The sequence below is a fragment of the Mesorhizobium sp. M1409 genome, assembly GCF_040317535.1.
Taxonomy (GTDB): domain Bacteria; phylum Pseudomonadota; class Alphaproteobacteria; order Rhizobiales; family Rhizobiaceae; genus Mesorhizobium.
In genome coordinates this window covers 1-55,878 of sequence record NZ_JAMYKV010000041.1, presented here as the reverse complement: position 1 = coordinate 55,878, position 55,878 = coordinate 1, and the positions used below count along the sequence as shown (strand labels likewise).

Genomic DNA, 55,878 nt, shown 5'->3' with positions numbered 1-55,878 from the left:
TTGCCGCCCGCGCGATGAAAATACCGGGGAGAACGGCTCCAATCCAAAGCTGGCGCTTGCAGCCGCAAAATCTCCACCCTATAGCAGCGCCTTGAGATGACCGACGCTTCGTCCCTGCCACTCTACCCTCACCGCCATCTTTTGGGCATCCGCGATCTTTCCCCCGCCGACATCGAGCTATTGCTCGACCGGGCGGACCGCGCGGTCGCGATCTCGCGGCAGTCCGAGAAGAAAACCTCGACGCTGCGCGGCCGCACACAGATCAACCTGTTCTATGAGGCGTCGACACGTACGCAGTCGTCGTTCGAGTTGGCTGGAAAGCGGCTCGGCGCCGATGTCATGAACATGTCGGTGGCGAGTTCCTCGGTGAAGAAGGGCGAAACGCTCATCGACACCGCGATGACGCTGAACGCCATGCGGCCCGACATCCTGATCATCCGCCACCAGTCGGCCGGCGCCGCCGCCCTTCTGGCGCAGAAGGTCGGCTGTTCCGTCGTCAATGCCGGCGACGGCGCGCATGAACACCCGACACAGGCGCTGCTCGACGCGCTGACCATCCGCCGCGCCAAAGGCCCGCTGTCGAAGCTGATCGTGGCGATCTGCGGCGATATCCTGCACTCGCGTGTGGCGCGCTCGAACATCATGCTGCTCAATGCGCTTGGCGCCCAGGTGCGCGTCGTCGCACCGTCGACGCTGCTGCCCACCGGCATCGAGAAGATGGGCGTCATCGTCACCCGCTCGATGGCCGAGGGTCTCAAGGGCGCCGACGTGGTGATGATGCTGCGCTTGCAGCGCGAGCGCATGGAAGGTGCCTTCGTGCCTTCGGTGCGCGAATACTTCCGCTATTTCGGCCTCGACGCCGAGAAATTGAAGGCCGCCAAGGACGACGCGCTGGTGATGCACCCCGGTCCGATGAACCGCGGCGTCGAGATCGCCTCGGAAATCGCCGACGGTCCGCAGAGCGTCATCCAGGAACAGGTCGAGATGGGCGTTGCTTTGCGCATGGCCGTGATGGAAGCCCTGCTCGACCCCCGTCGCAATCAAGAGGGCCGCAATCAAGAGGGCCGCGGCGCATGATCACAACGGTCTTCGAGCGCGCCCGCATCGTCGACCCGTCGCGCGGTCTCGACGAAGTAGGCACCGTCATCGTCGAGGGCCGCAAGATCGTTGCCGCCGGCAAGGCGGCACTCAACCAGGGGGCGCCCGAGGGCGCTATCGTCATCGACTGCGCCGGCAAGGCGATCATTCCGGGCCTGATCGATGGCCGCGTGTTCATCGGCGAGCCGGGCGGCGAGCATCGCGAAACCATTGCGTCGGCAAGTGTCGCGGCGGCAGCCGGCGGCGTCACATCGATCGTCATGATGCCCGACACCGATCCCGTGATCGACAATGTGGCGCTGGTCGAGTTCGTGCTGCGCACCGCCAAGGACACGGCAAGCGTCAACGTCTTTCCGGCGGCGGCAATCACCAAGGGCCTCGACGGGCGCGAAATGACGGAATTCGGCCTGCTGCGCGAAGCCGGCGCCGTCGCCTTCACCGATGGCCGTCACACCATATCGAGCGCGCTGGTGATGCGCCGTGCGCTGACCTATGCACGCGACTTCGGCGCCACCATCGTGCATGAAACCCAGGACGCCGACCTCGGTTCGTCCGGCGTGATGAACGAAGGCCTCTACGCCAGTTGGCTCGGCCTCTCCGGCATTCCGCGCGAAGCCGAATCCATCCCGCTGGAGCGTGATCTTGCCCTTGCGCGGCTGACGCACGGCTCCTATCACGCGGCGAAGATCTCGACGGCGATGGCGGCAAACGCCGTGACACGCGCGAAAGCCGATGGTGCGGCCGTGACGTCAGGCATCGCGATCCACAATCTGTCGTTGAATGAAAACGATGTCGGCGAATACCGCACCTTCTTTCGCCTGACACCGCCTTTGCGCGCCGAGGAAGACCGGCTGGCGGTGATCGAGGCGGTCAGGAATGGCACGATCGACATCATCGTCTCCTCGCACGACCCGCAGGACGTCGACACCAAGCGCTTGCCTTTCGCCGATGCGGCGGCCGGCGCCATCGGGTTGGAGACGCTTCTCGGTGCGGCATTGCGGCTCTACCACAATGGCGACGTGCCGTTGCTCCGGCTGATCGAAACGCTCTCCACCGCTCCCGCAAAACTGTTCGGGCTGCCCGGCGGCACGCTGAAGCCGGGCGCAGTCGCCGATCTTGCGCTTGTCGATCTCGACGAACCCTGGATCGTCAGCGAGAGCGGCATTCGTTCGCGCTCGAAGAACACCTGTTTCGAAGGCGCGCGCATGCAAGGCAGGGTCTTGCAAACGTTGGTGGCGGGCCGCACAGTGTTCTCGATCTGAGCTGGCCACCGCGCACCGCGCCTGATCCAGACAAACTGGAGGAAATGCGGGGGAAACAATGACTTACAGCCTGATCTTGGCGTTGGTTTTCGGCTATTTGCTTGGTTCGATTCCTTTCGGACTGCTGCTTACCCGCGCGGCCGGCCTCGGCGATGTGCGCAAGATCGGCTCGGGCAACATCGGCGCCACCAATGTTCTGCGCACCGGCAACAAGGGCCTTGCCGCCGCAACGCTGCTGCTCGATGCGCTGAAGGGCACGGCCGCCGTGCTGATATCGGGCCATTTTTCGCCTGAACTGGCGATCTGGGCAGGCCTTGGCGCCTTTCTCGGCCATCTCTTCCCGGTATGGCTGGGCTTCAAGGGCGGCAAGGGCGTCGCCACCTATCTCGGCGTGCTGATCGGCCTTGCCTGGCAGGTGGCGCTGATCTTCGCCGTCGTCTGGCTGATGATGGCATTCCTGTTCCGTTATTCCTCGCTGGCGGCGTTGACGGCGGCGGTCATCGTGCCGATCGCCCTCTATCTCTTGAGCACCCCGCCGATTGCCGGGCTGTTCGTTGTGATGAGCATCATCGTTTTCATCAAGCACCGCGAAAACATTTCACGCCTGCTTGCAGGCACCGAGGGCAAGATCGGAGCCAAGGAGTGAGCGATCGCGCCACCGCGGTGAGCGAGCCGGCTGCCGGGCCGCGCCTCAGCGACCGGCAGCGGCTGAGCTGGCTGCGGCTGATCCGCACCCAGAATGTAGGCCCCGCCTCTTTTCGCGACCTGATCAACCGCTTCGGTTCGGCCGAAGTGGCGCTCGAAATACTGCCGGAGCTTATGATTTCAGGCGGCGCCCGCCGGATCGCCCGCATCCCTACCATTGCCGAAGCCGAGGCCGAATTGGAGACGGCCCGTAAAGCGGGCGCGCGCTTTGTCGGTATCGGTGAAACAGACTATCCGCCGCTTTTGCGCAACATGGACCATCCGCCGCCGCTGCTGGCGGTCAAGGGCAATGCCGCCGTGTTCCGGCTGCCGGGGGTCGCCATCGTGGGCGCTCGCAACGCATCGCTGGCCGGCATCAAGATGGCGCGCATGCTGGCGGCGGAACTCGGCCGCGACGGTTACGCAATCGTCTCCGGCCTGGCGCGTGGCATCGACACGGCGGCGCATCAGGGCAGTCTTGCGACCGGCACGATCGGCGTGCTGGCCGGAGGCCTCGACCTGCCCTACCCGCCCGAAAATGCCGGCCTGTGCGACGAGATTATCGAGCGCGGCGCCGTCATATCGGAAATGCCGTTCGGCTGGCAGCCGCGCGCCCAGGATTTCCCGCGCCGCAACCGCCTTGTCGCGGGCGCGGCCCTTGGACTGGTGGTTGTCGAGGCGGCGCAACGTTCGGGATCATTGATCAGCGCCAGGCTCGCCGGCGAAATGGGCCGGCTGGTTTTCGCCGTACCCGGCTCCCCGCTCGATCCACGTGCCGCCGGCACCAATGGCCTGCTCAAGGACGGCGCCACGCTGGTCACCGAGGCATCGGACATTTCCAGGGCGATCGCCCCGCTGACCGGCATGCGGGCGCCCGACGTGCCGCCGTTCGAAGAGCCGCCCGACTTCTCGGTCACACCGCCGCCCGGCGAAAGCGACCGCGCGCGCGTCATCGAGGCGCTCGGCCCGGCGCCCGTGCCGATCGACGAGATCATCCGCCACACCGGCCTGCATCCGGCCCAGGTGTTCATGGTGCTGCTGGAGCTCGACCTCGCCGGCCGGCTCGAACGCCACGCCGGCGGACATGTCTCGCTGGTGTTCGGGGATTCTTCAGCCTGACCTGAGAACACCTGATCTGAGATATATGAACTGAGAATGGGTGACGTCTTGCTCCGGAGCGACGTTGCTCGCATTCTGGAAGCGACGGATGTCGATGTCGCGGAAAGAGAACTCGCTGTGTTCTGCGATAGATTTTAAAAAATGCATCACCACGATTTACAACTGACATGTTAGCGAGATATCACTGCCGGCGAACTTCCTTTCGGAGACTTCCCGGTGACCTCACGCTTTGGCCTTTCAGCCGCTCTCGCCACGCCGTTTGATGCCTCCGGGCAGATCGCCATCGCGCCGATGATCGCCCAGGCCAGGCGTTGCCTGGCCGAGGGCTGCGGCAGCGTCACGCTTTTCGGCACCACCGGCGAAGGCGCATCGGTGGGCGCCTCGGAGCGGCGGTCGGTGACCGAAGCCATGCTGGCTGCCGGCATCCTGCCGCATCAGCTTGTTGCCGGCGTGCTGGTCGATGCGGCCGAAGACGCCGCCGAACAGGCACTGCATGCCTTGCAGCGCGGCGCCCGCAACATTTTGCTTGCGCCGCCGAGCTACTTCAAGAATGTCGGCGAGGATGGTCTTTTCGGCTGGTTTTCCACTGTTTTTACCACGCTTGGTCCCCTCGCCCGTGACGTACTTGTCTACAACATCCCGTCGGTCACGATGGTGCAGCTCTCGCTTGGCCTGATCGGCCGGTTGCGCACCGCTTTTCCGGATGTCGTTGCCGGGGTCAAGGATTCCGGTGGGGACTGGAGCTACAGCGAGGCCCTGCTCGGCGCCCATGGCGATCTGGTGATACTGATCGGCGACGAGCGGCATTTGGCGCGAGCGGTGCGAATTGGTGCTCAAGGCGCCATTTCCGGCATGGCCAATTTCGTCACCGGCGAGATCCGCGCCATGGCCGAGGACGGGCGCGATGATACCCGCGTAGAACGTTTTGTGCTCGAATTGCTCAAATACCCGGTCACGCCGGCGGTGAAGGTCATGGTGGCGCGCAAGACCGGCGACGATCGCTGGCTGGCGGTCCGCCCACCGCTGGAGCCGATCGCTTCGCAGGGGCGCCAACAGCTTGCCGCTGCCTATGACAGTCTGTTTGCCAAGGAATCAGCCTGACCGGCAAAGGAAACGCGCTGAAATGGAAGACGGCAGCGAACCGACCACCCTTAGGGAAAAAGCCTATGCCAGCTTCACGCGGCATTTGCTGGCCCGCGATCTGCTGCCGGGTCAGTTCGTGTCGCAGCGCGAACTGGTTGCCTTCACCGGCCTGCCACTCGGCGCCATTCGCGAAATCGTGCCGCGTCTCGAGGCCGAAGGGCTTTTGATGACGATCCCGCAGCGCGGCATGCAGATCGCCCATATCGACATCAGCCTGATCCGCGAGGCTTTTCAGTTCCGTCTGTTCATGGAGCGCGAAGCGGTGGCGCTGTTCACCGCCAGCGCCTCCGATGAGGAACTTGCCCGCCTGCGGCGCGAACATGAGGAGATGCTGGCGCAAGCCCTTTCGCAGGCGCCGACGCCGGAAATGGAAGCCAAGGCCCAAAGCATCGACTGGGCGATGCACGACACTTTCATCGACGCGCTGGGCAACGAGATCATCGCCAAGGCCTACCTGGTCAATTCGGTGAAGATCCGGCTGATCCATCAGGAGCGCTTTCGCATCGACGGGCGCGTCGTGCCGGTCATGCGCGAGCACCTCGCGGTCATCGAAGCCCTGGAGAGCCGCGATCCGCAGAAGGCGGTCGAGGCGATCAGCCTGCACATCGACAAGGCGCGCCGGCTGGCGCTGCAAATCTGAGGAAGCATGAGCCGCGCCGCGGTCGCGGCGCAATCGACAACGACAGCAACCGGGAGGAAGAAATGTCGTCCAATCTGTTCAACCCAACCAGGAGGCAACTCCTTCAAGGAACCGCGGCACTTGCCGCCGCCGGCATTGCTGGCGTCCGCCCGGGCTTTGCCGCCGGCGTCGACTGGAAGCGCTTTGCCGGCACGACGCTCGACGTCAATCTGGTCAAAAGCCCGCGCAGCGACACCCTCATAAAATATCTCGCCGAGTTCGAGGAATTGACCGGCATCAAGGTCAATGCCGAGGCGACGCCTGAGCAGCAGCAGCGCCAGAAGACGGTGATCGAGCTGAGCTCCGGCAAGCCGAGCTTCGACGTCGTGCATCTGAGCTACCATGTGCAGAAGCGGCAGTTCGAAAAGGGCGGCTGGCTGGCCGACATATCAGGCTATCTCACCGACCCCGCCCTGACCGACCCCGGGCTGGTCGAAAGCGATTTCGCCGATGCCGGCATGCTGTTCGCCAAGGACGGCCAGGGCGTGCTGCGCTCGCTGCCCTTCTCGGTCGACTACTGGATCGTCTACTGGAACAAGGAGCTGTTCGAGGCCAAGGGCCTCAAATATCCTGAAACCTTCGAGCAACTGGTGGCCGCCGCCGAGGCGCTGACCGACCCGTCGACCAACACCTATGGTTTCGTCGCCCGCGGCATCAAGAACGCCAACACGCCGGTGTGGACGTCACTGATGCTCGGCTACGACATGACGCCACTCGATGGTCAGGGGAAGCTGCGCACGACGTCGCCCGAGGCGATCGAGGCCGCCGGCCTCTACCAGAGGCTGATGACCAAGTCGGCGCCTCCAGGCGTCACCGGCTTCAATTGGGCCGAAGCGCAGTCCGCCTTCCTGCAAGGCAAGATCGGCATGTGGTTCGACGGTGTGGGCTTTGCCCCGCCAATGGAAAATCCGGAAAAATCGCGGGTGGTCGGCAAGGTCGGCTATGGCGTCATGCCCAAGGGCCCCAAGGCTCACGCCTCGGGCACCTTCGGCGACGGCATCGGCGTGACGGCCGTCAGCGAGAAGAAGGAGGCCGCCTATCTGTTCTGCCAGTGGGCAGTGTCGCCGGTCATGGGCGCGCGCCGGCGGCAGGCAGGCGCCGGCGTCCCGTTCCGCAAATCGGTGCTTGAAGATGCGAAAGTGCGCGAAGGCGTCACCATGCCGGCGAGCTGGCTCGACGCGGTGGTCGGCTCCGGCAATGTCAGCCGCCTGTCGCTGCCGGTCATCATCCCGGTCACCGAGTTCCGCGACATCTATGGCGTGGCGCTGACCAATTTGATCGCCGGCGCCGATCCGGCGGAGGAGCTGAAGAAGGCCACCGAACAATTCCAGCCGGTCCTTGACAGGAGCGAGCAAGGCTGATGTCCGCCACCACCCCAGAACGCACCGGGGTGACGACGCAAGCCATCGAAGGGGGCCAGACGATCCGGCTGGCTCCCAACTACTGGCCTTTCGTCGTTCCGGCGCTCGTCGTCGTCGGCGCAGTGATCGTCTTTCCCTGGGCTTTCACGCTGTGGATGAGCGTCAACCGCTGGACGCTCGGCCAGTCGCGAAGCTTTGCCGGGATGGAGAATTATCTACGGCTGGCGGTCGACCAACGCTTCTGGGAATCGCTGCTCCATACCTTGAGCTACACCTTCCTTTCGGTTGCCGCGCCGATGCTGCTTGGCACCATCGCCGCCCTGATCTTCGACGCCAGGTTTCCGCTGCGCGGCCTGTTGCGTGGCGTTTTCGTGATGCCGATGATGGCAACGCCCGTCGCCGTGGCGCTGGTCTGGACGATGATGTTTCATCCCCAGCTCGGCGTCCTCAACTACCTTCTGTCGCTGGTCGGCATCCCGGCGCAGGAATGGATCTTCAACGTCAACGCGGTCATCCCGTCGCTGGTCGCGGTCGAGACCTGGCAGTGGACGCCGCTGGTGATGCTGATCGTGCTGGGCGGCCTGGCGTCCGTGCCGCGCGAGCCGTTCGAGAGCGCCGAGATCGATGGCGCCAATGCCTGGCAGCAGTTCCGCTACCTCACTCTGCCGATGATCGCGCCGTTCCTGATGATCGCGGTGATCATCCGCACCATCGATGCGCTGAAGAGTTTCGACATCATCTACGCCATGACCCAGGGTGGACCGGGCACGGCTTCGGAGACCATCAACATCTATCTCTACAACACCGCCTTCTCCTATTACGACATCGGCTATGGCTCGGCCATGGCCGTGGTCTTCTTCATCGTCATCGTCGCCCTGTCCTTCATCCTCTTGATGTTGCGCCAGCGCTCCCAATGGATCGGCGTGGAGGGCAAATAGATGAGTTCACGGCTGCTCAACCAGATCGGGCTGTTTTTCGCGGCCCTGGTCTTCGTCTCGCCGGCGATCCTGTTCTTCCTCTGGATGATCTCGCTGTCGCTGAAATTCGAGATCGACAACGGCGCCTACCCGCCGATCCTGATCCCCGAACATCTCGCCTGGTCGAACTATGCAAAAGTGTTCGAGGAGAACAACTTCCTGCTTTATCTCTGGAATTCCGTTCTGGTGACCGGCACGGCGACGCTGCTGGCACTGCTGATCGGCGTGCCGGCCGGATATGGCATCGCACGGCTCAAGGCCGAGCGATCGGCGGTCGTCATCATGATCGCCCGCATGACGCCGGGGCTCTCCTATCTCATCCCGCTGTTTCTGTTGTTCCAATGGGTCGGCATTCTCGGCACGCTATGGCCGCAGATCATCATCCATCTGGTGGTGACCGTGCCGATCGTGGTCTGGGTGATGATCGGCTATTTCGAGACCACGCCGATGGAGCTGGAGGAAGCGGCCAACATCGACGGCGCCAGCTCCTGGCAGGTGTTCCGGCTGGTCGCTTTGCCCATCGCCAGGCCGGGCATCGTGGTTGCCTTCATCCTGTCCGTCATCTTCTCATGGAACAATTTCGTCTTCGGCGTGGTGCTCGCCAGCCGCGAAACGCGCACGCTGCCGGTCGCCGTCTACAACATGCTTTCCTACGAGCAGGTGAGCTGGGGTCCGCTCGCCGCCGCGGCACTTGTGGTGACGTTGCCGGTGCTGGTTCTGACCATGTTCGCACAAAGGCAGATCGTCGCGGGACTGACCGCCGGCGCCGTCAAGGGCGGCTGAATGCCGCCCGACATCAAACTTTTTTCGAGGAAACCCAATGGCTTCGGTAACAATCAACAACGTCCAGAAAGCTTTCGGAACGGCCAAGATCATTCACGACGTCAGCGTCGACATCGCCGATGGCGAATTCGTCATCCTGGTCGGCCCGTCAGGCTGCGGAAAGTCGACGCTGCTGCGCATGATCGCCGGACTTGAAACGATCTCGGGCGGCAGGATCGCCATTGGCGACCGCACCGTCAACAATCTGCGGGCGCGCGACCGCAACATCGCCATGGTGTTCCAGAACTACGCGCTCTATCCGCATATGACGGTGGCCGACAATATGGGCTTTGCCCTGAAGATCAAGAAAGCCGATCCGGCCGACACCGCCAGCCGCGTCGGCAGGGCCGCCAGCATTCTTGGCTTGGACAAGCTGCTCGACCGCTACCCGCGTCAGCTTTCCGGCGGCCAGCGCCAACGCGTAGCCATGGGCCGCGCGATCGTGCGCGACCCGCAAGTCTTCCTGTTCGACGAGCCGCTCTCCAATCTCGACGCCAAATTGCGCGTCCAGATGCGCGGCGAGATCAAGGCACTGCACCAGCGGCTGGGCACCACCACCATCTATGTCACGCATGACCAGATCGAGGCCATGACCATGGCCGACAAGATCGTCGTGCTGCACGACGGGCTTGTCGAGCAGATCGGCGCGCCGCTCGATCTCTATGACCGTCCGGCCAATCTCTTCGTTGCCGGCTTCATCGGCTCGCCCGCCATGAACTTCATTGCCGGCCGTATCGAGGAAGGCATTTTCCGCAGCACCGGCGGGCTGACCCTGCCGCTGCCTGAAGACATCAACCTGGCAAAAATTCCCGAGGGTGAACTCATCTACGGCATCCGTCCCGAACATATCCGAGCAACGACTTCCCAGGGTATTGCCGGCACCATCGTGCTCCTGGAAGCCACGGGTTCGGAAATCTTCGCACGGGTCGACTGCGCCGGCGAAGAAATCTCCTGCCTTTTCCGGGAACGGCTTGCGCTGAAACAGGGCGAGCAGATGCGGATCGAGATCGACCGCGCCTGTGCTCATCTGTTCGACGCCAAGACCGGCCGGCGGCTGTAGCGCCAAGGGTCTGATATCCCGACGCAAAGGTCTCAAGCGTCGGGTTAGCTCTTGCCAGTCGCGTCGCTTGGCAGCAATCTCGGCTCAAAGAGCCGCTCATCGGGTGGTGGATGCCGGTGCGACAGGATTTTGCCATGACCCGCGATCAGATGCTCGCCCACCTCCGCGCCGCCGGTGAAGTCGCGCGCGAGGCGGCGGCGCATGGGCACCATCCCTTCGGCGCCGTCCTGGTCGGGCCCGACGACCGCATCCTCATGCGCCAGGGCAATCTCGACACGGTGCGTCACGCCGAGACCGAGCTCGCCCGGCGCGCCGCGGCGGCCTACGAGCCGGAGTTCCTATGGCAATGCACGCTGGTCTCGACCTTTGAGCCGTGCGCGATGTGCGCTGGCACGATATATTGGGCGAATATCGGGCGGCTGGTCTACGGGTGCGATGAGACCAAGATCCTTGTGCTGACCGGGGATCACCCTGAGAACCCGACGATGAGCCTCTCCTCGCGCACCGTGTTCGGCTCCGGCCAGAAAAAGATCGAGGTCTTTGGCCCCTTCCCCGAAATCGAGGATGAGTTGCACGAGCCGCATCGCGATTTCTGGAAGCGCTGACGCTTCGTGCCAGTCGGCAACCCCGGTCAATGGCAACAGCCGTCGGCTCGATCGGAGCCGTAATGCTGCTACCGTGCGCTTGGGAAAGATCTCCCCCCTGGCTATGGTGGATTTCCTTGAGTTTGGTGAGCGCGATGGGATTCGAACCCATGACCTACTGATTAAAAGTCAGTTGCTCTACCGGCTGAGCTACGCGCTCCCGCGGGCTCAAAAGCCGCCCTCGAAATTGCGCGGAACATAGGGAGAGTGCTTCGACCGGTCAACCGGAAAAAGAGGGTTCGTATACATGGTGGCTTCGCCCCATCGCGGCACTTGCTCGCCACGGCGACGCTGAGAGAGCAGCCAAGGAACTCAGCCATTTTTTGCCCGCCGCGGCATTCAGTCCGGGGAACAATTGCATATGCCACTCGTTTTCTCAGCACAGGGACGTCCGCTAAACCCTTGAGGAGAAGAGCAATGAACAGAATCACAGCGGGTATGCTGGCAGCCACGCTCTCGGCCACATTCGTCGCGGCGGAGACGGTGCCCGTTAACGCCCAACCGAACTATGTGCCGCAATCCCAGGTCGCGGTGCCGGATGTGCAGACAGTCCAGTACCAGGAGTGGCGCAAGAACCGCTACAATCGCAGTTTTTCGCGTGACCGCAATTTTTCCCGCGATCGCGGCGCGTATTGGAACGGCCATCGCGGCTATCGCGAATATCGCCCCGGCTACCGCCGTCACGGCGATTACTGGTTCCCGCTGGCTGCCTTCGCGACGGGGGCGCTGATCACCGGAGCCATTATCAACAATGAGAAGAATCGTGTCTATGAAGGCAACGCGCATGTGCAGTGGTGCTACGACCACTATCGCAGCTACCGCGCTTCGGACAACACGTTCCAGCCGAATTACGGCCCCCGCAAGGAGTGCCGTTCGCCCTATTGATCCAAGGGTGAGAGGAAATAGCTGATAGTGTCGCGTTGAAAGGTCCGCACCAGCAATGGCGCGGACCTTTTTCATTCAATGTATCGATGTAGCGTCAGCCCGCCCAGCTGATGCTCTTGACGATGTAGTAACGCGCATCGCCTTCCGCGCTCGGTGACCGATATGCTCCAAGGGCATCGCAAATTCGAACCGCTACTGCGCTCAGTTCCCACCCAAGCACTTCCAGGTCATCATCCGCGTCCGTAGCGTAAGTCTGGGTCAGTTCGTCGATGCTGTTCGTCTCGCCGAAGGATCGAACCCGCTTTGCATCGATCATGACATTGTCGGGCCAATTTGAATTTGCCCAAGCCCAGAGCCAACTCTGTGACTTAGCGCTCGTGGAACCGGCAATCTGGACCTCTGCGGTCAATTTGACGTCCCCGTCCTTGGAAAACAGAAGTCTTCTGGTCGCTATGTCATAGTCGTAGCGAGACCAGTGGCCGATGCGGAAGTCTTTCTCCAAGCGGTCATTCTTGACCGTCAGCTGTTCGATAGCCTCATCGCGCCACGCAGGATACCAGTCTGGCTTCATCCCCTCGCCCCATCACTCACCACCTCATGGCTGTTTATTGCACGCTCAGCGTTCTGCGAACAGCATCGCGCCAGCCAGCTAGCTTAGATGCGCGAATGCCGGCATCCATGTCGGGCTGGAATCTTCGTTCGAGTGCCCAGCTTTTCGCGAACTTCTTGGCATCCGGCCACACACCTGCCTTCGAGCCGGCCAGCCACGCGGCACCCAACGCCGTCGTCTCCAAAATGGTCGGGCGGTCGACCGGTGCATCGAGGATGTCGGCGAGGCGCTGCATGGTCCAGTCGGACGCCACCATGCCGCCGTCGACCCGAAGCACGGTCTTGGCCGAAGCGCCCTTCCAGTCCTTGCGCATGGCGTCGAGCAGGTCGCGCGTCTGGTAGGCCACGGCTTCCAGCGCGGCGCGAGCGAACTCCGCCGGACCGGAATTGCGCGTCAGGCCGAAAATGGCGCCGCGTGCCTCGGCGTCCCAGTGCGGTGCGCCCAGTCCGACGAAGGCGGGCACCAGATAGACGTTTTGCGTCGCATCAGCCTCGGCCGCCAATTTGCCGCTCTGCTCGGCCTTGCCGATCACCTTGATGCCATCGCGCAGCCACTGCACGGCAGCACCGGCAATGAAGATCGAGCCTTCCAGCGCATAGGTCGTCGTTCCGTTCAGCCGGTAGGCAATGGTGGTCAAAAGCCGGTTCTTCGAGCGCACCAGGTCACTGCCGGTGTTGAGCAGCGCAAAACAGCCGGTGCCATAGGTGGACTTCATCATGCCCGGCTCGAAACAGGCCTGGCCGATTGTCGCGGCATGCTGGTCGCCGGCCACGCCGAGGATTTTTATCTCGGCGCCGAAGAGATTTTTCTCCGTGATTCCATAATCATCGGCGCAGTCCTTTACCTCGGGAAGCATTTTTGCCGGGATGTTGAGAATGGCCAGCAGCTCCTCGTCCCAGGCATTCTCAGCGATGTTGTAGAGCAGCGTGCGCGAGGCGTTGGTGGCGTCGGTGGCATGAACCTTGCCCCCGGTCAGCCGCCAGATCAAAAAGCTGTCGATGGTGCCGGCCAGCAATTCGCCTTTCTCTGCGCGCTTTCTCGCGCCCTTCACTTTGTCGAGCATCCAGGCGATCTTGGTGCCGGAAAAATAGGGATCGAGCAGCAGGCCGGTCTTGCGGGTGAATTTCTTCTCCAGTCCCTGCTTCTTGAGTTTCTGGCACAGCGGCGCGGTGCGCCGGTCTTGCCAGACGATGGCGTTGTGGATCGGCTTGCCGGTCGCCCTGTCCCAGATGACGACGGTCTCGCGCTGGTTGGTGATGCCGATTGCTGCCACTTCGGAAGCATTTCGGCCGGCCTTCTTCAGTGCCGTCTTCACTGTAGACACGACACTCGCCCAGATATCCTCGGGATCGTGCTCGACCCAGCCGGAGGCCGGATAATGCTGGGTGAATTCCTTCTGCCCGCTGCCCGCGACCTTCAACTCGCCGTCGAACAGGATCGCCCTGGTCGATGTCGTCCCCTGGTCGATTGCCAGCACAAAACCGCTCATTCCAGCGCCCTCCGCCTCGATGCAAAGAGGGGAGACGGCAACGAGCCGCCTCCCCCAATTTCACGGGCGCGCGAACGCCCGCATAGACAATGCTACTTCTGCCAGCTCTTCACCAGTTCGTCGTAGTTGATGGTGATCGGCTTTTCCTTCTCGTTCTCGATCTTCAGCTGAGGAGCGAGATTGCCCTTCTTGACCGCGTCGGCGTTCCAGTAGGCGAGGTCATGCTCTTCGGCCATCTTCGGGCCGATATCGCCCTGGACGCCCGACTTCTCGATACGGCTCATCACCTTTTCCTGCTCGCCGCAGAGCGAGTCCATCGCCTCCTGCGCCGTCTTGGCACCCGACGATGCATCGCCGATCGCTTGCCACCAGAGCTGTGCCAGCTTCGGATAGTCAGGCACGTTGGTGCCGGTCGGCGACCACTGGACGCGAGCCGGCGAACGGTAGAACTCAATCAGACCGCCGAGCTTGGGCGCACGTTCGGTAAAGCTCTTGTCGTGGATCGTGCTCTCGCGGATGAAGGTCAAGCCGACATGGCTCTTCTTCACGTCGACGGTCTTCGAGGTGACGAACTGCGCGTAAAGCCAGGCGGCCTTGGCGCGGTCGGTTGGGGTCGACTTCATCAGCGTCCAGGAACCCACGTCCTGATAGCCGAGCTTCATGCCGTCCTTCCAGTAGACGCCGTGCGGCGACGGTGCCATGCGCCACTTCGGCGTGCCATCGTCGTTCAGCACTGCCTTTGCGCCGGCATCGACCATCGAGGCGGTGAAGGCAGTGTACCAGAAGATCTGCTGCGCGACCGCGCCCTGAGCCGGCACCGGGCCGGATTCGGAGAAGGTCATGCCTTGTGCTTCGGCTGGAGCATAAGCCTTCAGCCAGTCGAGATACTTCTGGATCGAATAGACGGCGGCCGGGCCATTGGTGTCGCCGCCGCGCGCCGTGCAGGAGCCGACCGGTCGCGAGTTCTCGTCGACCTTGATGCCCCACTCGTCGACTGGCAAGCCGTTCGGCAAACCCTTGTCGCCATTGCCGGCCATGGACAGCCAGGCGTCGGTGAACCGCCAGCCGAGCGACGGATCCTTCTTGCCGTAGTCCATGTGGCCATAGACCTTCTTGCCGTCGATCTCACGGCCGGTGAAGAACTCGGCGATATCCTCATAGGCCGACCAGTTGACCGGAACGCCGAGGTCGTAGCCGTACTTGGCCTTGAAGTCGGCCTTGTTCTTCTCGTCGTTGAACCAGTCGTAACGGAACCAGTAGAGGTTGGCGAACTGCTGGTCGGGCAACTGGTAGAGCTTCTTGTCGGGCGCCGTCGTGAACGAGGTGCCGATGAAGTCCTTCAGGTCGAGGTTCGGATTGGTGACATCCTTGCCGTCGCCCGCCATCCAGTCGGTCAGGTTGCGCACCTGCTGGTAACGCCAGTGGGTGCCGATCAGGTCGGAATCGTTGACCCAGCCGTCATAAAGGTTCTGGCCGGTCTGCATCTGGGTCTGGATCTTCTCGACGACGTCGCCTTCCTGGATGACGTCATGCGTGATCTTGATGCCGGTGATGGCGGTAAAGGCCGGCGCCAGCACCTGCGATTCATACTGGTGCGTGGCGATGGTTTCCGAAACGACCTTGATGTCCATGCCGGCGAAAGGCTTCGCGGCATCGATGAACCATTGCATTTCGGCTTCCTGGCCGGCGCGGTCGAGCGTCGAAAGCGGTCCGATTTCCTTGTCCAGGAATGCCTTTGCCTCGTCCATTCCGGCATAGGCGTTGCCAACCCCGAGCAATAGGACAAGCGCAGTCGTTGATGTTAAAAATTGCCGTCGCATTAGTTTCCTCCACTGTTTTAAGGTTTCAAGCGCGATCTGGAGCGGCCGCCGGCACGCGGTCGCTCCAACAGTTTCCCCCTCTATACGTAGCGGAACACGCCAACGGCGTAGACCACGGAGAGAGCGAGAGCCCACCACAGGTTGGATCCAACAAAACCCAACCAAGCGAGATGGATAAAGGCGCTGCCGAGCAGCGACAGGAAGAGACGGTCGCCACGCGTCGTCTCGAAGCGAAGGACGCCGACGCGCGGATTGCCGCCCGGCGAGGCATATTCCCACGCCGCCATGCCGCACAGCAGCAAAAGAATGGTTCCGAAGAAGGCCGCGGTCGGCCAGGTCCATGCCATCCAGGTGAGGTCGAAATTCATGACCAGACCCTCCCCGGGGCGAAACTCTTGGCGATGGTGTTGCGCGCGAACTCTTGCGTTCGTTTCATCAAACCCTCCCCAGGGCGAAACCCTTGGCGATGTAGTTGCGCACAAACCAGATGACCAGCGCGCCGGGGATCAGCGTCAGCACACCAGCGGCGGCGAGCAAGCCCCAGTCCATGCCGGCGGCCGAAACCGTACGGGTCATGGTGGCGGCGATCGGCTTGGCGTCGGTTGTGGTCAGCGTGCGGGCGATCAGCAGTTCCACCCATGAGAACATGAAGCAGAAGAAGCAGGCGACGCCGATGCCGCTCGCGATCAGCGGCATGAAGATCCTGACGAAGAAGCGCGGGAACGAATAGCCGTCAATATAGGCGGTCTCGTCGATTTCCTTCGGCACGCCTGACATGAAGCCTTCGAGGATCCACACCGCCAATGGCACGTTGAACAGGCAATGCGCCAGCGCGACGGCGATGTGGGTGTCGATCAGGCCGAAGGCCGAGTAGAGTTGGAAGAACGGCAGCGCAAACACCGCCGGCGGCGCCATGCGATTGGTCAGCAGCCAGAAAAACAGGTGCTTGTCACCGAGGAAGCGGTAGCGCGAGAACGCATAGGCCGCAGGCAGCGCCGCGGCCACCGAGATCACCATGTTCATCACCACATAGGTGATGGAGTTGACGTAGCCCGAGTACCAGGATGCATCGGTGAAGATGGTGACGTAATTGGCGATCGTCGGTGCATGCGGATAGAGCGTCAGTGAAGAGACGATCTCGGCATTGGTCTTGAAGCTCATATTGATGAGCCAGTAGATCGGCAGCAAAAGCACGATGATGTAGACCGTCGGCACGATCCACCACCAGCGCGATTCCTCGCCGCGGCGGCGCATCAGCCGCGCGATCTGGTCCTGCGACATCGCACTGGCGAGCCCTTCCGAAGCCGTCGTTTCGCTCACTCTGTCCTGCCTCGTCGTTCTTTCGTTGGCGCCGCTCATCTCAGCGCTCCGCGTCGTAGTTGGTCATCACGGTGTAAAACACCCATGACAGCAGAAGGACGATGAGGAAGTAGACCAGCGACATGGCCGCGGCCGGCCCGAGGTCGAACTGGCCGAGCGCCGTCTTGACGAGGTCGATCGACAGGAACGTCGTCGAGTTGCCGGGACCGCCGCCCGTCACCACGAAGGGTTCGGTGTAGATCATGAAGCTGTCCATGAAGCGCAGCAGCACGGCGATCAGCAGCACCCGGTTCATCTTCGGCAGCTGGATGTAGCGGAACACCGCCCAGCGCGAGGCACCGTCGATCTTGGCCGCCTGATAGAAGGCATCCGGAATGGAGACCAGGCCGGCATAGCAGAGCAGCACGACGAGGCTGGTCCAATGCCAAACATCCATGATGATGACGGTGACCCAGGCGTCGAACGAATCCTGCACGTAGTTGTAGTCGATGCCGAGCGCATTGACGTAATAGCCGAGCAGGCCGATGTCGTTGCGCCCAAAAACCTGCCAGATGGTGCCGACGACGTTCCACGGGATCAGCAGCGGCAGCGCCATCAGCACCAGGCAGACTGGCACACCCCAGCCCTTTTTCGGCATGTTGAGCGCGATGAAGATGCCGAGCGGCACTTCGATGGCAAGGATAATAAAGGAGAAGATCAGGTTGCGGACCATCGCCTCCCAGAAGCGGCTGGAAGAGAGCAGCTCCTCGAACCACTCGGTGCCGGCCCAGAAGAAGACGTTGTTGCCGAAAGTGTCCTGCACCGAATAGTTGACGACCGTCATCAGCGGGATGACCGCCGAGAACGCCACCAGCACCAGCACCGGCAGCACCAGGAACCAGGCTTTGTTGTTCCAGGTCTTTTCCATCTATGCCCCCATCTCGACGCGCGCCATCTCAACCAGCCAGGAATCGGCATAGATGTTGATGCCGGCCGGGTCGAACCGCACTTTTGGTTCAGCGGGGACGGTTTCGTCCTCGCCAATCACGGCAGCGATCTCGCGGCCTTCAAGCTTCGCGCGCACCACCTTGTGGCGGCCGAGATCCTCGATCTTGCTGACTTGTACGGCCATGCCGTCGCGGCCGAGCCGGACATATTCGGGACGTATGCCAAGCTCTATGGCGCCACTGGCTGCCTTGGGTGCGCCCGGCAGTTCGATCCGCTGCGCCCCAAGCTTCGCCGTCTTGCCGTCGATCGCCACCGGCATGACGTTCATGCCGGGCGAGCCGATGAAATAACCGACAAACGTATGGCGCGGTCGTTCGAATAGTTCCGCCGGCGTGCCGATCTGCACGATGCCGCCATCATACATCACCACGACCTGGTCGGCGAAGGTCAGCGCCTCGGTCTGGTCGTGCGTGACGTAGACCATGGTGTAGCCAAAGCGGCGGTGCAGCTGCTTCAATTGCGAGCGCAGCACCCACTTCATATGCGGATCGATGACGGTCAGCGGCTCGTCGAACAGAATGGCGTTGACATCCGAGCGCACCAGTCCGCGGCCGAGCGAGATCTTCTGCTTCTGGTCGGCGGTCAGTCCCCTCGCCTTCTTCTTCGCCCACGACGCCAGGTCGATCATCTCCAGCGTTTCGCGCACCTTGCGGTCGACATCGGCTTCCGGCACGCCACGATTGCGCAGCGGGAAGGCCAGATTGTCGTAGACGGTCATGGTGTCGTAGATGACCGGGAACTGGAACACCTGCGCGATGTTGCGCTCCTGCGTCGACAGTTTGGTCACGTCCTTGCCGTTGAACAGCAACTGGCCATGCGAGGGATGAAGCAATCCCGAAATGATGTTGAGCAGCGTGGTCTTGCCGCAACCCGAGGGCCCGAGCAGCGCATAGGCGCCGCCATCCTCGAAGATGTGATGCACTTCCTTGAGCGCAAAATCGGCATCCGTCCGCGGGTTCGGCAGGTAGGAGTGGCGGATGTGATTGACGTCGATGCGCGCCATATCGCTCTCCTATGCCGCCAGCTTCGGTGCGCTTACGGCGCGGCCTTGCCCGTCGAAGACCATAATGTGACGCGGGTCGATAAACACGTCGATCGCGGCGTCAGTCTCGAAATCGAGGATACCGTGGGTCAGCATGACCCAGCGCGCATCGGCGAAGTCGAGATGGATGAAGCTCTCCGACCCGGTGATCTCGGTGATGGTGACCTTCGCCCGTACCGGCACGGCCAAGGCATTGGGCCGTTCGAGCGAAAGATGGTGCGGCTGGAAGCCGACCGTATAGTTCGCATCGGCAATGCCGACGAGTTCGGCCGGCACCGGCAGCTTGACGCCGCCTTCGAGTAAAAAGTCCGGACCCTTCTTGGCCAGCACGATGGTGTTGAGCGGCGGGTCGGCGAAAGTCCTGGCCGTCACCAGATCGACCGGCTTGCGGAACACGTCGATTGTCGGGCCGAACTGGGTGATGCGTCCTTCGGAAAGTGTCGCCGTATTGCCGCCGAGCAGCAGCGCTTCGTGCGGCTCGGTCGTGGCATAGACGAAGATGGTGCCGGTGGCGGCAAAAATCCTCGGCAGTTCGGCGCGCAGTTCCTCGCGCAATTTGTAGTCGAGATTGGCAAGCGGCTCGTCGAGCAGCACCAGGCTGGCGTTCTTGACGATGGCACGCGCCAGTGCGGTGCGCTGCTGCTGGCCGCCGGACAGGCTCAGCGGCGTGCGGTCGAGATAGGGTGTCAGCTTGAGAAGTGCGGCGGCATTGCGCACTTCCTTGTCGATCTTCGCCTGATCGGTGCCGGCCACCCTGAGCGGCGAGGCGATGTTCTCGTAGACGGTCATCGCCGGATAGTTGATGAACTGCTGGTAGACCATGGCGATCTTGCGCTTCTGCACCGGCACGCCGGTGACATTCTGGCCGTCGAACCAGATCGAACCGGAGGTCGGCACATCGAGGCCGGCCATCAGCCGCATCAGGCTGGTCTTGCCGGAGAGCGTGGGTCCAAGCAGGACGTTGAGCGAGCCATGCTTGAGCGTCAGCGACACGTCGCGGATATGCTCGACCGCACCAATCGTCTTGGTGACGTTTCTCAGTTCCAGCATGACGCCTCCTCCCAGGCCTTCCACATCAGTTCAAAACCCTCTTCATTCGGCGGCCGCGACATGTCGCCGGCTTATGCCGTGCATGAATTCATCGAGCGCCGCCACCTGCTCGCGGCTGAGATGCAGACCGCGCTTGGTCCGCCGCCACAATACATCTTCGGCGGTGACAGCCCATTCGTTTTGAACGAGATAGCGCACCTCGGCCTCAAAAAGATCGGCGCCGAAGTTGCGGCCCAGATCAGCATTCGATTTGGCCAGCCCCAGCAGCATCCTTGCGCGGGTGCCGTAGAGCCTTGTCAGCCGGCGAGCCAGGCGCGCGTCAAGAAACGGATAGGCGGTTTTTAGTTTCGCCACTTCGGCATCGAAACCGGTGGCCGGGAAATCGCCGCCCGGCAGCGGCGCGTTTGCCGTCCATGGCTTGCCGCGCTTGCCGAGAAAACCCTCGATCTTTTCCAGCATCGATTCCGACAGCCGGCGATAGGTGGTGATCTTGCCGCCGAAAGCATTGACGATCGGAGCTGCGCCCTCGCCGCCATCGGCCTTGAGCACATAGTCGCGTGTCGCTTCCTGCGCCTTGGAAGCACCGTCATCATAGAGCGGACGAACGGCCGAATAGGTCCAGACGATGTCCGAGCGCTTGACTGGTTGCGCGAAATATTCGCTTGCCGCGGCGCAGAGGTAATCGATCTCGGTGTCGCTGATCTTCACGTCATGCGGATCGCCGGGGTAATCCTGGTCCGTGGTGCCGATCAGGGTGAACTCTTCCTCGTAGGGAATGGCGAAGATGATGCGGCCATCCCGGTTCTGGAAGAAATAGGCGCGCGGATCGTCGAACTTCTTGGCAATGACGATGTGGCTGCCCTGCACGAGGCGGACATTGTGCACATCGTTGAGGCCGACGACGCCGGAAAGCACATGATCGACCCAGGGCCCGGCGGCATTGACCAGCAGTCGCGCCTTGATCTCTTCGGTCTTGCCGGTCTGCAGGTCCTCGATCCGGATCGTCCACAACCCGTTTTCGCGTCGCGCGCCGATCACTTTCGTTCGGGTGCGGACCGTCGCGCCGCGATCGGCGGCATCACGCGCGTTCAGCGCCACCAGCCGCGCATCGTTGACCCAGCCGTCCGAATATTCGAAAGCCTTCTTGAACAATGGCTTCAAAGGCTTGCCGGCCGGGTCCTTGGCCATGTCCAGCGTCCTGGTTGCCGGCAGCAATTTGCGCCCGCCAATATGGTCGTAGAGAAAAAGACCGAGCCTGATCAGCCAGGCCGGGCGCAGGCCCTTGGCATAGGGCAGCACGAAGCGCATCGGCCAGATGATATGCGGCGCGTTCTTCCACAGAACCTCGCGTTCCATCAGCGCCTCGCGCACCAGGCGGAATTCGTAGAATTCGAGGTAGCGCAGGCCGCCATGGATCAATTTGGTCGAGCCCGAGGAGGTTCCGCTGGCGAGGTCGTTCATCTCGGCGAGGAAGACGGAAAAGCCACGCCCGACAGCATCGCGGGCAATGCCGCAGCCATTGATGCCGCCGCCTATGACGAAAATGTCATGGATCGGAGATGCTTCCACAAATTCCTCCAGCGATTTCGCATTGCACCATTTTTGGCCTTTACGAAACCGTGTCGGAATTATTTCGAAATCATAACGAATGTCAAACGAAATATCACGAGCGTGTGGTGCCAAGCTGAAACCGCCTAGGAGAGCGACGTCTCGATCAGTTGAACCTCGGCCTCCTGGCAGATTTTGCGCACCGACGGGATGTCGCAACGGTCGGTGATGAAGGTGTTGACCTGCGACAGGTGGCCGATGCGCACCGGTGCGGTTCGCTCGAATTTGGTCTGATCGGAAACCAGGATGACATGCCTTGCATTGGCGATGATCGCCTGCGCCACTTTGACCTCGCGGAAATCGAAGTCCAGCAAGGCGCCGTCATGGTCGATCGCCGAGGCGCCGATCACCGCATAGTCGACCTTGAATTGCCTGATGAAGTCGACCGCCGCTTCACCGACGACGCCGCCATCGGAGCCGCGCACAACGCCACCCGCAATCACAACCTCGATCGACGGATATATCCGCATCCTATTGGCAACATTGATGTTATTGGTGATGACCATGAGGCCGCTGTGATCGAGCAGCGCCTTGCTGACCGACTCTGTCGTGGTGCCGATGTTGATGAACAGCGAGGCGTTGTCGGGGATCAGCCTGGCGGCCGCCCGGCCGATCGCCTCCTTCTCGTCGGCGGCGATCTTGCGCCTGGCCTCGTACTCCATGTTCTCGATGCCGGACGGGAACAACGCGCCGCCATGGATGCGCGAAAGCAGCCTCTGGTCGCACAGGTCGTTGAGATCCTTGCGTATGGTCTGCGGCGTCACGTTGAAATGTGTGGCCAGATCCTCGACCAGCACCCGACCATGATCCTTGGCCATCTGGATAATTTCGGCATGGCGTGGCGACAGATACATAGGACAACCTCCCGTTTTCGTTTTTCTTGTCTATAGTCGAAAACGAAACCAATGAAAAGGCGTAAGCCGGCTAATGAAATGCATATGATTGCAAAGGCAAACGCCAACGCAATCCCGACTGGACCTGATCAGGCCACACCGCGCGCTATTTCCATGATGACGGTGAAAGCCATATCGATATCGGCGGCGGTCGCTTCGAACTGGCCGACCTGGAAACGGATTGCGACCTGCCCATCGACCCTCGTCTGCGTCAGGTAGATGCGGCCATCATCGTTGATCGCATTGACCAGCCGCAGATTGTGCTCGTCCGCCTCCGCGTCGGTTATTGCCTTGTGCCGGAACGAGAACAGGGACAGCATCGGTTCGCTGACGATCTCGAAATCCGGCTCCCTTGCCAGCCGCGCGGCAAGCCTTTCGCTCCAGGCGACATGATTGCGGATCATTGCGCGCAGGTTTTCCAGCCCATGCGCGCGCAGCAGGAACCACAATTTCAGCGCGCGAAAGCGGCGGCCGAGCGGCACCGACCATTCGGAATAGTTGATGATGCCGTCGCGGCCATGCGTCTTCAGGAATTCAGGCTTGATCGCCAGGGTGCGAACAAGATCCTCCGGCCGGCGGATGAACTGCATCGAGCAGTCGAACTGCGCGCCCAGCCATTTGTGCGGGTTGAAGACGATGGAATCCGCCCGCTCGACACCAGCCCAGAAACGCCGGTACTCCGGGCAGATCATCGCCGAGCCGGCCCAGGCAGCATCGACATGCAGATAAAGCCCGTGCCGCTGCGCCACCGCGGCGACGCCAAGGATATCATCCGTGCCGCCAGTGCTGGTGCCGCCGACGCAAGCGATGATGCCGGCCGGCTGCATACCGGCCTCGCGGTCGGCGACGATTGCCGCCTCGAGCGCTGCCGTGTCCATGGCGCGAAAACGGCCGCCGACAGGAATGCGCACGAGATTGTCCTCGCCGATGCCGGAAATCCAGATCGCCCGATCGATGGAGGTGTGCACCTGGTCGGAGGAATAGATGCGCAGCCGCGCCTGCCCGGCCAACCCTTGTTTGTTGCCTTGCCAGTCCAACGCCCGTTCACGCATGGTCAGCACCGCGGCCAGCGTCGCCGACGAGGCTGAATCCTGGATCACCCCGGAAAACCCTTCCGGCAGGCCGAGCGCCTGGCGCATCCAATCGACGGTGCGTGTTTCGAGCTCGGTTGCCGCAGGCGACGTCTGCCAAAGCATGCATTGCGCGGCCATCGCCGAAACCAGATATTCCGCCACCACCGAGACCGGCGCCGCATTGGCCGGGAAATAGGCGAAGAAGCGCGGATGCTGCCAATGCGTCATCCCCGGCAAAATCTTCTCTTCGAAGTCGGCGAAGATCTGGTCCATCGGTTCGGCGTCTTCGGGTGGTGACGCCCCTATGCTTCTAAAGATGTCGCCGGGCTCGACCAGTGGCCGCACTGGCTGCTCGCGCAGCGTGCTGCGGTAGTCGGCGCCCCAGTCGGCGGCGCGCCGCGACCATTGCCGGAACTCATCGTTGTTCATCCTGTCCTCCCGACATGATCCCTCGCCGCCATCCGTCGCGGCTGGCCTCTTATTATTTAACGCGTGAAATATATGCAACCGCCAGCGTATGCGGCACGCCTCAGCCAGGGAAATCCGGCAGGCTGGCAAAAGCCGTCTTCAGCGCATTCGACCAGCCGTCCGAGATCGTGCGGTAATACTGGTCGTCATGCGCGATCCGCTTCTTCAACCCGACCTTGAAAGCGTCCTTCTCCAGGAAGAGCAGGTCGAGCGGCAGGCCGACGGACAGGTTCGACTTCAACGTCGAATCGAACGATACCAGCAGCAGTTTCACCGTCTCGGCGAAGCTCATCGTCTTTTCATAGGCGCGGATGATGATCGGCTTGCCGTATTTGGTCTCGCCGATCTGGAAGAACGGCGTGTCATCGGTCGATTCGATGAAATTGCCTTCGGGATAGATCATGAACAGGCGCGGCTCGCTGCCCTTGATCTGGCCGCCGAGGATGAAGGAGGCATTGAAGTAGGAATCCGCCTTCTCGCCCGCGGGCGACGAACTGGCGATGACTTCCTTGACCGTGTCGCCGACCATCCGCACCGTCTGATACATCGACGGCGTTTCCAGAAGCGTGGCATGACGGTCGGCAATTGCCTTGGTGCGTTCGTCAAGCAGGCTGACCACGGCCTGCGTCGTCGCCAGGTTGCCGGCCGACATCAAAACGACGACGCGCTCGCCCGGCTGCTCCCAGACATGCATCTTGCGGAAGGTGGAAATCGAATCCATGCCGGCATTGGTGCGCGTGTCGGACATGAACACGAGCCCGCGATCGATCTTCAGGCCAACGCAATAAGTCATGGAATCTCTTCTGGCGGCAATCTTGCGAAGGATTACTGCTCCACCGTGACGGTGACCGCAAGCTCTTCTTCCGCCTGTCCCAGCCGAATTCCCGACACCGGCGTGGCGTCGCGGTAATCGCGGCCGGTTGCCACCTTCACATAGCGCTCGTCAGGCGAAATGCCATTGGCGGCATCGAAGGCAACCCAGCCGAGACCCGAAACATGCGCTTCGGCCCAGGCATGGCTTGCGGCCTGCTCGACCGTCGCGTCCAGCATCAGATAGCCGCTGACATAGCGGGCCGGAAAGCCCATGGCGCGCGCCGCGGCGGCAAAGATATGGGTGTGATCCTGGCAGACACCGGTCTTGAGCGCCAAGGCTTCCTCCGCAGGCGTCGTTGCATTGGTGGTGCCGGGCGTGTAGGCGACGCGCTCGCCGATGACGGCCATCAGCCGGTGCAGCCTTTCGATGTCGGTGCCCTTGCCGACAGATGAGGCGAGTTCGCGAACACCGCCGCCGATCGCCGTCAATGGCGTTTCATGGCTGTACAGCCAGAGCGGCGTAAAACCCTGGTGTGGCCCGGAAACGCCCGCGGTGTCGCGCGTCACCACTTCGCCCGATGCTTCCACCGTGATGAAGTCGCGCTCGCCCTCGACGCTCAACAGTCTGGTGTCGTTGCCGAAATGGTCGACAAAGCGAACCTCTTCGCGCGCGCCTTCGATGGTCAGAGCCCAGGACAGAACGGTCTGCGTCGATCCGCTGACCGGAAGCAGCCGCAGCCGCTGCAACAGATAGTGCACCGGCGCATCGTAGCGGTATTCCGTCCGGTGGGTGATCTTCAGCCGCATGCGCTATGTCCCGCTTGTGAGCATGATCTTGTCCCACTTTTCGGAGCCATGCTCAATTGAACCGGTAGTCCTGCGCGATCTCGTCACCGAGCTTGGTGTTGTCGCGAATGAAATTGGCCAGGAATTCATGCAGGCCGGCATCGAAAATATCCTTGATCGACCCGGCTCTCAGCATTGTCTGCGTCTTCTCGGCCGTTGCGTGGCAGGCATGGCGTTCGCCGTAATCGTCGCCGAGGAACTTCAGATGCTCCGACAGGAAGCGATAGCAGAAGGTCAGCGAACGCGGCATGCGGACATTGAGGATCAGATAGTCGGCAATGTTGGTCGGCTTGTAGTCGGCGTCGTAGACCCAGCGATAGGAGCGATGCGCCGACACCGAGCGCAGGATCGATTCCCACTGGTAGTTGTCGAGCGTCGAGCCGACCCAGGAGATCGACGGCAAGAGCACATAGTATTTCACGTCGAGGATGCGCGCCGTGTTGTCGGCGCGCTCGACATAGGTGCCGAGCTGCGAGAAATCGAAGATCTCGTTGCGCAGCATGGTGCCATAGAACGAGCCGCGGATCAGCGCCGTCTCGCGCTTGATAGCGTCGAGCACGCTGGGCAGGTCGCGCTCGTCGATCGGCCTTGCCAGCATCCGCTTCAGCGACATCCAGGCTTCGTTGATGCTCTCCCATGTCTCGCGCGTCAGCGCCGTGCGCACCATGCGGGCATTGTTGCGGGCCGTCTCGATCGCCGCCATCGTGCTCGACGGGTTCGACGTGTCGCGCAGCAGGAAGTCGGCAACATTCGCGGCGGTATAGTCAGAGTATTTCTGGCTGAAGGTGACGTCGGAGCCGGCGCTGAGCAGCACCGAATTCCACTCTTCCGACGCGCTCTGGGTGCGGGTCAGCGCCATGCGCAGACCGGCATCGACCAGCCGAGCCATATTCTCGGCCCGCTCTATGTAGCGGTTCATCCAGTAAAGCCCGTTGGCGGTGCGGCCTAGAAGCATGTCAGGCGAGCCGGTGAATGGTGAATGGTGAATGGTGAATAGTGGATCGACACAGGTAGAACCTCATATACGCCGTCCCCTTGCATCCAGGCATCTGACCATTGACCATTCTACCATTCACTATTCACTATTCACTATTCACTATTCACTATTCACTATTCACTATTCACTGCACTAATCATCCAGCACCCACGTATCCTTCGTCCCGCCGCCTTGCGAGGAATTGACGACCAGCGAGCCTTCCTTCAGCGCGACACGGGTCAGCCCGCCGGGGACGATCTGGATGCGGTCGGAGACCAGCACATAGGGTCTGAGGTCGACGTGGCGCGGCGCCAGCCCCTTTTCCGTCAGGATCGGACATGTCGACAGCGCCAACGTCGGCTGGGCGATATAATTCGAGGGCTTGGCCGCCAATTTCTTGGCGAAGGTCTCGCATTCCTTCTTGGTCGCCGCCGGCCCGACCAGCATGCCGTAGCCGCCGGAACCATGCACTTCCTTGATCACCAGCTCGTCGATGTGCTCGAGCACATATTTCAGGCTATCCGGCTCCGAGCAGCGCCAGGTCGGGATGTTGCCGAGGATTGCCTTGCGGCCGGTGTAGAACTCGATGATCTCGGGCATGTAGGAATAGATCGCCTTGTCGTCGGCGATGCCGGTGCCCGGCGCATTGGCGATGGTGATGTTGCCGGCACGGTACACATCCATGATGCCGGGTATGCCAAGTGTAGAGTCAGGCCGGAAGGTCAGCGGGTCGAGGAACGAATCGTCGACGCGGCGGTACAGCACATCGATCTGCTTGTAGCCTTCGGTCGTGCGCATCGCGACATGACCGTCGACGACCCGCAGATCCTGGCCTTCGACCAGCTGCACGCCCATCTGGTCGGCCAGGAAGGCGTGTTCGAAATAGGCGGAGTTGAAGCTGCCTGGCGTCAACACCGCAATCGTCGGCGCGCCCTTGGTGCTCTGCGGCCGCACTGCCGCCAGCGACTGGCGCAGAAGCTGCGGGTAGTTTTCCACCGGCCGCACCTTGATTTTCTGGAACAGCTCGGGGAACAGCTGCATCATCGTCTCGCGGTTCTCCAGCATGTAGGAGACGCCCGACGGCGTGCGCGCATTGTCCTCCAGCACGTAGAATTCGTCCTCTGAGATGCGGACGATGTCGACGCCGATAATGTGGGTGTAGACGCCGGCCGGCGGCCTGACCCCGATCATTTCCGGCAGGAATGCCTCGTTTTTGGCGATCAATTCCCTTGGAACGCGCCCGGCGCGCAGGATTTCCTGGCGGTGGTAGATGTCATCGAGGAAGGCGTTCAGCGCCTGCACGCGCTGCTCGATGCCTTGCGTGAGGCGCCGCCACTCATTGCCCGAAATGATGCGGGGAACGATATCGAACGGGATCAGCCGCTCGGAGGCTTCCTGCTCGCCATAGACGGCGAAAGTGATGCCGGTCTTGCGGAAGACGCGTTCGGCGTCCTGCATCTTCTCGGTAAGCCTGGCCGGATCCTGCTCTTTCAGCCAGCGATCATAAGCCGAATACGGTCTTCTCAATCCGGAGACTTCCGGAAGCATTTCATCGAACGCTGCCAATCGCATACTCCCCTGTGACGCCATTTCACTGGCGTCGCCGGAGAAAATCAAGCGCAATCGGTGATTTGCGAGATACGGGCGATCAGTATGTTGCACCTGCCTAAAATTGAGGCAGCCGAAATATAACAGTAATCAGGCTTTGCCTCGTGTCCGGGCAAGCGGGTTTCCAGCTAGAAAGCGCGGAACGTGACCACTGTGAACGTGTCCTTGATGCCGGGGAGAATCTGCACCTTCTCGTTGACGAAATGGCCGACATCTTCCTCGTCGTCGACATAGAATTTGGCGAGCAGATCGTAGTTGCCGGCGGTGGAGTAGATTTCCGAGGCGATCTCGGCATCGGCAAGCGCACTGGCAACCTCATAGGATTTGCCGAGTTCGCATTTGATCTGCACGAAAAACGCCTTCATGGCTTCGTCCCGCTAAACGTCCAAGTCCAAGCGGCCCTTCTGGCAGACTGGAGGCGGGCTTTCAAGCGCTGGAATTTGTGCTCAACCGGCCCGGCCTCGATCTACGCCGCATCATTGGCATGCAGCGCTGGAGGAGCTTGCCACGGAGCACCAACAGGCGCTCACCGTTGAAAGAGGCTTGAGCACCGCGGGGATGAATATTCCTCATTGCTGAAACCGTGAAGCACCGTCGCACGTATGTTAGGATATCTCCTGAACGGCTTTCTGGAGAGGCAGCTTTTCGAGGGCAACGGAGACAGGCCATGCGCCGCATGTTTCTCGCATTCGCGTTCGGTCCATTCATCCTGGTCTCGTCGGCGTTCGCCGGCGACGCCGAAATCAAGGCAGGGCAGTCTGTCATCGACGGCCAGTTAAAGGCCCTCATCGCCAATGACGGCGCCACCGCCTACAGCTTCGCCGCCCCGAATGTGAAACGGATTTTCCCGACCGTCGACGCATTCATGAACATGGTAACCAACGGTTACCCGCCGGTGCGCAAGCCGCGGACCTATTCCTTCGGCAAGGTCGAGGAGACGGCTCCGGGTTCGATCGTCCAGCAGGTGCTGATCGTCGGGCCAGATGGCAAGGACTACGAAGCTGTTTACACGTTGCAGCAACAGCCCGACGGCACGTTCCAGATCACCGGCTGCAGCCTGCGCGCCTCGAATTCGCTGAGCACCTGAGATCCAGATTCAGTTCTTTTTCATATTCTTAAAAATGACCCAAGAAGCAAACGCTCTTCTGTCCACAATAGGAGACAATCCAAAGGCAGCTATAACAATCTCGACACTTTGTATATCCGCAAGAACATCCGATCTGTAAAATTTCGTTAAAGGATTATAGTCAGCCTCGTGCCTCTTCCTCTGCATTTCCACAAATTTGTTTGCAAAATCCTCGATCGAGGCTGGAAATTTCGACATGGTTCTATTGTCTTCGCAGGCGCTTTTTGCTGTGCCATGCGCCAACGAGCGATAAACCTCTACCCAAGCATGCTTGCTTCGCGCTGAACCACTGCCACCTATCAAAAGATCCGCACATGTGCGAGCCAGGCAGTGAAACATTGCATAATACGTGCTACTGGCCGAACGTCGCAGATTAACCTGAGACGGCTTGCCTTTCCCGGCCGTAGCCAAGAGCTTCGCAGTGCTAAGGAGATCACTTGGCTTCAGCTATATTTCCCGCTTCTGATTTTGCGACATAGTAAAAAACTGGAAAGCTATCCTCACCAAGCTTGGACAAGCTATCACGGACGTGACGCGTTATCCCAATCGTCTCTTTCGCATCGATCTGATTCTTCTCATTATCAAATATGACGTAGACATAAATCACACGTTCCCCATCCGTGTTTGTTTCGGGGTTTACCACGACGTCGAGGATTTTGCCGCTGTGAATTCTATCTCTGACCACTTTTGAGATTGCAGTTTTTATTTTTTGATTGGCTGACATGGCGTAAACTTTCATTTGGATTCCTTAGAAGGTCATCCGTCGCCAAACTTAGATCGGCAAGGAGCTTACACGATTCAAGGGAGTTGTCGCCACCTCCATAGCTTTGGAGGCCGCTGGATGACCAGAGGACTGCCTTCCATAGCCAATGGAGTTTCAAAGGGCCGGAATATCGCCCCTCGCCCAGCCCTCGGTCATTTCCGCGCCGCGCGTCTCGAAGGAGCCGGCCCCAATAGCGGCACGGATGTCCTGCATAAGCCTTTGATAATACGATAGATTGTTCCAGGTCAGAAGCATGGCGCCGAGCGCCTCCTGCGAGCGCACGAGATGGTGCAGATAGGCGCGTGAATAGTCCCGCGCGGCCGGGCAGTCGCTTTCCTCGTCGAGCGGGCGCGGATCGTCGGCATGGCGGGCGTTGCGCAGATTGACCTTGCCGCGCCTGGTATAGGCAAGGCCATGCCGGCCGGCTCGCGTCGGCATCACGCAATCGAACATGTCGATGCCGCGCGCCACCGATTTCAGGATATCGTCGGGCGTGCCGACGCCCATGAGGTAGCGCGGCTTGTCATCAGGCAGTTCCGGACAGGTGATGTCGAGCATCTCGAGCATCACCGCTTGCGGCTCGCCGACGGCCAGGCCGCCGACGGCGTAGCCTTTCAGCTCCAGCGCGCTCAACGCCTGCGCCGACCGCACCCGCAGTGCCGCGTTGTCGCCACCTTGCACGATGCCGAACATCGCCTTGCCCGGCTGATCGCCGAACGCAGTCTTGCAGCGCTCGGCCCAGCGAAGCGACAGCTCCATGGCCCGCTCGATCTCCTTCATCCCGGCCGGCAGCGCCGTGCATTCGTCGAGCTGCATCTGGATGTCGGAATCGAGCAAGCCCTGGATCTCGATCGAGCGCTCCGGTGACATCTCATAGGCGGCGCCGTCGATATGCGAGCGGAAGGTGACGCCTTTTTCGGTCAGCTTTCTCAGCTTCGACAGCGACATCACCTGAAAACCGCCGCTGTCGGTCAAGATCGGATAAGGCCAGCGGGCGAACTCGTGCAAGCCGCCGAGCCGCGCCACGCGCTCGGCGCCGGGCCGCAGCATCAGATGGTAGGTGTTGCCCAGGATGATGTCGGCGCCGACGCCGCGCACCTGGTCCATGTACATGGTCTTGACGGTGCCGCCGGTGCCGACCGGCATGAAGGCCGGCGTGCGGATTGCACCGCGCGGCATGTCGATCACGCCGTGCCGCGCCTTGCCGTCAGTCGCCAGAACCTTGAAGCTGAACGGCTTAGCCATTGAATTCCTTGTCATGGACCGGGGCGTCCGGAGCCTGCTTGTCGAGCGACTGGCGGTAGTGGATGCAGCCACGCATGAATTTTGGCCAAGGCGGCACGGCGATCGCCGGTTCGGTCTTCTCCGGCAAGAGATCCCACAGATCGGGGTGATGCCAGCACAGATCGTGGCCGGTGGCATCGCGATGCGCACGAATACCGGCGCGAAGCTTTTTCACCTCGGCGATCAGCGCATCGCGGTCCAGGTTCTTGAGATCATCATCCATCGCTCGTCTCCGCTCGATAAAGCAGGCTTGAGTCGCCATAGGAATAGAATCTGTAGCGGTTCTCGATCGCATGCGCATAGGCCGCGCGCATCGTGTCGAGGCCGCTGAAGGCTGAAACCAGCATGAACAGCGTCGAGCGCGGCAGATGGAAATTGGTTATCAGCATGTCGGCGGTGCGAAAGCGATAGCCGGGCGTGATGAAGATGTCGGTTGGGCCGGACCAGGCAACCAGGGTGCCGTCCTCGCGCGCGGCACTTTCCAGCAGGCGCAGCGAGGTCGTGCCGACGGTGACGATGCGTCCGCCCCTCGCCTTCACCGCGTTCAACGCGTCCGCGGTTTCCGCGCTGACCGAACCGGTCTCGGCATGCATCTTGTGGTCGGTGGTGTCATCCGCCTTCACTGGCAGGAACGTACCGGCGCCGACATGCAAGGTGACGAAGCGGCGTTCGATGCCCTTGGCGTCAAGCGCTGCAAAAAGCTCCGGCGTGAAATGCAGGCCCGCTGTCGGTGCCGCGACGGCGCCTTCCTCGCGGGCATAGATGGTCTGGTAGTCGGCCCGGTCGCGTTCGTCGTCGTCGCGCTTCGAGGCGATATAGGGCGGCAGCGGAATGTGGCCGACCGCGTGCAGTGCCTCGTCGAGGAAAGGCCCTGACAGGTCGAAGCCAAGCAGCGCCTCACCGCCCTCGCCTTTCTCGATCACGGTTGCGTCAAGCTGGCCGAGGAAACACGAATTGCCGTCATGGCCGAAATGGATGCGATCGCCGGCGGCAATGCGCTTGCCCGGCCGCATGAAGGCCAGCCAGCGGCCCGGTGCCATGCGCATATGCAGCGTGGCCTCGACCTGCGCCTGTGCTTCGCCGCGCCGCCTGATGCCTTTGAGCTGCGCCGGAATGACCTTGGTGTCGTTGAACACCAGCACGTCGCCGGCCCTGAGCAAGGATGGCAGGTCGCCAACCGTGCGATCGTCGAGCCCCTCACCGGGCTTCACGACCAGCATCTTGGCGCTGTCGCGCGGCTCCGCCGGACGAAGCGCGATGCACTCCTCCGGCAAATCGAAATCAAAGAGGTCGACGCGCATCAGTAGAGCCGGACGAGCAGCGCTCCGGCCAGCAGCAGCACCGCGCCGGCAACGCGGCCGAGCGAGATTTCACGCACCGCGACGCCGAGGAAGCCGACGCGGTCGATGAGCATGCCGGCCAGCAACTGGCCGGCCACCAGAAACGCCATCAGCGCGGCGGCGCCGATGCGCGGCGTCAGGATCGTCGACAGCGTCACATAGAAGCCGCCGAGCATTCCGCCCGCGACGAACAGCCAGGGCGCCGGCGCTTTCCAGTCGAGCGAGATGCCCTGCAGCTTCACCACCGCGACGGAGATGACGCCGAGCACGATCGCGCCCGACAGGAACGAAAATGCCGCCGCCGCGACCGGAAGACCGAGATCGCGCGCCAATTGCGAATTGATTGGTGCCTGAATGGCAATGAAAGCGCCGGACAGGATGCCGAGAAGCGACCAGACGACGCCCATCATTGTCGTTTACCCTTACTTGACGTCGGCCGCGACCTTCAGCGACACGATCTTGTCGGGATCCTGCACCGGCTCGCCGCGCTTGATCTTGTCGACATTGTCCATGCCTTCGATGACCTGGCCCCAGACCGTGTACTGGCGGTTGAGGAAGGCGGCATCGTCGAAGCAGATGAAGAACTGTGAATTGGCCGAGTTCGGATTCTGCGAACGGGCCATCGAGCAGGTGCCGCGGCCATGGTTGGCGTTGGAGAATTCGGCCTTCAGGTCCGGCTTTTCCGAGCCACCCATGCCAGCCCGGGACGGCGCAAATGTGGGCTTGCTGGAATTGCCGAACTTGACGTCACCGGTCTGCGCCATGAAGCCCTCGATGACGCGGTGGAAAACCACGCCGTCATAGGCGCCTTCGCGGGCCAGTTCCTTGATGCGGGCGACATGGCCGGGCGCCAGGTCGGGGAAAAGTTCTATGACCACCTTGCCCTTGGTCGTTTCCATGATGAGCGCGTTCTCGCGGTCCTTGATTTCGGCCATGTCAGATATCCTTTTGAGAAAACAGAGTTATTTGACAACTTTACTTGTCTGCGGCGATGCGCACCTTGATCATCCGATCAGGATCGGTGACCGTGCCGTTGTCCGCCTGGTCGCCCTTCTTGATGTGATCCACCAACTCCATGCCGCTGACGACATTGCCGACGATGGTGTACTGGCCATCGAGCGGCGGCGCTGGCGCGAACATGATGAAGAACTGCGAATTGGCGGAGTTGGGGTCCTGCGAGCGGGCCATGCCGACCACGCCGCGCTTATAGCGTTCGGTCTGCGAGAATTCGGCCGGCAGGTCGGGCAGATCGGAACCGCCGGTGCCGACGGCCTCGGCGCTGAAACCCTTCTTCATGTTGCCGAACTTGACGTCGCCGGTCTGCGCCATGAAGCCGTCGATGACGCGGTGGAAGGCGACATTGTCATAGGCGCCCTGGCGCACCAGAGTCTTGATCTGGGCGACATGCTTGGGCGCGAGGTCGGGCCTCAGCGCAATGGTGACGTCGCCGTCCTTCAGCGTGATGATCATGGTGTTTTCCGGCTCGGCGGCAAAAGCCGAGACCGATGCGGTCACAAGACCGGCAAGCACGACGAGGAACGAGGCGAGCTTTTTCAGCTGCATGGTTTTCTCCGAGAACTTATTTTGCGAATTTGGCGGTGAGCGCACCGGCAACCGCCGCCGGCACGAAGGGGCGGATGTCGCCTCCCATCGAGGCAATCTGGCGGACAAGTGTGGCGGTAATGGTGCGCACGGAGGGGCTGGCGGGCAGAAAAACCGTCTGCAGTTCAGGCGCCATGGTCTCGTTCATGCCGGCCATCTGCATCTCGTAGTCGAGGTCGGTGCCGTCGCGCAGGCCGCGGATCATGATCGAGGCGCCTTGCTTCCTGGCCGCGTCGATGACCAGACCGTCGAAGGCGACGACCTTGATGCGGGCACCTTCACGCCCGAATTCCGCTTTCGTAGCGATCTCGATCAATTGCACCCGCTCCTCGAAGGAAAACAGCGGCTGTTTGCCTGGGTGGATGCCGATCGCCGCATAAACGATGTCGGCCACGGCCAGCGACGCCTTCAGCACGTCGAGATGGCCGTTGGTCAGCGGGTCGAAGGAGCCGGCATAGAGGGCGATGCGTTCAGTCATGGCAGGTGCTTCTAATGCATGATCCCAAAAAGTGGAAACCGGTTTTTGGAAAAGATCATGCTCAAATGAAAGCTAGAGCCTGTTCCATCTTCCGTCCATCAAGATGGAACAGGCTCTAGCGAGCCTCTCTCGCAAAGGCAAATCCGATCGGCGTGCCGGCCGTGAACCTTTTCCGGCGCATGAACGACAGATGAACACGCTAATCACGAAGCCTTCACGCAGCGTTCACTAGGTTGCAGCTTAATAAGATGAAACCAAAATCCCATCTATCCGTTGTTAGGCGCAGGAGAACACGCACATGCTGATCTACATGCTCGCCACCGCAATGACCGTCGCCATGCTGATCGCCACCGTATTTGGGCTGCATCAGGAGGCACAACGCATTCGCGCCAAGGCCAACACCAAGCGCTTCGAAGGCTTCGGCCCCCGCAAGCCCTATAGTCACTACTAAGTCAGTCTGAACTTGCCGCCGCGCCGGCTGATGGCCGGCGTTGCCATGTCAAAACCTGGATGCCGTGCTTACTCCGCACCCTCCGGACCGGCGTCAGCCGCCGGAGCGGCTTCAGCACCGCCCTCGATGGTCTCTTCGCTTTCTTCGTCCGATTGCGGTTCCGAGATCCGCTCGACCGAAACCACCTTTTCACCTTCAGCCGTGTTGAAGATGGTCACGCCCTTGGTGGCGCGGCTGGCGAAACGGATGCCGTTGACCGGCACCCGGATGACAGTGCCGCCATCCGACACCAGCATGATCTGGTCGTCATTGCCGACCGGGAACGTCGCCACCAGCCGGCCGATCTCGGCCACCTTCGACACGTCGGTGGCGCGGATGCCCTTGCCGCCGCGCCCGGTCAGGCGAAAATCGTAGGACGACGAGCGCTTGCCGTAGCCATATTCGGTCACCGTCAGCACGTACTGCTCATGTGCCTTGAGGAACTCGTAGCGTTCGTCGGAAAGCTCCGTCTCCTCGCCGACCTCTTCATTGGTCAGCGCGATCTCTTCCTCTTCGCCGGCAGCGATCCCGGCGGCAAGCCGCCGTTCGGCCGCCGCCCGCTTGAGATAGGCCGCGCGCTCGGCTGGCGGCGCATCGACATTCTCGATCACCGACATCGAGATGATGCGGTCGGTCTCGGCCATGGTTATGCCGCGCACGCCGACAGAATTGCGGCTCTGGAAGACGCGTACGTCGCCGACCGAGAAGCGGATGCACTGACCTGAACTGGCGGTCAGGAGCACGTCGTCATTGTCGGTGCAGGTCTCGACGCCGAGGATCTCGTCGCCCTCCTCCTCCAGCTTCATGGCGATCTTGCCGTTGCGGTTGACCTGGACGAAGTCGGACAGCTTGTTGCGGCGCACGGTGCCGCGCGTGGTGGCGAACATCACGTCGAGCTCGCCCCAGCTGGTCTCGTCCTCGGGCAGCGGCATGATGGTGGTGATGCGCTCGCCCTGCTCCAGCGGCAGCATGTTGATCAGCGCCTTGCCGCGCGACTGCGGATTGCCGATCGGCAGCCGCCAGACCTTTTCCTTGTAGACGATGCCGCGCGAGGAGAAGAACAGCACCGGCGTATGCGTGTTGGCCACGAACAGCCGGGTGACGAAATCCTCTTCCTTGGTCGACATGCCGGAGCGGCCCTTGCCGCCGCGGCGCTGCGCCCGGTAGAGCGACAGCGGCACGCGCTTGATGTAGCCGGAATGGCTCACCGTCACGACCATGTCCTCGCGCTGGATCAGGTCCTCGTCTTCCATGTCCGCCCCACCATCGGTGAGTTCGGTGCGGCGCGGCGTGCCGAACTCGTCGCGCACGGCGGCAAGCTCGTCCTTGACGATCTGCTGGACACGCGCACGGGAAGACAAAATGTCCAGATAATCAATGATTTCGGCGCCGATCGTGTTCAACTCTTCGGCGATTTCGTCGCGGCCGAGCGCGGTCAGGCGCTGCAGGCGCAGTTCGAGGATGGCGCGCGCCTGTTCCTCTGAAAGGTTGTAGGTGCCGTCCTCGTTGATGCGATGGCGTGGATCGTCGATCAACAGGATCAGCGATTCGACATCGCCGGATGGCCAGCGCCGCTCCATCAACTGCTCACGCGCCGTCTGCGGATCCGGCGCGGTGCGGATCAGCTTGATGATTTCGTCGATATTGGCGACGGCGATGGCGAGACCGACCAGCACATGGGCACGGTCGCGCGCCTTGCGCAGCAGGAATTTCGTCCGCCGGGTGATCACCTCCTCGCGGAAGGCGACGAACGCCTTCAGCATGTCGGTCAGGTTCATCACCTCCGGCTTGCCGCCGTTCAGCGCCACCATATTGGCGCCAAAGGAGGTCTGCAGCGGCGTGAAGCGGTAGAGCTGGTTGAGGATGACGTCGGCGACTGCGTCGCGCTTCAGCTCGATGACGACGCGGTAGCCCTGGCGGTCGCTCTCGTCGCGGATGTCGGAAATGCCCTCGATGCGCTTGTCGCGCACCAGTTCGGCCATCTTCTCGATCATCGAGGATTTGTTCACCTGGTAGGGAACTTCGGTGATGATGATCGACTCGCGGTCATTGCCGCGCTGTTCGATGTTGACCTTGCCGCGCATGACGATGGAGCCGCGGCCGGTCGAATAGGCGCTGTAGATGCCGGAACGGCCAAGCACGATGCCGCCGGTCGGGAAATCCGGCCCCGGAATGATCTCCATCAGCGCAGGCAGGTCGATCGCCGGATTGTCGATGATGGCGATCGCGCCATTGCAGATTTCGCCGAGATTGTGCGGCGGGATGTTGGTCGCCATGCCGACGGCGATGCCGCCCGAGCCATTGACCAGAAGATTGGGAAACCGTGCCGGGAGAACCTTCGGTTCGCTGCCCGAGGCATCATAAGTGTCCTGGAAGTCGACGGTATCCTTGTCGATATCCTCCAAAAGCTCGTGCGCGACCTTGGTCAGCCGCGCTTCCGTGTAGCGCATCGCCGCCGGCGGATCGCCGTCGATGGAGCCGAAATTGCCCTGTCCGTCGATCAGCGGCACGCGCAGCGACCAGTCCTGCGCCATGCGCACCAAGGCGTCGTAGATGGAAGCGTCGCCATGCGGATGGTATTTACCCATCACATCGGCGACCGGACGCGCCGATTTCACATATTTGCGGTTCCAGTGGTAGCCGCTCTCATGGGCGGCGAAGAGAATGCGGCGATGCACCGGCTTCAGGCCGTCGCGCACGTCGGGCAGCGCACGGCTGACGATCACGCTCATGGCGTAATCGAGATAGGAGCGCTGCATCTCCTCGACGATGGATATCGGCTCGATGCCGGTGGGGCCGCCGTCGGCGCCGCGCGGTGTCTTCTGGTCGGTCAAATCGGATCACAATCTAATCAGGAATCACTCGGTGCTTATATAGGAAGCAAGGCTGAAACTCCAACATGTCAGGCACTTTTCCAGTGTCATTTTTGATGGTAATTTCAAAAGGATACCACTGATTGCGACGATATGGCCAAGGCGGTTTCGCCGCCATCGACGCAAAGACCCGTAATGGACGTTTTTCCCTGAACGAAAGCCGCGAGCGCGATGGATCGGACCCTGTTGCCGCCCTTGTGAGCACCTGAACCGCTTCACGAGACGCGAACGCCCATCGCGCCACGGCGGGCGCGATATTGGCCCGGCGTTTCGCCCATGATACGCAGAAACCGGCGGTTGAATGTCGACAGATCGTTGAAGCCGGCCTCGAAGGCGATCGCCGAGACCGCCTCATCCGACATGTGCAGTCGCACCGCTGCCCTGTGCAGCCGCGTCTTGAGCAGGAATTGATAGGGGGTCATGCCCGCGACCTGCCGGAAGATGCGCAGGAAATGATACGGACTGATCGCAGTTTCATCCGCAAGAGCTGAAAGCGGGACTGGCCCGTCGGCATCCAGCTCTATCCGCCGCACGGCCTCGGCAACCCGCTTCTGGTCGCGACGGCTCGGCGCGCGCCTGACATGCGTCGGGCTGGAGACCGTTGCCACGGCGGCACCCGCAATGCGCAGCCCGAGTTCCTCGAAGGCGTCGATGTCGGCCGTCTCGCGAGCGGTTTCCGCCTCGGCGAGCAAGGACGCCAAGGCCGGCAAAGGTGGCAGGCGTGGCGCCTCAAAGGCCAGCTTCCTGGCGGCCGGCACGCCAGCCACGATCCGTTCCATGTAGGACGGCCCGAAATGAAATGACAGGCAACGGTCGCCGCTGCCATGTTCATGCCCGCATTCGTAACATGTGCCGGGATTGCCGAGCAGGAGGGCGCCGGGCGCCAGCATCGCCGTGCCTTGTTGCGCGCGGTAGCGGAACGTGCCGTTGGTGACGGCGGCGACGCAGAAATCCTGATGTGCTTCCTCGAACGGCCGGTCGCCGGCGCCGGCCGTGCAGATCACATCCGTCACGTGCCAGCCGGGGCCGGATGCAAGCGTATGCATTGTCGCTGTCATGGCCGAAATATAGCAATTTTTCCCAAGCCCAGAACCCTGTCACCGCCTACCCTTCCCGGTCTCCTGACAAGAAGAGAGCTGAACCATGTTCGACCAATCCTCCTTTGCCGAAGCCTTGCACAGTTCCGGACCAACAGAAGGGCTTGCCGAAAAACTGAGCCTTTACGGCCGATTCGTCGGCGCCTGGATGTTCGATGCCTCGCGCCATCTCGAGGACGGCACGGTGCTGACCGGGCGTGGCGAGGTGCATTTCGGCTGGGTGCTGGAAGGCCGGGCGATCCAGGACGTCTGGATCCTGCCCGCGCGTGATGCCGGCCCCTCGCCCTCGCTCGGCACCTGGACCTTCTACGGCACCACACTGCGTGTCTATGATCCCGGCGCGGATGCCTGGCACATCTTCTGGAGTGATCCGCGCAACCAGTATTTCAGCCGCCAGCTCGGCCACGCCGAGGGCGACGCGATCGTGCAAGTGGACGCCGACGGCACCGGATCCTCGGTTCGCTGGAGTTTTTCTCGCATTACCGAAAATTCCTTCCGCTGGCTCGGCGAGCGCTCGCACGACAATGGCGCGACATGGCGGCTCGAAGTCGAGTTCCTGGCACGGCGGGTGGTTCGATGATCGAGGAATGCAGCCGCTCGAAAGCCTCGCGAACCTTCGCGCCCATGCTTTCAAAAGTTGAATGCCCGAAACTGTTCCCACCGACCGGGCTTTGCTCTACCAATGCCATGGTACGGGCCCTGCCCGGCGGGAGGGGTCAGAGATGCCGAGCTTCGACAGCCTGTTCAACGCCTTCGTCACCATTCTCGTGACCATCGATCCGCCCGGGCTGGCGCCGCTGTTCCTCGCCGTGACACGAGGCATGAACCGCGACGAGCGCCAGCAGGTGTCGGTCCGCGCCTCGATCATCGGCTTCCTGGTGATGGCGCTGTTTGCGGTTGCCGGCGCCTCGATCCTGTCGGTGTTCGGCATCACGCTGCCTGCCTTCCGCGTCGCCGGCGGCTTCCTGCTGTTCTTCATCGCCTTCGAAATGGTGTTCGAACGCCGGCAGGACCGCAAGGAGAAGATCGGCGACGTCGCCATCACCAAGGACATGATCCACAACATCGCTGCCTTCCCGCTGGCGATCCCGCTGATCGCCGGGCCCGGCGCGATTTCGGCGACGGTGCTGCTCTCCGGTTCCTTTCAGGGATTTGCCGCGCAGGCGGCCCTGGTCGGCATCATCTTCGTCTGCCTCGCCATCACCTATCTGGTGTTCGTGCTGTCGGAACGCATCGACCGCATCCTCGGCCAGACCGGGCGCTCGATCCTGACCCGGCTGCTCGGCGTTATCCTGGCGGCACTGGCCGTGCAGTTCGTCGCCGACGGCATCAAGGCGCTGATGGCGGGGTGAACGGCAGTTCCTACTGCCTACTGCCTACTGCCTACTGCCTACTGCCTACTTCACCGCCGTATCGATCACTTCGAAGTCGTGAGTGATCGCAGCGGTCTTGGCCAGCATCGCCGAAGCCGAGCAATATTTTTCGATCGAAAGGTCGATCGCCCGCCTGACCTTGTCGCTGGACAGCGCCCGGCCCTTGACCACGAAATGCATGTGAATGCGCGTGAACACCCTGGGCTCTGTTTCGGCCCGGTCGGCGTCGAGCTCGACCACGCAATCCTCGACCGCTTCGCGGCCCTTTTCTAGAATATGGACGACATCATAGGCCGAACAGCCGCCGGTCCCGATCAGCACCAGTTCCATCGGGCTCGGGCCTGGCGTCTTGCCTGCCGGTCCGGGCGCGGTTCCGAACACGACCTTGTGGCCACTGCCGGACTCACCGACGAAGGTGCGCTCCTCGACCCACTTTACGCGTGCTTTCACCTGACATTTCCTTCCAATTTTTCGGTCATCCGCCTCTAAAACCGAAGAGGATCACGGCCCGGCTCGCGCGACGCCAAAGACGACGTCGTGCACGACCCTGCCCGGCAACAGCGTGAAGATGCCGGCGCCGGCCAATGCAAAGACATACAGCGCGATCATCGCCTTGCGATCCTGGCGATGCAGTGATTGTGAGCATGCCACAGCGGCACGGTGACCAGCACCAGGATCGACAGGAAATGGATCGGACTGAGGGGCCGATGAGCCGGATCTGATGAATCCAGAAACTCGAGTCGGCGATGACCAGCATCAGCGCGGCCCACACATAGCCCGCGATGCGATGGCTCGGCGTTCCCTTCGGCAATGCCAACTGCGTTGGCCCTATCGCCAGTGCGGCGAAGGCCGCAAAGGCATGCCAGGGTATAGGAGAGGGTGCGGCAAGCAGCGGGTCCTGCGACATTGTCCCCTCTCCAGTGACTGCCCCTCAATACGATCGATTGTCCTCAGAACGGGATTTCGTCGTCCAGTTCGCGCGACGAACCGCCACCGCCGCCACTCTTGGCACCACCGCCGCCGCCGCGATTGAAGCCTTCGCTCGGGCTGGACTGGCCGAAATCGGAACCACGGCTGTTGCCACCGGCATTGCCTCCGATCTGGCCGCCCTCACCCTGTCCGCGTGCGTCGAGCATCTGCAGCTCGCCCCGGAATTTCTGCAGCACGACTTCCGTCGTGTACTTGTCGGCGCCGGTCTGGTCCTGCCATTTGCGCGTCTGCAGCTGGCCCTCGACATAGACCTTCATGCCCTTCTTCAGATACTGCTCCGCCACCTTGGCGATGCCCTCATTGAAGATGACGACGTTGTGCCACTCGGTTTTTTCCTTGCGCTCGCCGGAATTCTTGTCGCGCCAGCTTTCCGACGTCGCGATGCGGATGTTGACGACCGGCTCGCCCGAGTTCAGGCGGCGGATTTCAGGGTCCGCACCGAGATTACCGACCAGAATGACCTTGTTGACGCTACCCGCCATGATATTTCTCCGCTCATCCAAAACCAATTTTTGTCGCAGCACCTTACAGGCTGCGGGCGTCGGCCGCCTGCTAAGGCTGGCTTTTCCCACAAGGTTTTTGTTCCCTTTTCGTTCTTATCCGCACTGCCGCTTATTGTCAAGGAATGGCAGCATCGCCGGAAGCCCACATATGGGTTTGAAAAGAACGCTTGCCAAATCGATAAGTATCCACTTATGCTTTTGTCATGATCGAAGCAGAGATTTTCCGGGCCCTGGCCGACCCGACGCGCCGCGCCGTCTTTGAGCGGCTCGCCGCTGGTGAAATGACGGTATCGGAATTGCGCACCGGCATGACGGTGTCGCAACCGGCGGTGTCACAGCATCTGGCGGTGCTGCGCGGCGCCGGCCTGGTGGTCGAACGACGTGCCGGCCGCAATGCTTTTTACCGCGCCGATCCGCAGGGGCTCGCCCCCTTGCTCTCCTGGATCGAACGCTACCGGACCTTCTGGCCGGAACGCATCGAAAGATTGAAGGCGGTTTTGAAGGACATGGACCAATGACGAACGTTCGATCGATGAAAGCCGACCAAAACCATCGCGAGATCTCTCCCGATGCGATCGAGTTCGAGTACGACCTTGCCGAGCCGCCGGAAAAGGTGTGGCGGGCCCTGACCGTGCCGGAGCTGCTCGCCGCATGGATGATGCCGAACGACATCAGGCCGGAGACCGGCAATCGTTTTGCCTTCGCCGGGCCGGATGCGGCGATCGAATGCGAAATCCTCGACGCCGAGCCGGAGAAGCTGCTGCGCTATTCCTGGCGGGAGCAGCCAGGCGACGCCGCGCGGCAGGATCGCCTCGACGGCCCGTTGGACAGCATTGTCACCTTCACACTTGCCCGAACCGTTTCCGGCGGCACCCATCTGCGCATCGTCCATGACGGCTTCGCCCGCAAGGCAATGCCCGCTGTCGCCATGGCGTGCGCTAGCTGCCGGCTTTCGCTCGACGCCAACGGTACACGCAAGCCGATCGCCGCAAACACGCTTCGCCGCTTGCTGCGCGCAGCCTGAACAAGGACAATGGAGAGAAGATCATGAGCGGTGTTGCCAGTCTGGTGCCGATGGTAATCGAGCAATCGAGCCGCGGCGAACGCGCCTTCGACATTTTCTCGCGGCTGCTGCGCGAGCGCATCGTCTTCATCAATGGCGAGATCAACGACGACATCTCGGCGCTGGTCTGCGCGCAGTTGCTGTCGCTGGAATCGGACAATCCCGACAAGGAGATCTCGCTCTATATCAACTCGCCGGGCGGCGTGGTGACCAGCGGCTTCGCCATCTACGACACGATGCAATACATCAGCTGCCCGGTGTCGACCGTGTGCATGGGCTTTGCCGCCTCGATGGGTTCTTTCCTGCTGATGGCGGGCACACCGGGGCGTCGTATCTCGCTGCCGAACGCCACCATCCTGCTGCATCAGCCGCTGGGCGGGTTCCAGGGCCAAGCCTCCGACATCCAGCGCCATGCCGAGCGCATCGTCCAGACGAAACGGCACATGGCCGGGCTCTATGCGCAGCATTGCGGACGCACCTATGAGGAGGTCGAACGCACGCTGGACCGCGACCACTTCATGACCGCCCGCGAGGCCCAGACCTGGGGCATCGTCGACCACGTTTTCGACACGCGAAAAAAGGCGGCATAAAGCCAGGCCCGGCTTCCTGCCGGCTTTCGAAGATTTGATGATGCCGGTCTGGTCCCGTCGCCGGCACGCCACTATAGTCCTGGGATGATCGACACTCATCCACCCAGAACATTGCACCGTGTCATCGCCGTTGTAGCGCTCGTGTGCCTTTCGAGCGGCACGGCCTTCGCCGGCGACAGCTCGGCGCAGGCGCAAAAAGGCGCCCTGCCCGGCGTGGCCGGCGACTATCGCATCGCCAAGCCGGCTCCCGAACCCGACGATGCATATCCCGGCAACGGCAACGGCCAGTTCAAGATCGGCGATACGGATGTCAGGATTTCCGGCAGCATTACCGTCGATCTCGGAGCCGGCTCAATCGGGCAGCCCCGCCACCGATAGTGGTGCCGGCGTGCTGCGCTGGCATATCGCCAACAAGACATCCGCACATAAAACGGCCCCGCCGTGCTTTGCGCAAACGGACGGGGCCTTTTTGGATCTAAAATCCAACTTCTACCGGGGGCGTACTGCCGGCACAAGATTTCGGATGCAACGCGGCGTCAGCCGACGATCCGACTGCAGTCTCTGATTTTTACGGGGTATGGCAGGTCACGGTTTGTCGGGTGGCGCAAACGCTAAACCCTGGCACTTATGCCTGCCGCCGCTCCAGTAACGACTGGAACCCTGTGGGACGATCCGGTGGCGTCATAGCTCCGCTCCTTTTTGTCCATTGCGACGTTGTCGTCCGAAGCACAAATCGCTAATGCCTGCGGCATCTCGCAGGCCGCCTCTGGGCGGCGAGACCATCGAAAGACGGCCGGCTTCGTTGACTGCCGAAGCTTGCCTCCAGGAGCCGGCGCCCGTCAAGCTTCAATAGCCGGTTACCGAAAAATGTGATCGTCGGGAGGTTACGTGCAAGTCAGTTTTTGCACAGCTTTGTCAGGAGCGTGTTCGGTCTTTGTTCTTTCTACTTGCCCGTTCACGCGAAAGACGCTTAAACGGCTTTTGTCGGGAATTGTGGCGTCTCTCGACGTGGCGGCAAAACTACCTACATAGGGGATGGCTGGGAAAACCCGCCATTCCAGGAAATTCCAGATTCTGAGGCGGCGACCGGCGATGGCCGACCATAAATATCTTTCCATTCGCGGGGCGCGCGAACACAATCTGAAGAATGTCGATCTCGACCTGCCGCGTGACAGCCTGATTGTCATGACCGGCCTGTCGGGTTCCGGCAAGTCGTCGCTTGCCTTCGACACCATCTATGCCGAAGGCCAGCGCCGCTATGTCGAAAGCCTTTCGGCCTACGCCCGGCAATTCCTCGAAATGATGCAGAAGCCTGACGTCGACCAGATCGACGGCCTGTCGCCTGCCATCTCGATCGAGCAGAAGACCACCTCGAAGAACCCGCGTTCGACGGTCGGCACCGTCACCGAGATCTACGACTATATGCGCCTGTTGTTCGCGCGCGTCGGCATCCCCTATTCGCCGGCCACCGGCCTGCCGATCGAGAGTCAGACGGTTTCGCAGATGGTCGACCGCGTGCTGGCGGTCGAGGAAGGCACGCGCCTGTTCATCCTGGCGCCGATGGTGCGCGGCCGCAAAGGCGAGTACCGCAAGGAACTGCTGGAACTGCAGAAGAAGGGCTTTCAACGCGTCAAGGTCGACGGCGTCTTCTACGAGATCGCCGACGTGCCGGCGCTGGACAAGAAGTACAAGCACGACCTCGACGTCGTCGTCGACCGCATCGTCGTGCGCGGCGATCTGGCGACGCGGCTCGCCGACTCCATCGAAACGGCGCTGAAGCTGGCCGATGGGTTGGCGGTAGCCGAATTCGCCGACAAGCCGCTCGACTCCAGCCAGACCGGCGAGGATTCGGTCAACAAGTCGAAGAACGAGACGCATGAGCGCATCCTGTTCTCGGAAAAATTTGCTTGCCCGGTCTCCGGCTTCACCATTCCGGAAATCGAACCGCGCCTGTTCTCGTTCAACAACCCGTTCGGTGCCTGCCCGACCTGCGACGGTCTCGGCAGCCAGCGCGCCATCGATGGCAATCTGATCGTGCCGGACGAAAACATCTCGCTGCGCGACGGCGCCGTCAGCCCGTGGGCTAAGTCGACCTCGCCCTATTATGCACAGACGCTGGAGGCGCTGGGCAAGGCTTATGGCTTCAAGCTCGGCGACAAGTTCAGGGATCTGACCGAAGAGGCAAAGGAAGCCATCCTGCGCGGCACCGGAGAGCGCGAGATCACCTTCCAGTATGATGACGGCCTGCGCTCCTACAAGACAACCAAGACGTTCGAAGGCGTCATCCCCAATCTCGAGCGCCGCTGGAAGGAGACCGAATCCGCCTGGATGCGCGAGGAGATCGAGCGCTTCATGTCGGCCACGCCCTGCCCGGTCTGCAAGGGCTACCGCCTGAAGCCCGAGTCGCTTGCGGTGAAGATCGCCGGCAGGCACATCGGCGAAGTCACCGAACTTTCGATCCGCAAGGCCGACCAGTGGTTCACCGACCTGCCCGCGTCGCTCAACGACAAGCAGAACGAGATCGCGGTGCGCGTGCTCAAGGAGATCCGCGAGCGGCTGCGCTTCCTCAACGATGTCGGGCTCGATTATCTGACGCTGTCGCGCAATTCGGGCACGCTGTCCGGCGGTGAGAGCCAGCGCATCCGGCTGGCGTCGCAGATCGGCTCCGGCCTCACCGGCGTGCTCTATGTGCTGGACGAGCCGTCGATCGGTCTGCATCAGCGCGACAATGCGCGCCTGCTCGATACGCTCAAGCACCTGCGCGACATCGGCAACACGGTGATCGTCGTCGAGCATGACGAGGACGCCATCCTGCATGCAGACTATGTCGTCGACATGGGCCCGGCCGCCGGCATCCACGGCGGCGAGATCATTGCCCAGGGCACGCCGCAGCAAGTCATGGCCAACCCCAATTCGATCACCGGCAAATATTTGTCGGGCGCGCTCGAAGTGGCGACGCCCGGCGTGCGCCGCGAGGCGAAGAAGAACCGGCGCCTGAAGATCGTCGGCGCGCGCGGCAACAATCTGAAGAACGTCACCGCCGAAATCCCCCTCGGCACCTTCACCGCCGTCACCGGCGTGTCGGGCGGAGGCAAGTCGACCTTCCTGATCGAGACGCTGTTCAAGGCCGCCTCGCGCCGCATCATGGGCTCGCGCGAGCACCCGGCCGATCATGATCGCATCGAGGGCCTCGAATTCCTCGACAAGGTCATCGACATCGACCAGTCGCCGATCGGCAGGACCCCGCGCTCCAATCCGGCCACCTATACCGGCGCCTTCACGCCGATCCGCGACTGGTTCGCGGGCCTTCCCGAGGCCAAGGCGCGTGGCTATCAGCCCGGCCGCTTCTCGTTCAACGTCAAGGGCGGGCGCTGCGAAGCCTGTCAGGGCGACGGTGTCATCAAGATCGAGATGCACTTCCTGCCCGACGTCTACGTCACCTGCGACGTCTGTCACGGCAAGCGCTACAACAGAGAGACGCTCGATGTCCTGTTCAAGGGCAAGTCGATCGCCGACGTGCTCGACATGACCGTCGAGGAAGGCGTCGACTTCTTCGCCGCAGTGCCCGGTGTGCGCGACAAGCTCGATACGCTGAAACAGGTCGGCCTCGGCTACATCCATATCGGCCAGCAGGCGACGACGCTGTCGGGCGGCGAGGCGCAGCGCATCAAGCTCGCCAAGGAACTGTCGCGCAAGGCGACCGGCAAGACGCTCTACATCCTGGACGAGCCGACCACCGGCCTGCACTTCCACGACGTCGCCAAGCTGTTGGAAGTGCTGCACGAACTGGTCGACCAGGGCAACACGGTGGTGGTCATCGAGCACAATCTCGAGGTCATCAAGACCGCCGACTGGGTGCTCGACCTCGGCCCAGAAGGTGGCGACGGCGGCGGCGAGCTGGTGGCCTCCGGCACGCCGGAAGCGATCGTGCGCGAAAAGCGCAGCTACACCGGTCAGTTTCTCAAGGAGTTGTTGGAGCGACGCCCCGGAGGCAAGCGCGAAGCGGCGGAGTGATGATCCGACCGGTTGGCGCCTGGAGAGCTTTTTGAATGACAATCCGAAGAGCGCTTGCCGGTGATCTCCAAACTGTCGTGTCGCTAACCGAAGCCGCCTATACACCCTACAGCGCCCTGTTCGGTGCATCGCCGATCCCGGTCACCGAGGACTATGCGCCGCGCATCGCGCGTGGCGAGGTCTGGCTTCTGGAGAGCGGCGGCGAGATGGCCGGAGCGCTCACCGTGGAGCGGCATGACGATCATGCGATGATCTTTTCCGTCGCGGTTGCCCCGGCCTTTCAAGGCAAAGGCCTCGGCATCGCCCTGCTCAAACACGCCGACGAGCAGACGGGCCTCTGGCGCCTGCCCGAGGTGCGGCTCTACACCAACGCCAGGATGGAGCGGAACATCGCGCTCTATCTGGCCTATGGTTTCCATGAAACGGGGCCCGATCTTCTGAACTCGGCCAGATTTCTTCACTTGGGAGGATGACAATGAGCACATCGGGAACAATCCGCGCCGGCATGGGCGGCTGGACCTTCGAGCCCTGGGACACGTCCTTCTATCCCGACAAGCTGTCGAAGGCCAAACAGTTGCAATACGCCACCCGGCAGGTGCCGACCATCGAGGTCAATGGCACCTATTATTCCAGCTTCAAGGAGCCGACCTTCGTCAAATGGGCAAGCGAGGCGCCGGACGGTTTCGTCTATGCGCTGAAGGGCAACCGCTTCGTCACCAACCGCCGCGTGCTTGGCGAGGCCGGCGAATCGATGATGCGCTTCCTCGGCTCGGGTGTGGCGGCACTCGGCGAAAAGCTCGGGCCGATCCTGTGGCAGTTCGCGCCGACGAAAAAGTTCGATCCGGACGATTTCGAAGCTTTTTTGAAACTGCTGCCGGAAAAGCAGGACGGCGTCGCGCTGCGCCACGCGGTCGAGGTGCGCAACGACAGTTTTGTCGTGCCGGAATTCGCGGCGCTGGCGCGCAAGTACAAGGTGGCGATCGTCTATGCCGACCATGCCAAATATCCTGATATCGCCGACGTTACCGGTGATTTCGTCTATGCACGGCTGCAGACCGGCAGTGACGACAATCCCGACTGCTACACGCCAAAGGGTCTCGATGAATGGGCCGCGCGGGCAAAGGTCTGGGCGGCGGGCAAGCAGCCGGCCGACCTGCGGCGTGCCGATCCCGCTACCGATGCACCGGTCCAGCCGCGCGACGTGTTCGTCTACTTCATCACCGAGGGCAAGGTGCGCGCGCCGTTCGGCGCCATGGCGCTGATGAAGCGAGTGACTTAGAGCGGCGGGCCTCGGCCGGGCGCTTACTTTGTTGTTGGAACCTGCCCGGCATCTTGGCCGTTCTATCCTGCGGCGACGCGTGCGACCATCGCCAACGCTTAGCCACCGATCCCGCAAGTCCCTGCAAAGAAGGGAAAGGACAAATGGCTATCATCCTCCTCGGTGCATTGCTTACCGTCGCTGGCGTTGTGTACATGGCAGGCGCTGCCCTTCGGCGCGGACGGCTTAGCGATCCCGCGCCTGTGGTTCCGGATCGCCCGATACCAAACCTCGCAACATCAGGCCCGACGCTCGAGCCACGCCGGCGGGGGCTCGGTTTCCTCGGCCTGTCGCAGAATTGGCCAGGCCTGTTGATGATGGGCATCGGCCTAGCCCTGCTGTTGTTGTCGGCGCTCTTCTGACACGCGAAATCTCGACATCTTCACTGATATCGTAACCTTATCGATACTTCCTTGCTGCATGAATCCATCTGGGCGCGGAGTTGCCCAGAGCGGGCAAGGAAGAGGGCATGTCACTCGACTACAACTCACTGCTGCTCGCGGTCGGCTTTTCCGCCGCCTGCCTCAGCCTGACGTTGTTCGGCATCTGGCTTACCGCGCGTTCCGAGAAATTCTTGCTGACCTGGGCGGCTAGCGTGCTGCTGGTTGTCGGCGACGTCTTTGCCTACAAAGCCTATATCGACCAGCCCGGACCGATGCTTGGCGTCGCCACGCTCACCCTGCTTCTGTTCGGTTTCTCGACCATGCTCGGCGCCGCCCACCAGTTCACGACAGGCCGCTCTCCGCTGCCGCGTATCGCGCTCGGCGCCAACATCTCGCTGGCCGTGGCCCTGCCGCCGATGGCGCTCGGCTATGACGGACTGGGCTTCATGCTGGAGAATTCCTTTGCCGCGCTGCTGCTCTTCGCCACCGCTCTCGAATACTGGAAGGGCCGCGTCGAATCCCCTGCCCCGATCATCGGGCTCGCCGCGCTCTATTCGATCACCGCCGTATCCTTCGTGCTGTGCGCCATGGTTCTGGCATCGGACGGCAAGCTTGTGCTCGGCCATGCGCCGAGCAACTGGGCCGAGGACCTCAGCCTCGTCATCGTCATCGCCTGCATGACCGGTATCGGTGCTCTTTCGCTGGCGCTCAACCAGGGGCGCCTGGCACACTATCACCGCCGCAATGCGCTGACCGATCCGCTGACCGGCCTTCTCAATCGCCGTGCCCTGTTCGACCTGCATGGCGATGCGCCGGTTGGCGCCTTCACGGCGGTGGTGGTGTTCGACCTCGACGGCTTCAAGGCCATCAACGACGAATTCGGCCATGCCGCCGGCGATGAAGTGCTGAGGGTGTTCGCCAGGGACCTCGCCGGCAATCTTCGCCCGGCCGACGTCGCCGCGCGCATGGGCGGCGAGGAATTCGCGCTCGTGCTGAAGCGGACCTTGCCCGAAACGGTGGAGGCCACCGCCGAAGCCATACGGGCAGTTTTCGCCGCGCGTCGCATCGAAACCGAGACCGGCTCGCTGATATGCACGGTTAGTGCCGGTTTCGCCTTCGGCACCAAGGAGGGCCTCAGCTTCGACAAGGTACTCAGCGCCGCGGACAAGGCGCTCTATGCCGCCAAGCGCGGCGGCCGCAACCGCGTCACCGCCTCGGCATTCCGGCGCGCGGGTTAGACCACGCGCATCGACGCGATGGCTACCGACCGGGACGGGCGAATGCGGTTCTTATGCCGCCATGACGATTTCATTGAAGGCATCCAGGTCGACATAGAAGACCTTGGTGATTTCCTCGATCAGGTCGTCGTGGCCGTAGCCTTGGGACTTCAAGATGTTGATGGCGGTGATGATATCGACGCGCTCGGTAAGCCGCCGCTTCTGGTAGTCCTCGACATAACGTTCCATGGCTGTCCCTTGGCCTGTGTGCCCAAACTCGTTTGAACGACAGAGATCGCAGGAGGGAAGCTAGGAAGCCTTGCTTGCGTGAACCTTGCCCGGTGCTAGCCGCGCCCTCGATCTGCGATGAACCAGACTGATACGGAAGCGGCCGACTCACAAAAGCCTTGGGAAAGACTAGCACGCAGCTTGTGGCGCACCAGTGACGCAGAGGGCTCGATCGGAGAAATATTGGCTTGCCAAGGACTTCTGATCGTCAACTGAAGTCCAGCGCCGATTCTACACCGTCAGGAACTTGCGAACGTCCGCCCTGTCGAGATCTTCCGCCGGGCCGGTATGGACGATCAGGCCACGGTCCATGATGTTGACCTCGTCGGCGAGTTCGCGGCAGAAGTCGAGATATTGTTCGACCAAAAGCACGGCGATGCCGGCCTGGTCGCGCAGATAGCGGATGGCACGGCCGATATCCTTGATGATCGACGGCTGAATGCCTTCGGTCGGCTCGTCGAGCACCAGCAACTTCGGCCGCATCACCAGCGCCCTGCCGATGGCGAGCTGCTGCTGCTGGCCGCCGGAAAGGTCGCCGCCACGGCGGCCGAGCATCTGCTTGAGCACCGGGAACAATTCGAAGACATGCGCCGGAATGTTGCGGTCGGCCCGCTTCAGCGGCGCGAAGCCCGATTCGAGATTTTCCCGTACGGTGAGCAGCGGAAAGATCTCCCTGCCCTGCGGCACGAATGCGATGCCCGACCGGGCGCGGTCATACGCCGCGCTCCGGTCGAGCGCCTTCCCCTCGAAGGCAACGCTTCCGCTCGTCAGCCGGTGGTGGCCGACGATCGATCTCATCAAACTGGTCTTGCCGACGCCGTTGCGGCCGAGCACGCAGGTGATCTTGCCCGCGCCTGCCTTCAGCGACACGCCGCGCAGCGCCTGGGCGGCGCCGTAGTGCAACGTGGCATTGGAAACTTCGAGCATGTCAGCGCCCTCTCCAGAACCTGAGAAACGACAGATCGAAGCGATGGAATTGAACCCGCCAGACCATGCTCATCTCCCCAGATAGACTTCGACGACGCGCTCGTCGGCCGACACGAAATCGAGTGTGCCTTCCGACAGCACCGAGCCCTCGTGCAGGCAGGTGACCTTGACGCCCAGTTCGCGCACGAAATGCATGTCGTGCTCGACGACGATGACTGAATGATCGCGCGCAATATCCTTGAGCAGCCGCGCGGTTTCCTCGGTCTCGGCATCGGTCATGCCGGCGACCGGCTCGTCGACCAGAAGCAGCTTCGGATCCTGCGCCAGCAGCATGCCGATCTCGAGCCACTGCTTTTGTCCATGGCTGAGATTGGCTGCCAGTTCGTTACGCTTGTCGCCAAGCCGGATGATGCCGAGGATGTGGTCGATCTGCCGCGTCTCGGCGGCCGAGCGGCGATGGAACAGCGCCGGAAAGATCGAGCGCGGACCCTTCAGCGCCAGCATCAGGTTTTCCTTGATCGTGTGGCTTTCGAACACGGTCGGTTTCTGGAATTTGCGGCCGATGCCCATCATGGCGATCTCGGCTTCGTCATGTTTGGTGAGATCCACCTCTCCGTCGAAGAAAACCTCGCCCTCGTCGGGTCGCGTCTTGCCGGTGACGATGTCCATCATCGTCGTCTTGCCGGCCCCGTTGGGGCCGATGATGGCCCGCATCTCGCCCTTGTCGAGCACCAGCGACAGCTTGTTGATGGCACGAAAGCCATCGAAGGAAACCGAGACGCCGTCGAGATAGAGGATCGTGTTCGACTTCGACATGGTCGCTCACTCCGCCGGCTGCGGTTCGGGACTGGTCGAGGACCAGTCGCCGGGCGTTCTCGCCGCGCTGCGAACGATTTTCGCTGGCGGCGGAACGACGGCATCGGTGCCCGCTTCCTCGGCAATCGAGGCTGCCCGCAACGCTTTGGCGTTGCCACGCCAGGAATCCCACATGCCGATGATGCCCTGGGGCAGCAAAAGCGTGACGGCGACGAACAGCCCACCCAATGCAAACAGCCAGAATTCCGGCAGCACGCCGGTGAACCAGGATTTGCCGGCATTGACCAGCAGCGCGCCGATGATCGGTCCGACAATGGTGCCGCGTCCGCCGACTGCCGCCCACACCACGACCTCGATCGAATTGGCCGGCTCGAACTCGCCCGGATTGATGATGCCGACCTGCGGCACGTAGAGCGCGCCGGCGATGCCGGCCATGATAGCCGAGACGGTGAAGGCGAACAGTTTTACATTCTCCGCCCGCCAGCCGAGGAAGCGCGTGCGGCTCTCGGCATCGCGCACCGCCATCAGCAGCTTGCCGTATTTGGAACCGACGATTGCCCAGGTGACGAAGACGGCGAGTGCGAGCATCACAGCACTGGCCGCGAACAGCGCCGAACGCGTCGCGTCGGCCTGCACGTTGAAGCCGAGAATATCCTTGAAATCGGTCAAGCCGTTGTTGCCGCCGAAACCCATGTCGTTGCGGAAAAACGCAAGCAGCAGCGCGTACGTCATCGCCTGGGTGATGATGGAGAGATAAACGCCGGTGACACGGCTGCGGAAGGCAAACCAGCCGAAGACGAAGGCGAGCAGGCCAGGCACCGCGAGCACCATGATCGCGGCGAACCAGAAATGGTCGAAGCCATACCAGAACCACGGCAATTCCTTGTAGTTCAGGAACACCATGAAATCGGGCAGGATCGGGTTGCCATAGACGCCGCGCGAGCCGATCTGGCGCATCAGATACATGCCCATCGCATAGCCGCCGAGCGCGAAGAAGGCGCCGTGGCCGAGCGAAAGGATGCCGCAATAGCCCCAGACAAGATCGAGCGCCAAGGCGAGCAGCGCGTAGCAGAGATATTTACCGGTCAGCGCCACGATGTAGGATGGGACGTAAAAGGCGCTGGTGGGAGACACCGCGAGATTGAGCACCGGCACGATGACCGCCACCGCCAGCAGGATGAGAATCGTGACGGCGATGCGGCGATCCGCGCCCGCGGCGAAAAAGCGTCCTGACATCATGCTTCCACCGCCCTACCCTTGAGCGCGAACAGGCCGCGCGGGCGCTTCTGGATGAACAGGATGATGAGGACCAGCACGACGATCTTGCCGAGCACGGCGCCGGCATACGGCTCAAGTAACTTGTTGACGATGCCGAGCGAGAACGCGCCGACCAGCGTGCCCCACAGATTGCCGACGCCGCCGAAGACGACGACCATGAAGCTGTCGATAATGTAGCCGCGGCCAAGATTGGGCGAGACATTGTCGATCTGGCTGAGCGCGACACCGGCGATGCCGGCAATGCCGGACCCTAGCGCGAAAGTCAGCGCGTCGACCCAGGGCGTCCTGATGCCCATCGAGGCGGCCATGCGCCGGTTGGCGGTGACGGCGCGCATCTGCAGGCCCCAGGGCGTGCGCTTCATCACGTAAAACAGCATGGCGAAGACGGTGAGCGCGAAAACCAGGATCCACAGCCGATTCCAGGTGATCGCAAGCTGTCCGACATTGAACGAGCCCGACATCCATGAGGGATTGCCGACCTCCTGGTTTGTCGGCCCGAAGATCGAGCGCACCGTCTGCTGCAGGATCAGCGAACCCCCCCATGTCGCCAGCAGCGTTTCCAGCGGCCGGCCGTAGAGGAACCGGATGACACCACGCTCGATGATCAGGCCAACCAGTGCCGCGACGAGGAAGGCGAGCGGCAGCGCGATGACCAGCGACCAGTCGAACAGGTCCGGAAAAGACGTACGGATCACCTGCTGGACGACGAAGGTCGTGTAGGCGCCGAGCATGACCATCTCACCATGCGCCATGTTGATGACGCCCATGACGCCGAAGGTGATGGCAAGCCCGATCGCCGCCAGCAGCAGCACCGAGCCGAGCGAGATCCCGTACCAGATGTTCTGGCCGGCTTCCCAGAAGGCCAGGGTCGAATTGATGGTGGCGATCGCGGCTGTCGCCGCTTGCTTGACCGCATCCGGAGAATTCGCCTCGACCGAAGTCAGCAACGAAACCGCATCACGGTCGCCCCGTGCACCGATGAGCGCAATTGCGGCGAGCTTGTCCGCGTCTGGTCGGTCGGAGACCAGGATGGAGGCCGCACGAGCCTGTTCGAGCAGAGCCTCGACGCTGGCCACGGTCTCGCTGGCGATCGCGGTGTCGAGCGGTTCGATGTTTGCGGCGTCGGGCGTCTTGAACATGGTATCGGCCGCCGCAATACGTACAGCCGGATCCTTGGCGCCAAGCGTCAGCATGCCCAGCGCATCGCGGATGGCGCGGCGCAGCGTGTTGTTGACCTTGATCTTGGTGATGTCGTCCTTGGCCGCCTCGCCCGATGCCTCGCCGCTCAGCGGATCGAAAAGTTGGACGCTCTCGCCCGCTTCCTTGCCGGCGAACACCAGGGAATCGGCCTTGCGGATGTAGAGGTTGCCGTCGGCGAGCGCCGCAAGCGGCCGCTCCACCGCCGGGTCGCCGGTGGCAGCCAGTTCGTGGACGACGGCTCCGATCTCAGAAAAACCCTTGGCCGTCGCGAATTTGGCGATGATGCCGCGCAGATCGGCTTCGCCAGCGCCCGATGACGACAGCGTCGCCAGCAGGAACAACAGCGTCAGGCCGGCGCGGATCAAGGTCATCGGCTTATGTTAACCCCTTGAAAGGTTTGAATTGGACGTCCGGCCGGCGGCGGGCGCCCGCCGGCCGCGCGCCGGCTGGCTAGATCAGCCCGGGGGCGGGGTGTTTTACACATCTCCGCGCCCCCCCGCCCACGCTACAGCGGGGGTGGGGGGGTGT

At 62.0% G+C, this 55,878-nt stretch carries 58 protein-coding genes, 1 tRNA gene and 1 pseudogene; 25 read left to right on the top strand and 35 right to left on the bottom strand.

The window, feature by feature from the left end; translation table 11 throughout:
* Positions 1-96: 96 nt before the first annotated feature.
* The 11 genes from NKG99_RS26105 (at position 97) to NKG99_RS26055 (ending at position 10,810) form a co-directional block, all read left to right on the top strand.
* Positions 97-1,077 carry an aspartate carbamoyltransferase catalytic subunit gene (locus NKG99_RS26105; RefSeq protein WP_352871803.1) on the top strand — a complete coding sequence of 327 codons (981 nt, stop codon included), beginning with the start codon at positions 97-99 and terminating at the stop codon, positions 1,075-1,077.
* The gene (locus NKG99_RS26100; RefSeq protein ID WP_352871801.1) at positions 1,074-2,360 is read left to right on the top strand and encodes a dihydroorotase; all 1,287 of its coding nucleotides are present in this window, start codon (positions 1,074-1,076) and stop codon (positions 2,358-2,360) included. Before NKG99_RS26105 ends, NKG99_RS26100 begins: the two co-directional genes overlap by 4 nt.
* A gap of 58 nt (positions 2,361-2,418) precedes the next feature.
* Positions 2,419-3,006, top strand: coding sequence for a glycerol-3-phosphate 1-O-acyltransferase PlsY (plsY, locus tag NKG99_RS26095; RefSeq protein WP_352871799.1), 588 nt, complete (start codon positions 2,419-2,421; stop codon positions 3,004-3,006).
* Positions 3,007-3,023: 17 nt separating this feature from the next.
* A complete protein-coding gene (gene dprA, locus NKG99_RS26090) occupies positions 3,024-4,163 on the top strand; it encodes a DNA-processing protein DprA (protein ID WP_352871838.1) in 1,140 nt (379 codons plus the stop codon).
* 216 nt (positions 4,164-4,379) lie between these two features.
* A complete protein-coding gene (locus NKG99_RS26085; RefSeq protein WP_352871797.1) occupies positions 4,380-5,264 on the top strand; it encodes a dihydrodipicolinate synthase family protein in 885 nt (294 codons plus the stop codon).
* Between the two features lie 22 nt (positions 5,265-5,286).
* On the top strand, positions 5,287-5,946 hold the full coding sequence (locus NKG99_RS26080) for a GntR family transcriptional regulator (RefSeq protein WP_352871795.1): 660 nt from the start codon (positions 5,287-5,289) through the stop codon (positions 5,944-5,946).
* Between the two features lie 62 nt (positions 5,947-6,008).
* Complete coding sequence (locus NKG99_RS26075) at positions 6,009-7,346, top strand: ABC transporter substrate-binding protein (protein WP_352871793.1); 1,338 nt, start codon at positions 6,009-6,011, stop codon at positions 7,344-7,346.
* Positions 7,346-8,284 carry a carbohydrate ABC transporter permease gene (locus NKG99_RS26070; protein ID WP_352871791.1) on the top strand — a complete coding sequence of 313 codons (939 nt, stop codon included), beginning with the start codon at positions 7,346-7,348 and terminating at the stop codon, positions 8,282-8,284. Before NKG99_RS26075 ends, NKG99_RS26070 begins: the two co-directional genes overlap by 1 nt.
* The gene (locus NKG99_RS26065) at positions 8,285-9,106 is read left to right on the top strand and encodes a carbohydrate ABC transporter permease (protein WP_352871789.1); all 822 of its coding nucleotides are present in this window, start codon (positions 8,285-8,287) and stop codon (positions 9,104-9,106) included.
* Positions 9,107-9,143: 37 nt separating this feature from the next.
* On the top strand, positions 9,144-10,205 hold the full coding sequence (locus tag NKG99_RS26060) for an ABC transporter ATP-binding protein (RefSeq protein ID WP_352871787.1): 1,062 nt from the start codon (positions 9,144-9,146) through the stop codon (positions 10,203-10,205).
* A 134-nt stretch (positions 10,206-10,339) separates the two neighbouring features.
* Positions 10,340-10,810: a nucleoside deaminase gene (locus NKG99_RS26055; RefSeq protein ID WP_352871785.1), complete on the top strand. Its 471-nt coding sequence runs from the start codon at positions 10,340-10,342 to the stop codon at positions 10,808-10,810.
* A gap of 123 nt (positions 10,811-10,933) precedes the next feature.
* On the opposite strand, the gene NKG99_RS26050 is transcribed toward NKG99_RS26055, so the two are convergent.
* Positions 10,934-11,009 (bottom strand) — tRNA-Lys (locus NKG99_RS26050).
* Positions 11,010-11,266: 257 nt separating this feature from the next.
* On the opposite strand from NKG99_RS26050, the gene NKG99_RS26045 reads away from it, so the two are divergent.
* On the top strand, positions 11,267-11,734 hold the full coding sequence (locus NKG99_RS26045; RefSeq protein ID WP_352871783.1) for a BA14K family protein: 468 nt from the start codon (positions 11,267-11,269) through the stop codon (positions 11,732-11,734).
* Between the two features lie 94 nt (positions 11,735-11,828).
* Here NKG99_RS26045 and NKG99_RS26040 read toward each other — a convergent pair whose 3' ends face one another.
* The 16 genes from NKG99_RS26040 to NKG99_RS25965 form a co-directional block, all read right to left on the bottom strand.
* Positions 11,829-12,305, bottom strand: a complete 477-nt coding sequence (locus NKG99_RS26040; protein WP_352871781.1) for a DUF6882 domain-containing protein — start codon at positions 12,303-12,305, stop codon at positions 11,829-11,831.
* A 34-nt stretch (positions 12,306-12,339) separates the two neighbouring features.
* Complete coding sequence (glpK, locus tag NKG99_RS26035; RefSeq protein ID WP_352871779.1) at positions 12,340-13,833, bottom strand: glycerol kinase GlpK; 1,494 nt, start codon at positions 13,831-13,833, stop codon at positions 12,340-12,342.
* 92 nt (positions 13,834-13,925) lie between these two features.
* Positions 13,926-15,653 (bottom strand): ABC transporter substrate-binding protein, encoded by a 1,728-nt coding sequence (locus NKG99_RS26030; RefSeq protein WP_352627831.1) that lies wholly within the window; start codon positions 15,651-15,653, stop codon positions 13,926-13,928.
* An 80-nt stretch (positions 15,654-15,733) separates the two neighbouring features.
* The gene (locus NKG99_RS26025; RefSeq protein WP_352871777.1) at positions 15,734-16,021 is read right to left on the bottom strand and encodes a DUF2160 domain-containing protein; all 288 of its coding nucleotides are present in this window, start codon (positions 16,019-16,021) and stop codon (positions 15,734-15,736) included.
* A gap of 67 nt (positions 16,022-16,088) precedes the next feature.
* Positions 16,089-17,012, bottom strand: a complete 924-nt coding sequence (locus tag NKG99_RS26020) for a carbohydrate ABC transporter permease (protein WP_352871775.1) — start codon at positions 17,010-17,012, stop codon at positions 16,089-16,091.
* A gap of 1 nt (position 17,013) precedes the next feature.
* Complete coding sequence (locus NKG99_RS26015) at positions 17,014-17,880, bottom strand: carbohydrate ABC transporter permease (protein ID WP_023759298.1); 867 nt, start codon at positions 17,878-17,880, stop codon at positions 17,014-17,016.
* Entirely contained in the window at positions 17,881-18,963 is a 1,083-nt protein-coding gene (locus tag NKG99_RS26010) for an ABC transporter ATP-binding protein (protein ID WP_352871772.1), read from the bottom strand. It lies immediately after the preceding gene.
* A gap of 9 nt (positions 18,964-18,972) precedes the next feature.
* Complete coding sequence (locus tag NKG99_RS26005; RefSeq protein WP_352871770.1) at positions 18,973-20,052, bottom strand: ABC transporter ATP-binding protein; 1,080 nt, start codon at positions 20,050-20,052, stop codon at positions 18,973-18,975.
* Between the two features lie 42 nt (positions 20,053-20,094).
* Positions 20,095-21,621: a glycerol-3-phosphate dehydrogenase gene (glpD, locus tag NKG99_RS26000; RefSeq protein WP_352871768.1), complete on the bottom strand. Its 1,527-nt coding sequence runs from the start codon at positions 21,619-21,621 to the stop codon at positions 20,095-20,097.
* Between the two features lie 125 nt (positions 21,622-21,746).
* Positions 21,747-22,514, bottom strand: coding sequence for a DeoR/GlpR family DNA-binding transcription regulator (locus tag NKG99_RS25995; protein WP_352871767.1), 768 nt, complete (start codon positions 22,512-22,514; stop codon positions 21,747-21,749).
* A gap of 128 nt (positions 22,515-22,642) precedes the next feature.
* On the bottom strand, positions 22,643-24,055 hold the full coding sequence (locus NKG99_RS25990; RefSeq protein ID WP_352871766.1) for a pyridoxal phosphate-dependent decarboxylase family protein: 1,413 nt from the start codon (positions 24,053-24,055) through the stop codon (positions 22,643-22,645).
* A gap of 100 nt (positions 24,056-24,155) precedes the next feature.
* Positions 24,156-24,887 carry a proteasome-type protease gene (locus NKG99_RS25985; RefSeq protein WP_352871764.1) on the bottom strand — a complete coding sequence of 244 codons (732 nt, stop codon included), beginning with the start codon at positions 24,885-24,887 and terminating at the stop codon, positions 24,156-24,158.
* A 32-nt stretch (positions 24,888-24,919) separates the two neighbouring features.
* Positions 24,920-25,714, bottom strand: a complete 795-nt coding sequence (locus NKG99_RS25980; RefSeq protein WP_352871762.1) for a transglutaminase family protein — start codon at positions 25,712-25,714, stop codon at positions 24,920-24,922.
* A gap of 52 nt (positions 25,715-25,766) precedes the next feature.
* Complete coding sequence (locus NKG99_RS25975) at positions 25,767-26,708, bottom strand: alpha-E domain-containing protein (RefSeq protein WP_352871761.1); 942 nt, start codon at positions 26,706-26,708, stop codon at positions 25,767-25,769.
* 174 nt (positions 26,709-26,882) lie between these two features.
* Complete coding sequence (locus NKG99_RS25970) at positions 26,883-28,295, bottom strand: circularly permuted type 2 ATP-grasp protein (protein WP_352871759.1); 1,413 nt, start codon at positions 28,293-28,295, stop codon at positions 26,883-26,885.
* A 170-nt stretch (positions 28,296-28,465) separates the two neighbouring features.
* The gene (locus NKG99_RS25965) at positions 28,466-28,702 is read right to left on the bottom strand and encodes an Lrp/AsnC family transcriptional regulator (RefSeq protein ID WP_010909609.1); all 237 of its coding nucleotides are present in this window, start codon (positions 28,700-28,702) and stop codon (positions 28,466-28,468) included.
* A gap of 302 nt (positions 28,703-29,004) precedes the next feature.
* Between NKG99_RS25965 and NKG99_RS25960 the strand changes: the two genes are divergently transcribed.
* Complete coding sequence (locus NKG99_RS25960; protein ID WP_352871756.1) at positions 29,005-29,424, top strand: DUF4864 domain-containing protein; 420 nt, start codon at positions 29,005-29,007, stop codon at positions 29,422-29,424.
* 472 nt (positions 29,425-29,896) lie between these two features.
* On the opposite strand, the gene NKG99_RS25955 is transcribed toward NKG99_RS25960, so the two are convergent.
* From NKG99_RS25955 to coaD, 8 genes are all read right to left on the bottom strand, one after another.
* Positions 29,897-30,202, bottom strand: a complete 306-nt coding sequence (locus NKG99_RS25955; protein ID WP_352871755.1) for a hypothetical protein — start codon at positions 30,200-30,202, stop codon at positions 29,897-29,899.
* 138 nt (positions 30,203-30,340) lie between these two features.
* The gene (tgt, locus tag NKG99_RS25950) at positions 30,341-31,471 is read right to left on the bottom strand and encodes a tRNA guanosine(34) transglycosylase Tgt (protein ID WP_352871753.1); all 1,131 of its coding nucleotides are present in this window, start codon (positions 31,469-31,471) and stop codon (positions 30,341-30,343) included.
* Positions 31,464-31,733: a hypothetical protein gene (locus tag NKG99_RS25945; protein ID WP_352871751.1), complete on the bottom strand. Its 270-nt coding sequence runs from the start codon at positions 31,731-31,733 to the stop codon at positions 31,464-31,466. The genes tgt and NKG99_RS25945 overlap by 8 nt, the downstream gene beginning before the upstream one ends.
* Positions 31,726-32,811 carry a tRNA preQ1(34) S-adenosylmethionine ribosyltransferase-isomerase QueA gene (queA, locus tag NKG99_RS25940; RefSeq protein WP_352871749.1) on the bottom strand — a complete coding sequence of 362 codons (1,086 nt, stop codon included), beginning with the start codon at positions 32,809-32,811 and terminating at the stop codon, positions 31,726-31,728. The genes NKG99_RS25945 and queA overlap by 8 nt, the downstream gene beginning before the upstream one ends.
* Entirely contained in the window at positions 32,811-33,260 is a 450-nt protein-coding gene (locus NKG99_RS25935; RefSeq protein ID WP_352871748.1) for a DMT family transporter, read from the bottom strand. The genes queA and NKG99_RS25935 overlap by 1 nt, the downstream gene beginning before the upstream one ends.
* Positions 33,261-33,272: 12 nt before the next feature.
* Positions 33,273-33,785 carry a peptidylprolyl isomerase gene (locus NKG99_RS25930; protein WP_109669164.1) on the bottom strand — a complete coding sequence of 171 codons (513 nt, stop codon included), beginning with the start codon at positions 33,783-33,785 and terminating at the stop codon, positions 33,273-33,275.
* A 40-nt stretch (positions 33,786-33,825) separates the two neighbouring features.
* Positions 33,826-34,320 (bottom strand): peptidylprolyl isomerase, encoded by a 495-nt coding sequence (locus NKG99_RS25925; protein WP_352969084.1) that lies wholly within the window; start codon positions 34,318-34,320, stop codon positions 33,826-33,828.
* A gap of 109 nt (positions 34,321-34,429) precedes the next feature.
* Complete coding sequence (gene coaD, locus NKG99_RS25920) at positions 34,430-34,930, bottom strand: pantetheine-phosphate adenylyltransferase (protein ID WP_352871745.1); 501 nt, start codon at positions 34,928-34,930, stop codon at positions 34,430-34,432.
* A gap of 298 nt (positions 34,931-35,228) precedes the next feature.
* On the opposite strand from coaD, the gene NKG99_RS25915 reads away from it, so the two are divergent.
* Positions 35,229-35,381, top strand: coding sequence for a hypothetical protein (locus NKG99_RS25915; protein ID WP_352871743.1), 153 nt, complete (start codon positions 35,229-35,231; stop codon positions 35,379-35,381).
* A gap of 68 nt (positions 35,382-35,449) precedes the next feature.
* Here NKG99_RS25915 and gyrA read toward each other — a convergent pair whose 3' ends face one another.
* Together gyrA and NKG99_RS25905 are read right to left on the bottom strand one after the other, a co-directional pair.
* Positions 35,450-38,254: a DNA gyrase subunit A gene (gyrA, locus tag NKG99_RS25910; protein WP_352871741.1), complete on the bottom strand. Its 2,805-nt coding sequence runs from the start codon at positions 38,252-38,254 to the stop codon at positions 35,450-35,452.
* Positions 38,255-38,508: 254 nt separating this feature from the next.
* Positions 38,509-39,351 carry a helix-turn-helix transcriptional regulator gene (locus NKG99_RS25905; protein WP_352871740.1) on the bottom strand — a complete coding sequence of 281 codons (843 nt, stop codon included), beginning with the start codon at positions 39,349-39,351 and terminating at the stop codon, positions 38,509-38,511.
* Positions 39,352-39,436: 85 nt separating this feature from the next.
* Between NKG99_RS25905 and NKG99_RS25900 the strand changes: the two genes are divergently transcribed.
* Together NKG99_RS25900 and NKG99_RS25895 are read left to right on the top strand one after the other, a co-directional pair.
* Positions 39,437-39,970, top strand: a complete 534-nt coding sequence (locus NKG99_RS25900) for a hypothetical protein (RefSeq protein ID WP_352871737.1) — start codon at positions 39,437-39,439, stop codon at positions 39,968-39,970.
* A gap of 142 nt (positions 39,971-40,112) precedes the next feature.
* Positions 40,113-40,742, top strand: a complete 630-nt coding sequence (locus NKG99_RS25895) for a MarC family protein (protein WP_352871735.1) — start codon at positions 40,113-40,115, stop codon at positions 40,740-40,742.
* Between the two features lie 45 nt (positions 40,743-40,787).
* On the opposite strand, the gene NKG99_RS25890 is transcribed toward NKG99_RS25895, so the two are convergent.
* From NKG99_RS25890 to NKG99_RS25885, 3 genes and pseudogenes are all read right to left on the bottom strand, one after another.
* Positions 40,788-41,213 carry an OsmC family protein gene (locus tag NKG99_RS25890; RefSeq protein ID WP_352871734.1) on the bottom strand — a complete coding sequence of 142 codons (426 nt, stop codon included), beginning with the start codon at positions 41,211-41,213 and terminating at the stop codon, positions 40,788-40,790.
* A 310-nt stretch (positions 41,214-41,523) separates the two neighbouring features.
* Positions 41,524-41,670 (bottom strand): annotated as a pseudogene (locus NKG99_RS36005) (DUF2306 domain-containing protein); the annotation flags it as partial.
* Positions 41,671-41,713: 43 nt separating this feature from the next.
* Complete coding sequence (locus NKG99_RS25885) at positions 41,714-42,235, bottom strand: single-stranded DNA-binding protein (RefSeq protein ID WP_352871733.1); 522 nt, start codon at positions 42,233-42,235, stop codon at positions 41,714-41,716.
* 224 nt (positions 42,236-42,459) lie between these two features.
* On the opposite strand from NKG99_RS25885, the gene NKG99_RS25880 reads away from it, so the two are divergent.
* The 9 genes from NKG99_RS25880 to NKG99_RS25840 all read left to right on the top strand — a co-directional run bounded on the left by NKG99_RS25880 (position 42,460) and on the right by NKG99_RS25840 (position 50,862).
* A complete protein-coding gene (locus NKG99_RS25880) occupies positions 42,460-42,774 on the top strand; it encodes an ArsR/SmtB family transcription factor (protein ID WP_352627857.1) in 315 nt (104 codons plus the stop codon).
* Positions 42,771-43,280, top strand: a complete 510-nt coding sequence (locus NKG99_RS25875) for an SRPBCC family protein (RefSeq protein ID WP_352871731.1) — start codon at positions 42,771-42,773, stop codon at positions 43,278-43,280. The genes NKG99_RS25880 and NKG99_RS25875 overlap by 4 nt, the downstream gene beginning before the upstream one ends.
* A 23-nt stretch (positions 43,281-43,303) precedes the next feature.
* The gene (locus tag NKG99_RS25870) at positions 43,304-43,909 is read left to right on the top strand and encodes an ATP-dependent Clp protease proteolytic subunit (RefSeq protein WP_352871729.1); all 606 of its coding nucleotides are present in this window, start codon (positions 43,304-43,306) and stop codon (positions 43,907-43,909) included.
* An 84-nt stretch (positions 43,910-43,993) separates the two neighbouring features.
* Positions 43,994-44,287: a hypothetical protein gene (locus NKG99_RS25865; RefSeq protein ID WP_352871727.1), complete on the top strand. Its 294-nt coding sequence runs from the start codon at positions 43,994-43,996 to the stop codon at positions 44,285-44,287.
* 714 nt (positions 44,288-45,001) lie between these two features.
* The gene (uvrA, locus tag NKG99_RS25860) at positions 45,002-47,923 is read left to right on the top strand and encodes an excinuclease ABC subunit UvrA (protein WP_352871725.1); all 2,922 of its coding nucleotides are present in this window, start codon (positions 45,002-45,004) and stop codon (positions 47,921-47,923) included.
* Between the two features lie 35 nt (positions 47,924-47,958).
* Positions 47,959-48,396, top strand: a complete 438-nt coding sequence (locus NKG99_RS25855; protein WP_352871723.1) for a GNAT family N-acetyltransferase — start codon at positions 47,959-47,961, stop codon at positions 48,394-48,396.
* Between the two features lie 2 nt (positions 48,397-48,398).
* Positions 48,399-49,202 carry a DUF72 domain-containing protein gene (locus tag NKG99_RS25850; protein ID WP_352871721.1) on the top strand — a complete coding sequence of 268 codons (804 nt, stop codon included), beginning with the start codon at positions 48,399-48,401 and terminating at the stop codon, positions 49,200-49,202.
* 143 nt (positions 49,203-49,345) lie between these two features.
* Complete coding sequence (locus tag NKG99_RS25845; protein ID WP_352871719.1) at positions 49,346-49,603, top strand: hypothetical protein; 258 nt, start codon at positions 49,346-49,348, stop codon at positions 49,601-49,603.
* A 107-nt stretch (positions 49,604-49,710) separates the two neighbouring features.
* The gene (locus tag NKG99_RS25840; RefSeq protein ID WP_352871717.1) at positions 49,711-50,862 is read left to right on the top strand and encodes a GGDEF domain-containing protein; all 1,152 of its coding nucleotides are present in this window, start codon (positions 49,711-49,713) and stop codon (positions 50,860-50,862) included.
* 51 nt (positions 50,863-50,913) lie between these two features.
* On the opposite strand, the gene NKG99_RS25835 is transcribed toward NKG99_RS25840, so the two are convergent.
* The 5 genes from NKG99_RS25835 to urtB form a co-directional block, all read right to left on the bottom strand.
* Positions 50,914-51,090, bottom strand: a complete 177-nt coding sequence (locus tag NKG99_RS25835; RefSeq protein WP_023759335.1) for a hypothetical protein — start codon at positions 51,088-51,090, stop codon at positions 50,914-50,916.
* Positions 51,091-51,360: 270 nt separating this feature from the next.
* The gene (gene urtE, locus NKG99_RS25830) at positions 51,361-52,056 is read right to left on the bottom strand and encodes an urea ABC transporter ATP-binding subunit UrtE (protein ID WP_109669216.1); all 696 of its coding nucleotides are present in this window, start codon (positions 52,054-52,056) and stop codon (positions 51,361-51,363) included.
* Between the two features lie 69 nt (positions 52,057-52,125).
* A complete protein-coding gene (urtD, locus tag NKG99_RS25825; protein ID WP_352871715.1) occupies positions 52,126-52,872 on the bottom strand; it encodes an urea ABC transporter ATP-binding protein UrtD in 747 nt (248 codons plus the stop codon).
* Between the two features lie 6 nt (positions 52,873-52,878).
* Complete coding sequence (gene urtC / locus NKG99_RS25820; RefSeq protein WP_352871713.1) at positions 52,879-54,111, bottom strand: urea ABC transporter permease subunit UrtC; 1,233 nt, start codon at positions 54,109-54,111, stop codon at positions 52,879-52,881.
* Positions 54,108-55,721 (bottom strand): urea ABC transporter permease subunit UrtB, encoded by a 1,614-nt coding sequence (gene urtB / locus NKG99_RS25815; RefSeq protein ID WP_352871711.1) that lies wholly within the window; start codon positions 55,719-55,721, stop codon positions 54,108-54,110. The genes urtC and urtB overlap by 4 nt, the downstream gene beginning before the upstream one ends.
* Between the last annotated feature and the right edge of the window lie 157 nt (positions 55,722-55,878).

Bases quoted from the DNA above. Each gene is read 5' to 3' on its own strand.
- NKG99_RS25995 (WP_352871767.1), bottom strand. From the start codon at position 22,514: ATGTATCTGTCGCCACGCCATGCCGAAATTATCCAGATGGCCAAGGAT.
- NKG99_RS26020 (WP_352871775.1), bottom strand. From the start codon at position 17,012: ATGAGCGGCGCCAACGAAAGAACGACGAGGCAGGACAGAGTGAGCGAA.
- NKG99_RS25900 (WP_352871737.1), top strand. From the start codon at position 39,437: ATGTTCGACCAATCCTCCTTTGCCGAAGCCTTGCACAGTTCCGGACCA.
- uvrA (WP_352871725.1), top strand. From the start codon at position 45,002: ATGGCCGACCATAAATATCTTTCCATTCGCGGGGCGCGCGAACACAAT.
- NKG99_RS26030 (WP_352627831.1), bottom strand. From the start codon at position 15,653: ATGCGACGGCAATTTTTAACATCAACGACTGCGCTTGTCCTATTGCTC.
- NKG99_RS25915 (WP_352871743.1), top strand. From the start codon at position 35,229: ATGCTGATCTACATGCTCGCCACCGCAATGACCGTCGCCATGCTGATC.
- NKG99_RS26060 (WP_352871787.1), top strand. From the start codon at position 9,144: ATGGCTTCGGTAACAATCAACAACGTCCAGAAAGCTTTCGGAACGGCC.
- NKG99_RS26015 (WP_023759298.1), bottom strand. From the start codon at position 17,880: ATGGAAAAGACCTGGAACAACAAAGCCTGGTTCCTGGTGCTGCCGGTG.
- urtD (WP_352871715.1), bottom strand. From the start codon at position 52,872: ATGTCGAAGTCGAACACGATCCTCTATCTCGACGGCGTCTCGGTTTCC.
- NKG99_RS26065 (WP_352871789.1), top strand. From the start codon at position 8,285: ATGAGTTCACGGCTGCTCAACCAGATCGGGCTGTTTTTCGCGGCCCTG.
- NKG99_RS26005 (WP_352871770.1), bottom strand. From the start codon at position 20,052: ATGCTGGAACTGAGAAACGTCACCAAGACGATTGGTGCGGTCGAGCAT.
- NKG99_RS26080 (WP_352871795.1), top strand. From the start codon at position 5,287: ATGGAAGACGGCAGCGAACCGACCACCCTTAGGGAAAAAGCCTATGCC.
- urtE (WP_109669216.1), bottom strand. From the start codon at position 52,056: ATGCTCGAAGTTTCCAATGCCACGTTGCACTACGGCGCCGCCCAGGCG.
- NKG99_RS25925 (WP_352969084.1), bottom strand. From the start codon at position 34,320: ATGATCATCACGCTGAAGGACGGCGACGTCACCATTGCGCTGAGGCCC.
- tgt (WP_352871753.1), bottom strand. From the start codon at position 31,471: ATGGCTAAGCCGTTCAGCTTCAAGGTTCTGGCGACTGACGGCAAGGCG.
- NKG99_RS25850 (WP_352871721.1), top strand. From the start codon at position 48,399: ATGAGCACATCGGGAACAATCCGCGCCGGCATGGGCGGCTGGACCTTC.
- NKG99_RS25905 (WP_352871740.1), bottom strand. From the start codon at position 39,351: ATGACAGCGACAATGCATACGCTTGCATCCGGCCCCGGCTGGCACGTG.
- NKG99_RS25980 (WP_352871762.1), bottom strand. From the start codon at position 25,714: ATGCGGCTGAAGATCACCCACCGGACGGAATACCGCTACGATGCGCCG.
- urtC (WP_352871713.1), bottom strand. From the start codon at position 54,111: ATGATGTCAGGACGCTTTTTCGCCGCGGGCGCGGATCGCCGCATCGCC.
- NKG99_RS26045 (WP_352871783.1), top strand. From the start codon at position 11,267: ATGAACAGAATCACAGCGGGTATGCTGGCAGCCACGCTCTCGGCCACA.
- NKG99_RS25975 (WP_352871761.1), bottom strand. From the start codon at position 26,708: ATGCTTCTAGGCCGCACCGCCAACGGGCTTTACTGGATGAACCGCTAC.
- NKG99_RS25945 (WP_352871751.1), bottom strand. From the start codon at position 31,733: ATGGATGATGATCTCAAGAACCTGGACCGCGATGCGCTGATCGCCGAG.
- NKG99_RS25965 (WP_010909609.1), bottom strand. From the start codon at position 28,702: ATGAAGGCGTTTTTCGTGCAGATCAAATGCGAACTCGGCAAATCCTAT.
- urtB (WP_352871711.1), bottom strand. From the start codon at position 55,721: ATGACCTTGATCCGCGCCGGCCTGACGCTGTTGTTCCTGCTGGCGACG.
- NKG99_RS26070 (WP_352871791.1), top strand. From the start codon at position 7,346: ATGTCCGCCACCACCCCAGAACGCACCGGGGTGACGACGCAAGCCATC.
- NKG99_RS25895 (WP_352871735.1), top strand. From the start codon at position 40,113: ATGCCGAGCTTCGACAGCCTGTTCAACGCCTTCGTCACCATTCTCGTG.
- NKG99_RS26105 (WP_352871803.1), top strand. From the start codon at position 97: ATGACCGACGCTTCGTCCCTGCCACTCTACCCTCACCGCCATCTTTTG.
- NKG99_RS26040 (WP_352871781.1), bottom strand. From the start codon at position 12,305: ATGAAGCCAGACTGGTATCCTGCGTGGCGCGATGAGGCTATCGAACAG.
- NKG99_RS26010 (WP_352871772.1), bottom strand. From the start codon at position 18,963: ATGGCGCGCATCGACGTCAATCACATCCGCCACTCCTACCTGCCGAAC.
- NKG99_RS26055 (WP_352871785.1), top strand. From the start codon at position 10,340: ATGACCCGCGATCAGATGCTCGCCCACCTCCGCGCCGCCGGTGAAGTC.
- NKG99_RS25880 (WP_352627857.1), top strand. From the start codon at position 42,460: ATGATCGAAGCAGAGATTTTCCGGGCCCTGGCCGACCCGACGCGCCGC.
- NKG99_RS25875 (WP_352871731.1), top strand. From the start codon at position 42,771: ATGACGAACGTTCGATCGATGAAAGCCGACCAAAACCATCGCGAGATC.
- queA (WP_352871749.1), bottom strand. From the start codon at position 32,811: ATGCGCGTCGACCTCTTTGATTTCGATTTGCCGGAGGAGTGCATCGCG.
- NKG99_RS25930 (WP_109669164.1), bottom strand. From the start codon at position 33,785: ATGGCCGAAATCAAGGACCGCGAGAACGCGCTCATCATGGAAACGACC.
- NKG99_RS25935 (WP_352871748.1), bottom strand. From the start codon at position 33,260: ATGATGGGCGTCGTCTGGTCGCTTCTCGGCATCCTGTCCGGCGCTTTC.
- NKG99_RS25840 (WP_352871717.1), top strand. From the start codon at position 49,711: ATGTCACTCGACTACAACTCACTGCTGCTCGCGGTCGGCTTTTCCGCC.
- NKG99_RS25885 (WP_352871733.1), bottom strand. From the start codon at position 42,235: ATGGCGGGTAGCGTCAACAAGGTCATTCTGGTCGGTAATCTCGGTGCG.
- NKG99_RS25985 (WP_352871764.1), bottom strand. From the start codon at position 24,887: ATGACTTATTGCGTTGGCCTGAAGATCGATCGCGGGCTCGTGTTCATG.
- NKG99_RS26075 (WP_352871793.1), top strand. From the start codon at position 6,009: ATGTCGTCCAATCTGTTCAACCCAACCAGGAGGCAACTCCTTCAAGGA.
- NKG99_RS25865 (WP_352871727.1), top strand. From the start codon at position 43,994: ATGATCGACACTCATCCACCCAGAACATTGCACCGTGTCATCGCCGTT.
- NKG99_RS26025 (WP_352871777.1), bottom strand. From the start codon at position 16,021: ATGAATTTCGACCTCACCTGGATGGCATGGACCTGGCCGACCGCGGCC.
- NKG99_RS25870 (WP_352871729.1), top strand. From the start codon at position 43,304: ATGAGCGGTGTTGCCAGTCTGGTGCCGATGGTAATCGAGCAATCGAGC.
- NKG99_RS25990 (WP_352871766.1), bottom strand. From the start codon at position 24,055: ATGAACAACGATGAGTTCCGGCAATGGTCGCGGCGCGCCGCCGACTGG.
- coaD (WP_352871745.1), bottom strand. From the start codon at position 34,930: ATGACTGAACGCATCGCCCTCTATGCCGGCTCCTTCGACCCGCTGACC.
- NKG99_RS25955 (WP_352871755.1), bottom strand. From the start codon at position 30,202: ATGAAAGTTTACGCCATGTCAGCCAATCAAAAAATAAAAACTGCAATC.
- glpK (WP_352871779.1), bottom strand. From the start codon at position 13,833: ATGAGCGGTTTTGTGCTGGCAATCGACCAGGGGACGACATCGACCAGG.
- plsY (WP_352871799.1), top strand. From the start codon at position 2,419: ATGACTTACAGCCTGATCTTGGCGTTGGTTTTCGGCTATTTGCTTGGT.
- NKG99_RS25855 (WP_352871723.1), top strand. From the start codon at position 47,959: ATGACAATCCGAAGAGCGCTTGCCGGTGATCTCCAAACTGTCGTGTCG.
- NKG99_RS25960 (WP_352871756.1), top strand. From the start codon at position 29,005: ATGCGCCGCATGTTTCTCGCATTCGCGTTCGGTCCATTCATCCTGGTC.
- NKG99_RS26100 (WP_352871801.1), top strand. From the start codon at position 1,074: ATGATCACAACGGTCTTCGAGCGCGCCCGCATCGTCGACCCGTCGCGC.
- NKG99_RS25835 (WP_023759335.1), bottom strand. From the start codon at position 51,090: ATGGAACGTTATGTCGAGGACTACCAGAAGCGGCGGCTTACCGAGCGC.
- NKG99_RS25845 (WP_352871719.1), top strand. From the start codon at position 49,346: ATGGCTATCATCCTCCTCGGTGCATTGCTTACCGTCGCTGGCGTTGTG.